Origin of the sequence: Pyxidicoccus sp. MSG2 (assembly GCF_026626705.1) — a bacterium.
Lineage (GTDB): Bacteria > Myxococcota > Myxococcia > Myxococcales > Myxococcaceae > Myxococcus.
Map to the genome: position 1 here is coordinate 1,602,391 of NZ_JAPNKC010000001.1, position 57,671 is coordinate 1,660,061.

At 69.8% G+C, this 57,671-nt stretch carries 43 protein-coding genes (1 of these 43 running past the window's edge); 24 read left to right on the plus strand and 19 right to left on the minus strand.

Annotated elements, in window-relative coordinates:
• Positions 1-236 precede the first annotated feature (236 nt).
• The 9 genes from OV427_RS06620 to OV427_RS06660 all read left to right on the plus strand — a co-directional run bounded on the left by OV427_RS06620 (position 237) and on the right by OV427_RS06660 (position 11,779).
• Positions 237-860 (plus strand): RNA-binding protein, encoded by a 624-nt coding sequence (locus OV427_RS06620; RefSeq protein ID WP_267855258.1) that lies wholly within the window; start codon positions 237-239, stop codon positions 858-860.
• A gap of 263 nt (positions 861-1,123) precedes the next feature.
• Positions 1,124-1,621 (plus strand): GbsR/MarR family transcriptional regulator, encoded by a 498-nt coding sequence (locus tag OV427_RS06625; protein ID WP_267855259.1) that lies wholly within the window; start codon positions 1,124-1,126, stop codon positions 1,619-1,621.
• Entirely contained in the window at positions 1,618-2,358 is a 741-nt protein-coding gene (locus OV427_RS06630) for an ABC transporter ATP-binding protein (protein WP_267855260.1), read from the plus strand. Before OV427_RS06625 ends, OV427_RS06630 begins: the two co-directional genes overlap by 4 nt.
• 1 nt (position 2,359) lies before the next feature.
• The gene (locus OV427_RS06635) at positions 2,360-4,471 is read left to right on the plus strand and encodes an FtsX-like permease family protein (protein WP_267855261.1); all 2,112 of its coding nucleotides are present in this window, start codon (positions 2,360-2,362) and stop codon (positions 4,469-4,471) included.
• Between the two features lie 4 nt (positions 4,472-4,475).
• The gene (locus OV427_RS06640) at positions 4,476-5,777 is read left to right on the plus strand and encodes an ABC transporter permease (protein ID WP_267855262.1); all 1,302 of its coding nucleotides are present in this window, start codon (positions 4,476-4,478) and stop codon (positions 5,775-5,777) included.
• A 7-nt stretch (positions 5,778-5,784) separates the two neighbouring features.
• Positions 5,785-6,567: an outer membrane lipoprotein-sorting protein gene (locus OV427_RS06645; RefSeq protein WP_267855263.1), complete on the plus strand. Its 783-nt coding sequence runs from the start codon at positions 5,785-5,787 to the stop codon at positions 6,565-6,567.
• Positions 6,564-8,213, plus strand: a complete 1,650-nt coding sequence (locus OV427_RS06650; protein WP_267855264.1) for a hypothetical protein — start codon at positions 6,564-6,566, stop codon at positions 8,211-8,213. Before OV427_RS06645 ends, OV427_RS06650 begins: the two co-directional genes overlap by 4 nt.
• Before the next feature lie 147 nt (positions 8,214-8,360).
• Complete coding sequence (locus OV427_RS06655) at positions 8,361-9,686, plus strand: flavin monoamine oxidase family protein (RefSeq protein WP_267855265.1); 1,326 nt, start codon at positions 8,361-8,363, stop codon at positions 9,684-9,686.
• A 233-nt stretch (positions 9,687-9,919) separates the two neighbouring features.
• The gene (locus OV427_RS06660) at positions 9,920-11,779 is read left to right on the plus strand and encodes a hypothetical protein (RefSeq protein ID WP_267855266.1); all 1,860 of its coding nucleotides are present in this window, start codon (positions 9,920-9,922) and stop codon (positions 11,777-11,779) included.
• 224 nt (positions 11,780-12,003) lie between these two features.
• Here the strand turns inward: OV427_RS06660 and OV427_RS06665 are convergent, their stop codons facing one another.
• Positions 12,004-13,449 (minus strand): LVIVD repeat-containing protein, encoded by a 1,446-nt coding sequence (locus tag OV427_RS06665; RefSeq protein WP_267855267.1) that lies wholly within the window; start codon positions 13,447-13,449, stop codon positions 12,004-12,006.
• Positions 13,450-13,644: 195 nt separating this feature from the next.
• Here OV427_RS06665 and OV427_RS06670 point away from each other — a divergent pair, with 195 nt between their 5' ends.
• Positions 13,645-17,181, plus strand: coding sequence for a tolB protein precursor protein (locus tag OV427_RS06670; RefSeq protein ID WP_420718248.1), 3,537 nt, complete (start codon positions 13,645-13,647; stop codon positions 17,179-17,181).
• A 70-nt stretch (positions 17,182-17,251) separates the two neighbouring features.
• On the opposite strand, the gene OV427_RS06675 is transcribed toward OV427_RS06670, so the two are convergent.
• Positions 17,252-17,722, minus strand: coding sequence for a hypothetical protein (locus OV427_RS06675; RefSeq protein ID WP_267855268.1), 471 nt, complete (start codon positions 17,720-17,722; stop codon positions 17,252-17,254).
• Between the two features lie 294 nt (positions 17,723-18,016).
• Here OV427_RS06675 and OV427_RS06680 point away from each other — a divergent pair, with 294 nt between their 5' ends.
• Complete coding sequence (locus tag OV427_RS06680) at positions 18,017-19,846, plus strand: CotH kinase family protein (protein ID WP_267855269.1); 1,830 nt, start codon at positions 18,017-18,019, stop codon at positions 19,844-19,846.
• A 120-nt stretch (positions 19,847-19,966) separates the two neighbouring features.
• Positions 19,967-20,380, plus strand: a complete 414-nt coding sequence (locus tag OV427_RS06685; protein ID WP_267855270.1) for a thiol-disulfide oxidoreductase DCC family protein — start codon at positions 19,967-19,969, stop codon at positions 20,378-20,380.
• Between the two features lie 2 nt (positions 20,381-20,382).
• Here OV427_RS06685 and pbpC read toward each other — a convergent pair whose 3' ends face one another.
• Positions 20,383-22,755: a penicillin-binding protein 1C gene (gene pbpC / locus OV427_RS06690; protein WP_267855271.1), complete on the minus strand. Its 2,373-nt coding sequence runs from the start codon at positions 22,753-22,755 to the stop codon at positions 20,383-20,385.
• Between the two features lie 83 nt (positions 22,756-22,838).
• Here pbpC and OV427_RS06695 point away from each other — a divergent pair, with 83 nt between their 5' ends.
• The gene (locus tag OV427_RS06695; RefSeq protein WP_267855272.1) at positions 22,839-23,522 is read left to right on the plus strand and encodes a phospholipase D-like domain-containing protein; all 684 of its coding nucleotides are present in this window, start codon (positions 22,839-22,841) and stop codon (positions 23,520-23,522) included.
• Here the strand turns inward: OV427_RS06695 and OV427_RS06700 are convergent.
• A complete protein-coding gene (locus tag OV427_RS06700) occupies positions 23,519-29,266 on the minus strand; it encodes an Ig-like domain-containing alpha-2-macroglobulin family protein (protein WP_267855273.1) in 5,748 nt (1,915 codons plus the stop codon). The two genes, OV427_RS06695 and OV427_RS06700, sit on opposite strands and share 4 nt — an antisense overlap.
• Positions 29,267-29,530: 264 nt before the next feature.
• On the opposite strand from OV427_RS06700, the gene OV427_RS06705 reads away from it, so the two are divergent.
• Entirely contained in the window at positions 29,531-30,253 is a 723-nt protein-coding gene (locus OV427_RS06705; protein ID WP_267855274.1) for an RNA methyltransferase, read from the plus strand.
• Here OV427_RS06705 and OV427_RS06710 read toward each other — a convergent pair.
• Both OV427_RS06710 and OV427_RS06715 read right to left on the minus strand, forming a co-directional pair.
• Positions 30,250-30,501: a hypothetical protein gene (locus OV427_RS06710; RefSeq protein WP_267855275.1), complete on the minus strand. Its 252-nt coding sequence runs from the start codon at positions 30,499-30,501 to the stop codon at positions 30,250-30,252. The genes OV427_RS06705 and OV427_RS06710 overlap by 4 nt on opposite strands.
• A 128-nt stretch (positions 30,502-30,629) precedes the next feature.
• Positions 30,630-31,622 (minus strand): DUF1028 domain-containing protein, encoded by a 993-nt coding sequence (locus OV427_RS06715; protein ID WP_267855276.1) that lies wholly within the window; start codon positions 31,620-31,622, stop codon positions 30,630-30,632.
• Positions 31,623-31,763: 141 nt separating this feature from the next.
• Here OV427_RS06715 and OV427_RS06720 point away from each other — a divergent pair, with 141 nt between their 5' ends.
• The 3 genes from OV427_RS06720 to sthA all read left to right on the plus strand — a co-directional run bounded on the left by OV427_RS06720 (position 31,764) and on the right by sthA (position 34,504).
• On the plus strand, positions 31,764-31,979 hold the full coding sequence (locus OV427_RS06720; RefSeq protein ID WP_267855277.1) for a hypothetical protein: 216 nt from the start codon (positions 31,764-31,766) through the stop codon (positions 31,977-31,979).
• 40 nt (positions 31,980-32,019) lie between these two features.
• Positions 32,020-32,823: a pseudouridine synthase gene (locus OV427_RS06725; RefSeq protein ID WP_267855278.1), complete on the plus strand. Its 804-nt coding sequence runs from the start codon at positions 32,020-32,022 to the stop codon at positions 32,821-32,823.
• 274 nt (positions 32,824-33,097) lie between these two features.
• Positions 33,098-34,504, plus strand: coding sequence for a Si-specific NAD(P)(+) transhydrogenase (gene sthA / locus OV427_RS06730; protein WP_267855279.1), 1,407 nt, complete (start codon positions 33,098-33,100; stop codon positions 34,502-34,504).
• 4 nt (positions 34,505-34,508) lie between these two features.
• Here sthA and OV427_RS06735 read toward each other — a convergent pair whose 3' ends face one another.
• Positions 34,509-34,850: a hypothetical protein gene (locus OV427_RS06735; RefSeq protein ID WP_267855280.1), complete on the minus strand. Its 342-nt coding sequence runs from the start codon at positions 34,848-34,850 to the stop codon at positions 34,509-34,511.
• Positions 34,851-34,908: 58 nt separating this feature from the next.
• Complete coding sequence (locus OV427_RS06740; protein WP_267855281.1) at positions 34,909-35,271, minus strand: nuclear transport factor 2 family protein; 363 nt, start codon at positions 35,269-35,271, stop codon at positions 34,909-34,911.
• A gap of 213 nt (positions 35,272-35,484) precedes the next feature.
• On the opposite strand from OV427_RS06740, the gene fusA reads away from it, so the two are divergent.
• Both fusA and OV427_RS06750 read left to right on the plus strand, forming a co-directional pair.
• Positions 35,485-37,599, plus strand: coding sequence for an elongation factor G (gene fusA / locus OV427_RS06745; protein ID WP_267855282.1), 2,115 nt, complete (start codon positions 35,485-35,487; stop codon positions 37,597-37,599).
• Between the two features lie 86 nt (positions 37,600-37,685).
• Positions 37,686-39,605 (plus strand): ABC-F family ATP-binding cassette domain-containing protein, encoded by a 1,920-nt coding sequence (locus OV427_RS06750; protein ID WP_267855283.1) that lies wholly within the window; start codon positions 37,686-37,688, stop codon positions 39,603-39,605.
• Positions 39,606-39,650: 45 nt separating this feature from the next.
• On the opposite strand, the gene OV427_RS06755 is transcribed toward OV427_RS06750, so the two are convergent.
• A complete protein-coding gene (locus OV427_RS06755) occupies positions 39,651-42,125 on the minus strand; it encodes an ABC transporter permease (RefSeq protein ID WP_267855284.1) in 2,475 nt (824 codons plus the stop codon).
• A 266-nt stretch (positions 42,126-42,391) separates the two neighbouring features.
• Between OV427_RS06755 and OV427_RS06760 the strand changes: the two genes are divergently transcribed.
• Positions 42,392-43,306, plus strand: a complete 915-nt coding sequence (locus OV427_RS06760; protein ID WP_267855285.1) for a flagellar motor protein MotB — start codon at positions 42,392-42,394, stop codon at positions 43,304-43,306.
• A gap of 31 nt (positions 43,307-43,337) precedes the next feature.
• Here OV427_RS06760 and OV427_RS06765 read toward each other — a convergent pair whose 3' ends face one another.
• The 3 genes from OV427_RS06765 to OV427_RS06775 all read right to left on the minus strand — a co-directional run bounded on the left by OV427_RS06765 (position 43,338) and on the right by OV427_RS06775 (position 47,241).
• Entirely contained in the window at positions 43,338-45,233 is a 1,896-nt protein-coding gene (locus OV427_RS06765; RefSeq protein WP_267855286.1) for an OPT family oligopeptide transporter, read from the minus strand.
• Between the two features lie 111 nt (positions 45,234-45,344).
• Positions 45,345-45,830, minus strand: a complete 486-nt coding sequence (locus OV427_RS06770) for an FKBP-type peptidyl-prolyl cis-trans isomerase (protein WP_267855287.1) — start codon at positions 45,828-45,830, stop codon at positions 45,345-45,347.
• A 70-nt stretch (positions 45,831-45,900) separates the two neighbouring features.
• The gene (locus OV427_RS06775; protein ID WP_267855288.1) at positions 45,901-47,241 is read right to left on the minus strand and encodes a dicarboxylate/amino acid:cation symporter; all 1,341 of its coding nucleotides are present in this window, start codon (positions 47,239-47,241) and stop codon (positions 45,901-45,903) included.
• 103 nt (positions 47,242-47,344) lie between these two features.
• Between OV427_RS06775 and OV427_RS06780 the strand changes: the two genes are divergently transcribed.
• Positions 47,345-47,983 carry a hypothetical protein gene (locus OV427_RS06780; protein WP_267855289.1) on the plus strand — a complete coding sequence of 213 codons (639 nt, stop codon included), beginning with the start codon at positions 47,345-47,347 and terminating at the stop codon, positions 47,981-47,983.
• Here OV427_RS06780 and OV427_RS06785 read toward each other — a convergent pair.
• Positions 47,962-48,744 (minus strand): DNA-methyltransferase, encoded by a 783-nt coding sequence (locus OV427_RS06785; protein ID WP_267855290.1) that lies wholly within the window; start codon positions 48,742-48,744, stop codon positions 47,962-47,964. The genes OV427_RS06780 and OV427_RS06785 overlap by 22 nt on opposite strands.
• Before the next feature lie 37 nt (positions 48,745-48,781).
• The gene (locus tag OV427_RS06790) at positions 48,782-49,009 is read right to left on the minus strand and encodes a hypothetical protein (RefSeq protein ID WP_267855291.1); all 228 of its coding nucleotides are present in this window, start codon (positions 49,007-49,009) and stop codon (positions 48,782-48,784) included.
• Positions 49,010-49,140: 131 nt separating this feature from the next.
• Between OV427_RS06790 and OV427_RS06795 the strand changes: the two genes are divergently transcribed.
• From OV427_RS06795 to OV427_RS06805, 3 genes are all read left to right on the plus strand, one after another.
• A complete protein-coding gene (locus tag OV427_RS06795; protein WP_267855292.1) occupies positions 49,141-50,019 on the plus strand; it encodes a type VI immunity family protein in 879 nt (292 codons plus the stop codon).
• 248 nt (positions 50,020-50,267) lie between these two features.
• Complete coding sequence (locus tag OV427_RS06800) at positions 50,268-50,960, plus strand: hypothetical protein (RefSeq protein ID WP_267855293.1); 693 nt, start codon at positions 50,268-50,270, stop codon at positions 50,958-50,960.
• Complete coding sequence (locus tag OV427_RS06805; RefSeq protein WP_267855294.1) at positions 50,957-51,868, plus strand: type VI immunity family protein; 912 nt, start codon at positions 50,957-50,959, stop codon at positions 51,866-51,868. Before OV427_RS06800 ends, OV427_RS06805 begins: the two co-directional genes overlap by 4 nt.
• A 9-nt stretch (positions 51,869-51,877) precedes the next feature.
• Here the strand turns inward: OV427_RS06805 and OV427_RS06810 are convergent, their stop codons facing one another.
• The 5 genes from OV427_RS06810 to OV427_RS06830 all read right to left on the minus strand — a co-directional run.
• A complete protein-coding gene (locus OV427_RS06810; RefSeq protein ID WP_267855295.1) occupies positions 51,878-52,792 on the minus strand; it encodes a DUF2381 family protein in 915 nt (304 codons plus the stop codon).
• 55 nt (positions 52,793-52,847) lie between these two features.
• Positions 52,848-54,863, minus strand: a complete 2,016-nt coding sequence (locus OV427_RS06815; protein WP_267855296.1) for a serine/threonine protein kinase — start codon at positions 54,861-54,863, stop codon at positions 52,848-52,850.
• Between the two features lie 243 nt (positions 54,864-55,106).
• Positions 55,107-56,288 carry a TfuA-like protein gene (locus OV427_RS06820; protein ID WP_267855297.1) on the minus strand — a complete coding sequence of 394 codons (1,182 nt, stop codon included), beginning with the start codon at positions 56,286-56,288 and terminating at the stop codon, positions 55,107-55,109.
• Complete coding sequence (locus tag OV427_RS06825) at positions 56,285-57,394, minus strand: YcaO-like family protein (protein WP_420718350.1); 1,110 nt, start codon at positions 57,392-57,394, stop codon at positions 56,285-56,287. The genes OV427_RS06820 and OV427_RS06825 overlap by 4 nt, the downstream gene beginning before the upstream one ends.
• Before the next feature lie 87 nt (positions 57,395-57,481).
• Positions 57,482-57,671: the 3' portion of an imm11 family protein gene (locus OV427_RS06830; RefSeq protein WP_324289941.1), read on the minus strand. Its footprint extends 1,064 nt past the window's final position; only the last 190 of its 1,254 coding nucleotides appear in the window; the start codon falls outside the window, past its right edge; it ends in the stop codon at positions 57,482-57,484.

Below are 57,671 nucleotides of genomic sequence, written 5' to 3' on the forward strand. Positions count from 1 at the left end.
GCGGCCGGACGGCCGATGGGCACTTGGAACGCGACGGTAGGGGAAAAGCCATGCCCCCTTCAAGCCGCCCCCCTTCTTCCAGTGGGGATGACACCCCACGTCCCACAGGCCGAGGAGGGAACGGGCACTCCAGCGGGCTGCCCCGCAAGCCCTGTCCCCTTCCACCAGCGCACCTAGGTTTTCCGCAACGGAGGGGCGCCGCAGGCCCTCCGCCGCACTCACACAGGAGAATCTCCATGAAGAAGCTGGTTGGGGTTGTTGCAACCGTCGCCCTGTTCGGCTCGGGCGCCGCCTTCGCGCAGGACACCACGAGCCCGCAGCAGGACAGCAGCATGCAGCAGGACAGCACCACGCAGAGCGACCCGGCCATCGGAGGTTCGGGCTCCACGAAGAGCGAACCGGCCATGGGTGGCGCCGGCACGGGCGGCACCATGGGCGGACAGAACGCCATGGGCCAGAAGGAGCTGACAGGCAAGGTCGTCAAGGCCGACTCGAAGACCATCTTCGTGGACCTGCACGGCGCCGTGGTGCCGCTCAAGGTGGACAAGAGCACCCAGTTCAATGACCCGAGCCTCAAGAAGGCCAAGGACCTGCAGCCGGGCCAGGAGATTCGCGCCAGCTACGAGGTGAAGGAGACGGAGAACGTCGCCAAGAGCATCTCCATGTCCGGCACCGGCGGCTCCGGGGACATGATGTCGCCCGACTCGTCCATCAACGAGGGCACCGGCGGCTCGGGGATGGAGAAGGACAAGGACGTGGACATGAACACCGGCGGCTCCGGGGTGGAGGCGACGCCCCCGAGCGAGAACCTGGACAATGACCACGGCAGCACCATGAACCCCGACACCAACCCGAAGTAGCCCCTGCCACGCACCTGCCACGGACACCTGCCCGTGACATTGCCGGCAGTGCCAACCCCCAGCAGCGGGGACTCGAAGGGCCCACGGCCAGAAAGGCCGCGGGCCCCTTCCCTTTCCCATGCAGCCGGGGTACGCCTTGGCCTGCGGGATTCAGTTCGTTCAGTCTTGACTGAATGAACTGAACGAATTACATGCCGGCGCGCCTTCCTGGGCCTGCTCGCGCGACTGGCGCGCGGCCCGGGTGGAAGGCACGGAGGCCGGGCATGACGGAGTTGGGCGCCGCGGAGCTGCGCTTCATCGAGGCGATGGCCCTGCACTTCGAGCGGCAGGGAGGCACGCGCATCGGCGGGCGCATCCACGCGCTGCTGATGCTGGCGGACGAGCCGCTGTCGCTCAAGCGCATCGCCGAGCTGCTCAAGGTGAGCGCCGCCTCCGTGTCCACCAACATCCGGGCCTGTACGGCCATGGGGCTGGTGGAGCCGGTCAGCGTGCCGGGCGACCGGCAGCACTACTACGTCATCAGTTCCGAGGGCTGGGAGAGCCGGCTGCACACCGCGGAGGAGGCGATGAAGGCCTTCGTGCGGGTGTGCAGCAGCGCCCTCGCCGCGCCGCAACTCGCCGACAAGCCGCACCTGCGCGAGGCCGCGGCATTCTGCGACTTCTACCTCACCGAGATGGCCGGCATCGCCGAGCGGTGGCGCGCGTCCCGCGCCGCCCGTCCCATCCGCGCTACCAAGGCTTCGAAAGGACGCACCGCATGAACCCCGCAGCGAAGTCCCCCATCGTCTCCATCACGAACGTGACCAAGGACTACAACCTGGGCAAGGTCGTCGTCCCGGCACTCCGGGGCGTGGACCTGCAGGTCCACCCGGGTGAGTTCATCTCCATCGCCGGGCCGTCCGGCAGCGGCAAGACGACGCTGCTCAACCTCATCGGCTGCGTGGACACCGCCACCACCGGCGTGGTCAGCGTCGCCGGGCAGGACACCAAGCAGCTCAGTGAGCGCCAGCTCACCGACCTGCGCCTGCACACCATCGGCTTCATCTTCCAGAGCTTCAACCTGGTGTCGGTGCTCACCGTCTTCCAGAACGTGGAGTTCCCCCTGCTGCTCCAGCGCAAGCTGGACAAGGCCCAGCGCCACGAGCGCGTCATGCAGCTGCTGGAGCAGGTGGGCCTGGCCAGCCACGCGAAGCACCGCCCCAACGAGCTGTCCGGCGGCCAGCGCCAGCGCGTCGCCGTGGCGCGCGCGCTCGTCACCCGGCCCCAGCTGGTGCTCGCGGACGAGCCCACCGCCAACCTGGACTCGGTGACGGGCCAGCACATCATCGACCTGATGAAGGAGCTCAACCAGAAGGAGGGCACCACCTTCATCTTCTCCACCCACGACGCCAAGGTGATGAACCACGCGAACGCCGTGTGGCGCCTGGCGGACGGGAAGATTCTGGACCGGCTCAGCGCCGCCGAGGCGCAGCGGGCCATGGCCGCGGGGAGTCACTGACATGGGAGGGTACTTCCGGCTGCTGATGCAGGTGGCGTTCCGCAACCTGTTCACCAGCATGATCAACCTGCTCATCGGCGGCATCATCTTCTTCGGCACCCTGCTCGTCGTGGTGGGCGGGGCGCTCCTGGACAGCATGGACAACGCCATGAGCCGCAGCATCGTCGGCAGCGTGGCGGGGCACATCCAGGTCTACTCGGACGAGTCCAAGGACGAGCTGGCCCTCTACGGCGGGATGAGCGGCGAGCCGGACCTGGCGGCGCTCGACGACTTCAGCCGCATCAAGCCGGTGCTGGAGAAGCACCCCAACGTGAAGACGGTGGTGCCCATGGGCACCAGCGGCGCGCTCATCACCTCCGGCAACACGGTGGACCTGACGCTCGCCCGCATGCGCGACCTCTACAAGCAGCGCGCGGAGAAGGGCGAGACGCCCGAGCTGAAGGCGAACATCGACAGCGTCAAGGCGCACGTGCGGCAGATGGTGGCGCTCATCGAGGAGCAGAACGCCAAGAGCCGGGTGATGCTGAGCGAAGCCGCGCAGGACCCGGCCGAGGTGGAAGCCCTCGCCCGCGCCCGCACGGACGCCTTCTGGGACGCCTTCGACCAGGACTCGTTCGGCTCGCTGGAGTTCCTGGAGAACCGTATCGCCCCGCAGATTCCGGATGGGGACATGCTCGACATGCGCTACGCGGGCACGGACCTGGACGCCTTCCAGAGCACCTTCGACCGCATGGAGCTGGTGGATGGGCAGATGGTGCCCCGGGGCAAGCGCGGCATGCTGCTGTCCAAGTTCTTCTACGAGAACGCCCTCAAGCTGAAGACGGCACTGCGGATGGACAACATCAAGCAGGAGCGGGACGTCAACCAGAAGCGCATCGCCACCGACCCGCAGATGCAGCGCTGGGTGAAGGAGAACCAGACGCAGACGCGCGAAATCCTCTTCCAGCTGGACCCCATCAAGACGCGCCTGGCCGTCGAGCGGCTGCAGAAGTCCCTCGGCAGCCAGGAGCCGAAGCTGGAGAAGCTGCTGGTGGACTTCTTCGCCACGGACGACGCCAACTTCGACACCCGCTACGCGCAGTTCTACTCGGACCTGGCGCCCCTGCTGGAGCTCTACCGCATCCGGATCGGGGACTACCTCACCATCAAGGCCTTCACGCGCACCGGCTACGTCCAGAGCGTCAACGTGAAGATCTGGGGCACCTACCGCTTCAAGGGCCTGGAGAAGTCCGCCATGGCCGGCGCCATCAACCTGATGGACCTGATGTCCTTCCGGGATTTGTACGGCTACCTCACCGCCGACAAGAAGGAGGAGATCGCCGAGCTGCAGAAGCTGAACGCGGTCAAGGAGGTCGCCCGGGAGAATGCCGAGGAGGCCCTCTTCGGCGAGGACAGCGGCAACACGCTGGTGGCCAATGCCACCCCGGGGCTCATCGACGAGAAGGACTCCTTCGACGGCTCGCTGGGCTCGCTTCGCCGGGACGACCTGGCGGCGCGCGTCTACTCCCAGGAGGAAATCGAGAAGGGCGTGGCGCTCAGCGCGGCGGTGATGCTGAAGGACCCGGAGAAGCTCCAGCAGACGATGGCCGAGCTGAAGCAGTCGGCCACGGACGCGGGGCTGAAGCTGCGGGTGGTGTCCTGGCAGCAGGCGGCGGGCATCATCGGCCAGTTCGTGCTGATGGCGAAGCTGGTGCTCTACTTCGTGGTCTTCATCATCTTCGTGGTGGCGCTGGTCATCATCAACAACGCGATGATGATGGCCACGCTGCAGCGGGTGCGCGAGGTGGGCACCATGCGGGCAATTGGAGCGCAGCGCTCCTTCGTGCTGGGAATGGTGCTGGTGGAGACGGTGCTCTTGGGGCTCGTCTTCGGCGCGGGCGGCGCGCTGGTGGGCAGCGGCATCATGGCCGCCCTGGGCATCGCCGGCATCCCCGCGGCCAACGAGTGGGCGTACTTCTTCTTCTCCGGCCCGCGGCTCTACCCCACGCTGAGCGTGGGCAACCTGGTGGCGGCCTTCGTCATCGTCCTCGTCGTTTCGGCCATTTCCACCCTCTATCCCGCGTTCCTCGCGACGCGGGTCTCGCCCCTCAAGGCGATGCAGACGGACGAGTAACGACATGTTCCAGCTCTTCCTCATCGCATTCCGCAACCTCGGCACCCACCGCCGCCGCACACTGCTGCTGGGCGGGGCCATCGCCGGTGTCACCGCGCTGCTCGTCATCCTGATGGGACTGTCCACCGGGATGAAGGACACGATGTTGCGCTCGGCCACCACGCTGTCCACCGGCCACGTCAACGTGGCCGGCTTCTTCAAGGTGTCCGCCGGGCAGGGCGTCCCCGTCGTGACGGGCTATCCGAAAATCCTCGAGCAGATTCGCAAGGACGTGCCGGAGGTGGACTACATCGTCCACCGCGGGCGCGGCTGGGCGAAGGTGGTGAGCGAGACCAGCTCCATGCAGCTGGGCCTGGGCGGCATCGACATCGATGCCGAGCCCGGCTTCCGCCAGGTCATCCAGGTGCGCGAGGGCTCCATGGACGGGCTGGCGAAACCCAACTCCGTGCTCATCTTCGAGAAGCAGGCGAAGCGACTGGCGGTCAAGGTCGGCGACACGTTGACCATCGCCGCGCCCACCATGCGTGGCACCAGCAACACGGTGGACGTGCAGGTGGCGGCCATCGCGGCCAACGTGGGCATGATGAGCGACTTCAACGTCTACGTGCCCTCCGGCACGCTGCGCGCGCTCTACCAGCTCCGCGACGACACCACGGGCGCCATCCAGGTGTACCTGAAGGACGTGGCGCAGGTGCCCGCGGTGCAGGCCCGACTGCGCAAGACGCTGGCCGAGGCGGGCCACGAAATCATGGACAACGACCCGCGGGCGTTCTTCTTCAAGTTCGAGGTCGTCAACCGCGAGCCGTGGACAGGCCAGAAGCTGGACATCACCAACTGGGAGGACGAGATCAACTTCATCAGCTGGACGCTCGCCGCGCTCAACTTCCTCACCGGCGCCCTCACCTTCGTCCTGCTGGTCATCATCTGCGTGGGCATCATGAACACGCTGTGGATCGCCATCCGGGAGCGCACGCGGGAGATTGGCACGCTGCGCGCCATTGGCATGCAGCGCCGGCGGGTGGTGCTGATGTTCGTCTGCGAGGCGCTGACGCTGGGCGCGCTGGGGACGCTGGCGGGCGCCGTGGTGGGGCTCGCGGTGTGCCTGGGCGTCAACGCGGCGGGCATGGCCGTCCCCGAAGTCGTTGCGATGTTCATCATGTCGGAGACGCTGAAGCTGGCGGTCAACCCCGGGGCCGTGGTGGGCGCCATGGTTTTCATCACCGTGTGCACCACGCTCATCTCCCTCATTCCTTCCTTCCTCGCCGCGCGGATGAAGCCCGTCACGGCGATGCACCACATCGGGTGAACCCTCCATGAGTCTCAAGAATCTGCTGTCCGCCGCGGTACTCACCGCGGCCCTGCTGTCCGCCCCGGCCGCGCTGGCCCTGGAGCCGGCGGAGATGGTGAAGCTCTTGGCCACCATCGACGACCGGCAGCGCAACGGCGGCGACTACAAGGCGCTCGTCTACCTGGAGCAGAAGGAGAAGGACAAGACGGACACCGTGCGCGAGGCGTTCATCTACCGGCGCGACGCGGACGACAAGCTGATGATTCTCTTCAGCCGTCCCAAGACGGAGGCCGGCAAGGGCTACCTCCGCATGGACAAGAACCTCTGGAGCTATGACCCCAACGTGGGCAAGTGGGAGCGGCGCACGGAGCGCGAGCGCATCGCCGGCACCGACAGCCGCCGCGCCGACTTCGACGAGTCCCGCCTGGCCGAGGAGTATGACCCGTCGTTCGACGGCGAGGGGAAGCTGGGCAAGTACACGGCCAACATGCTGACGCTCAAGGCGAAGCAGGGCGTGGACGTGGCCTACCCCGTCATCAAGCTGTGGGTGGACAAGGACTCGACCAACATCCTCAAGCGCGAGGAGTACGCGCTGTCCGGCCGGAAGATGCGCACCCTGCTCTACCCGCGCTGGAAGAAGCTGTTCAGCGAGTCCAAGGGCGCCGACGTCTGGATCCCCGAGGAGATTCGCATCTACGACGAGGTGGAGAAGGCCAACTCCACCGTCATCCTCATCAAGTCCACCGACCTGCGCGCGCTGGAAGCCAACCTCTTCACCAAGGCGTGGCTCGAGAGCAAGAGCCGATGAGCCCGCGTTCCCTCACCGTGGCCGCGGCACTGTCCGCGGCCCTCGCCAGCGCCCCCGTGCTCGCCCAGTCGACGGGCGCGGCGGGCTCGGAAGGCTCGGCCGACCGGCCCGACGAGAATGCCCTCTTCGGCGGCGAGTCCGAGAAGCCCGCCGAGGCCACGCCCTCCCCTTCCCAGGAGGAAGCCCCGGCGGACCGTCCCAGCGAGGACGCCGTCTTCGGCGGGGACGACAGCGCGACGGCGGACCCCACTTCGGCCGGTGAGCCGGCGGTGCGTCAGCCCTCGCTCACCGAGCCGGCTGCAGCGCCCGGTGACAGGGACTCGGACGCGCTGGATGGCCCGGCGACGCGCAGCGCCTTCGACTCCGACGAGGCGGTGGATGACCCGCTGAAGATTGGCGGCCAGTTCTACCTGCGCGCCAACGTGGCCGGAAACGAGGGCGTGTCCTTCGGCAACACCTCGTTCACCGCGCCCACGCTGGTGGATGGCTACTTCGACGCGCGTCCCACGGACCGGCTGCGCGGCTTCGTGGTGGGGCGGTTGAGCTACGACCCCACCCTCTCCACGCAGACGGCGGCGGGCGCGCCGTCCAACCCGCGCGTCCTGCTGGACCAGGCGTGGCTGCGCTTCGACCTGGCGCGCACGGTGTTCTTCACCGTGGGCAAGCAGCACGTGAAGTGGGGCACGGGGCAGATCTGGAACCCCACCGACTTCCTGTCCCCCCAGCGGAGGAACCCGCTGGCCTTCGTGGACCTGCGCACCGGCGTGTCCATGGTGAAGCTGCACGTGCCGTGGGAGGCGCGGGGCTGGAACTTCTACGGCATCGCCGTGGTGGACGACCTGGGTACCGACGCGGGCGCCGTCACCGACGCCACCGGGAGCCCCACGCGGCCCGGCGGCGAGGACCCGGTCAACCGGATCAGCCGCATCGGCGGTGCGCTCCGCGCGGAGGTGGTTTTGGGCCCCGCGGAGGTGGGCGCCAGCGCCGTGGCCCAGCGCGGCCGCAAGCCCCGCTTCGGCCTGGACCTGTCCTCGGCCCTGGGCCCCATCGACGTCTACGGCGAGCTGGCCATCAAGAAGGGCACGGACCGGCCCCTGTACCGGCTGCCCGAGGGCACCACGCTGGAGGACATCTTCCAGAATGGCATCCAGGTGGAGTCGTACGTCCCCGGGGGCCTCACGCCCCAGGTGACGGGCGGCGCCAACTACACCTTCCCCTACGGGCAGAACGACCTGGCCGTCGTGGGCGTGGAGTACTTCTACAACTCGACGGGCTACACCAGCTCGGTGGGGTACCCGTACCTCATCGCCCAGAGCGCCTTCCAGCCGCTGTACGTGGGCCGCCACTACGGCGCGGCGTACCTCTTCCTGAACCAGCCCTTCGACTGGGACCACACGGCCTTCAACTTCTTCACGCTGAGCAACCTGTCCGACCGCTCCTATACGAGCCGGCTCAACGTGACGTACCGGGCGCTCACCTACCTCACGGTGGAGGCGTTCGGCGCCGTGCACTACGGCCGAAAGGGCGGTGAGCTCCGGCTCGGCTTCACCGTGCCCGACGTCACCGTCAACGGCGAGGACATCCAGGGCTTCAGCGTGGCCGCGCCCACCTTCGAGCTGGGAGCCGGCCTGCGCATCAGCCTCTGACGCGCGGGGCGCTTCCGTGTCTCCCAGGGCCGCGCCTCCTTCGCTGGAGGCGCGGCCCTTCGCGTCTTCGGGGACGTGAGTGTCTCGCGCGTGACGGCCGGCGCGCGGGGGGCTGCTCTCGCGCTCGGGCGTGGCTAGAGGTGCGGCATGGACCTCATCTCGGATGTCGTCATCCTGGGCGCGGGCGCCTCCGGGCTCGCCGCCGCGGCCTCGCTGAGCCGGGCGGGGCTGCGCGTCACGGTGCTGGAGGCTCGCGAGCGCTGGGGCGGGCGTGTCGCCACCGTGCATGACCCCGTCACGGAGGTTCCGCTGGAACTGGGGGCGGAGTTCGTCCACGGCGAGCCGGAGTCGCTGCGGAAGCTCGCGCGGAAGGCCCGGCTGTCCATCCGGGCGTGCAATGACACACATGCGCTGTCGTGGAAGGGACGCTTCAGAGACGGCGAGGAATCCTTCCGCTTCCTGGACGCGCTCGCCTCCGCGAAGCCTCCGGACCGACCCGTGGCGGAGCTGCTACGGGAACGGGCGAAGGTCGAGCACTGGGCTCCACTCCAGGTGGCCATGGGCCGGGCCTACGTGGAGGGCTTCTACGCGGCGAACCCGGACACCGCGAGCACGTTGGCCATCGCTCGGATGGAGACGGCCGCGGAGGAACTGGGTGGCATCAGGCCGTCGCGGGTGATGCAGGGGTATGACCGGGTGCTTCGCGAGCTGGCCCGGCCGTTGATGGAGCGTCCGGGGACGGTGTTCCTGAACGCGGTGGCGGAGGAGGTCCGCTGGGCGTCCGGTGAGGTGCGGGTGCGCGTTCGCACGCGGCAGGGAGTGGCGCTCGGACAGGTGCGGGCGAAGCAGGCCGTGGTGACGCTTCCGCTGGGCGTACTGCGGGCGCGGCCTCCGGAGCCCGGCGCGGTGCGCTTCGTTCCGCGGCTGCCGGCGAAGGAGCGGGCCTGGGGCCTGCTGGAGATGGGCTCGCTGGTGAAGGTGCTGCTGCGCTTCCGCACCGCCTTCTGGAGCGAGCGCGAGGACACCCGGCGGTTCGGCTTCTTCCATGGGCCGTCACTGCCGGTGCCCACGTGGTGGACGTCGTCGCCGCGCGAGTCCCGGCACCTGGTGGGCTGGGCCGGCGGCCCGAGTGCGGAGGCGCTGTCCGGGTTGCGGGAGGAAGTGGTGCTGGCGAGCGCGGTGGAGTCGCTCGCGCGCATCTTCCGGTTGCCCCGGCAGGCACTGCATGAACTGCTCGAGGCGTGGCACGTGCAGGACTGGCAGCGCGAGCCATTCACCCGGGGCGGGTATGCCGTCATTCCGGTGGGTGCGGCGGACGCGATGCAGGAGATTGCCGCTCCCGTGGATGGCACCCTGTTCTTCGCGGGCGAGGCCACGAATACCGACGGGGAGGAAGGCACCGTGCATGGCGCCATCGCGACCGGAGAGCGCGCGGCGCGTGAGGTGCTGGCGCGGACCCGGGCGAGGAAGTGAGCGCTTGTGACGTCAACGTGGGTCCGGCGCTCGTTGGAACGCGTGCACGGCGGAGGCCGTCTGGAGGCGGTCGGAGGGCGTCCTGTTCGGAAATGTCGGGGGTTTTTGCGGCGGCGGGAAATGTCCCGACATTACCGAACAGGGAGCTCGGTGGGGCGCTGCCCGGGCGGCCTGTCGGGCGCAGCTTCGCTGGCCGGGATGAAGGGACATCCGCTGGTGGACACCTTTCAGGCATGCGCCTGTGGATTGCCCTCGCTGCTGGATTGAGCCTTGGTCAGACGCCGGAGGTGACGCCGGTGCCTCCTCCGCAAGACCCGTTGGTCGACGACCCTGCCGCGGATGCCCTGAAGGATGCCTACGAGGAAGCCGCCAGGCTGGCGGAGGGTGCTCGGCCTCCTGAAGGCTACGTGGTCCAGCAACCCTACGACGTGGACTCCGCTCCCCCACAGATTGTGCCGGTCCTTCCCAATGGCTACGGCCCCGTACAGCCGGGCCAGATGGCCAACGAGGAGGCAGCACAGGTGTATCAGCCCCTGCCCTCGCCCTGGGACACCACGGCGCAGGAAGAGTCGGGCACGGGTGGGAGTGGCGGCTCTACTTCGTCGGACACGGAGGCCGCGCCCGGGAGCACTTCCGGCGAGGGAGGCCAGACCTCCGCGGCGGGCGCGACGTCCCAGACGACGGGCACGCAGGGCGGAAGCACCACGGGTGCCGCGCCCCAGGGTGGCGCGGGCACCGCCGGAGGTTCAGCGGCAACGAGCCAGGGTGCGACCGGTGGCGCGGGCACCGCCGGAGGTTCAGCGGCAACGAGCCAGGGCGCAACCGGTGGCGCGGGCACTGCTGGAGATTCAGCGGCAACGAGCCAGGGTGCGACTGGTGGCGCGGGCAGCACCAGCAACTCGGCAGCAACGGAGCAGGGCGCGACGGGAGGCAACTTCATCGGTGGGCGCTCGGTTGTCACGGGGCGGCCTCCCGAGGTCATCGGGGGGCGTTCGGTCGTCACGGGCCAGGGGAGTTCGGGCAGCGCCGAAACCCCGGAAGTCAGAGAGCCTGAAGCGGCCGGAGGTGCGGGCACCGGCGGGAGCCTGAACACGACGAGTCAAAACGCGACCGATCTCACGGGCACTGAGGGTGGCCCGGGGGCAACGAGTCAGGACGCGACCGGAGGTGCGAGCACGGGCGGGAGCCTGGACACGACGGGCCAGGATGCGACGGGTGGCTCGGGCACCATGGATGGCTCGGGCGCACCGAGCCAGGGCGCGACGGGTGGCTCGGGCACCAGCGGCAACCTGGACACGGTGGGCCAGGGCGCGACCGGTGGTGCAGGCACCGTGGACGACTCGGCGGCGACTGGAGGCACCGGCGGCGCCGCTAGTACGGAGACAACGGGCCAGGACTCGACAGGCTCGGGAGCGGCCATTCAGGGTGGAACGGGCGGCTCTGGCGCCGCGACAGGCGTCCAGGAAGCCGCTCCGTCCGCCGGAGAGCCCGCCGTTGGCTTTGGTGGCGGTGCCGCACCCGCCGGACAGAATGCGACGGGTGGCGCGGGCGCGGCGCCGGGAACCGCGGCCAATACGCTCACCCCGCAGCAGCAGCTCCTCCAGCTCCAGGCCCGGCTCCAGCAACTCGAAGCCGAGCTGAAGACGCGCGACGAAGCGCTGGAGAAGCGCGACGACGAGCTCGCCGCGGACACCACCGTCGTGCAGGAGCACATCGACGACACCGGTGCGCGCGCCGCCGACGTCGAGGCGTCCCGCCAGCAGCGCCTGACCGACATCCAGACCGCCGGACAGTGGCTGCTCGCCGCGGACCAGGCCCTCGAGAAGGGCGAGCTGGCCGTGGACAACGCCCTGAACCTCGCGGACCGAGCGTTCGAGAACGTGCGCAACACCGCGGAATCCTCCGGCCAGGGCAACGTCGTCGTCCACGCGGAGCGGGCCCGCGCCCACATCAATCGCGCCCGGGATGCCGCCAGCAACCGCGACGTCTACGGCGCCCGCATCGCCCTCTCGGATGCCGGTCTCGAGCTGCGCATCGCCCGCGAGGCCAGCATGGAGCGCCAGTCCACCGGCAACCTCCTGCTCAGCCCGTGAAGAACGGCGTCGCCTCCACGGGCACGCCCCGCGGGCAGGAGATGAGATAGCCCTGCACCCGGCAGGAAGAGCGCGCGCGTGCCCCGCGGCTCCTCCTGCGTCAGCGCATCCACCGCGCGCACCGCCACCCGCCCGGCTCCCCGTCCGCCACCCACACCACGACGCACCGTGCCTCCTGGCACCGGCCGCACAGCCGCGTCGTGGTGTCGCTTAGGGGCCTGCCCCTACTCCGTCTCGCGGAAGATGAGCAGCCCGCGCACCGTCTCCGTCGCGTAGATGTAGCCGTCGCCCGGCACGCGCAGGGCGTTCAGCCCGTCGAAGAAGCTGACGCCGCGGCCCACGTCCGACTCGCGCCAGCTGTTGTAGTAGCCCACCTGGCGTGGCTCGCCCGGCACCGAGACGTCCAACACGCGCAGGCCGTCCTGGTAGTAGGCCACGTACAGCTTCGTGCCGGCCAGCGCCACCGAGCGGATGGACACCTCATTGCGCAGGCGGAACTCGCCCATCTGCTCCGGCGCCTGCGGCACCGTCACGTTCAGCACGCTCAGGTGCGCGCCCCAGTCCTCGCCCGCGTCGAAGGCCACCGTCCGGCTGCCCACCGTGCCCACCGCCGTGGTGCGCGAGGTGGCGCCCCCGAAGCGTCCCAGGAACTTCGGCTTCGCCGGGTTGGTGACGTCCGACACCGTCATGCCGTAGGTCCAGTGGCTCACGTACAGCCTGCCACCCAGGGCCGTCACGTCCAGCGGGAGCTCGCCCACGGTGGGCTCGGCGCCCTCGACGAAGTAGCGCGTGAGCAGCTTCGGCGCGGTGGGCGTGGTGATGTCGTAGATGAGCACCTCGGCGTTGGGAGACGGCGACGCCGCGTAGAGGGTGTTCCCGTCCACCGCCAGCGCACTCACCTCCACGGCCGTCTCCGGCACGGAGCGCACGCGGGCGGGCGCCTCGGGGTTCGTCAGGTCGAACACCGCGATGCCGCTGTTCTTGGTGGCCAGGTACAACGTCGTGCCAGTCACCAGCACGTCGTTGTAGACGTCGTCGGAGGGCTTGGACTCGGCCGCCTTGCGCGGCGCGTCGGGCTTGCTCACGTCGTAGATGAAGAGCCCCTCCCGGCCGGCGGTGACGTACGCATGGCCGTTGGCCACCGCCAGCTCCGTGCCGCTGCCGCGCGGCAGCGCGATTTCTCCGACGAGCTGCACCTTGTCCGCGTCCGCCTCGCCCGCACGGCGCGACACGCGCACCGCATCGAACGTGCCCTGCAGGTCGAGCTGACCGTTCTGGCAGCGACGGAACACACCCGCCAGCTGCCCCGGCCCCGTCGACGAACAGCCCGCGAGGGCGAAACGCAGGTTGACGTTGTCCGTGCCCACCACGTCGCTGGCCAGATAGAAGGTGTCACCGGAGACCTGCCGCTCCGTCACCGCAAACCCGAGCATCGTCGCGCCGCTGGACAGGCCCGACAGCCGCATGGCGCTGGCGGCGCCCGTGCCGTCATTCAGTTGGACGTTGAGATTCCACACGCCCTCGGGTTGGAGCGCGGCGAGGCTGGAACGCTGACATGATGACAGGTCGATGGCTTCGATCTGACACTCGGCCTTGGTATTGGACGTACCGTCCTTGCCGCAACCGAGGGCGAGGACCAGCGTGGAGGACAGTGCAATAAGGCGTCTCATGCCCCCATCCATATCATCGGGCGCCAGCACCAGACGAAGGCTCCCCGACCCACGCACGCCCGAGTGCGAGACGCTCACTGTCCGGCAAGTAAACGGAAAGAAATAATCCAGGCGCTTGTATACCCGAGCCCCTGGGAGGGAACCTCCCAGGACGCTGCCCTCTCGCCCGTTCCCCATTCGTAGAGGTGACCCCCTGTGAACCCCCGTCCCCTCGCAGCCGCCATGCTGGCACTGCTCCTCCCTGGGCTGGCACTCGCCCAGTTCTACGTCGTGCCGCGACGACCCGGGAAATCGCCGGTGAACAGCTACGAATTCGAGTGGCGGCACGTGGACATCCTCGTGGGCCCCAATGCCGGGGGCCTGGCCAAGCCCCCGGAGCGCACCGCGCACGACCAGCCCCCTGGCGCGCCGGGAGGCGCCAACCCGGACGCGCCCACCACGTCCCCCGAGACGAGCAGCCCTCGGGAGATGCCGGGCGGCCCGGCGCAGGAGACCCTCCAGCCGACCTCCGAGCCCTCCGCCAGCCCGGGCGCGCCCGTCGCGCCGCCGGTGGTGGTGGCGGAGCCTTCTGACGGGGGGGTGCCACCTCCCGCCACCGCGGGGACTCCGGGCACTTCGGATGGGGGCACCCTGGTGAGCGCCGCGGGCGCGGCGGACGGCGGCCTGGCGGACGGCGGCGGTCTGGCGTCGCTGGGGCTGGGAGGCGCCGACGGCGGCTTCAACTACACCTACGCGAAGACGCTCGGGGACAAGACGGGCGGCGTGCGCTTCTACTTCTACGAGCGCGAGCGCGCGGTGGCCGAGCGGGCCGCGCCCGTCATCGAGGACGCGTACCGCTACCTCGTGGACACGTTCCAGTACGTCCCCACGCAGACGTTCCCGTACATCCTCTACAGCAGCTACCAGGAGTTCCTGCAGACCAACCTCTTCCAGGTGTCCGAGGGCACGCTGGGCCTCACCAGCACCGGCGAGGACCTGAAGCTGACGCTGCCGTACCTCGGTGACCACCGCCTCTTCGAGGAAATCTCCACCCACGAGCTGGCGCACCAGTTCACCATCCAGAAGGTGCGCACCGTGGCCGAGCAGGCGAAGGTGTTCGGGGACCCGCTGGCGGGGATGCCGCTGTGGTTCATCGAAGGCCTCGCCGAGTTCTACGCCAAGCGCGGCATGGACCCGGAAGCGGAGATGCTGGTGCGGGACCTGCTGGTGAACCCGGACCTGTACAAGGGCTATGCGTTCCTCGACTTCTTCTCGCCCGGGCCCTACGGCTACCTGTGGATCTACAAGGTGGGCCAGGTGCGCTGCACCTTCCTCGAGGAGGAGTACGGCAAGGGCTTCATCCAGCGCGTGCTGGAGGAGTCGCCGCGGCTGGTGGGCGGCTCGCGCGACTCGCCGTCGCTCAAGTTCGAGGAGCTGCTGGAGCGGCTCACCGGGGATGACCCGAAGCGGCTGGCGGCGCGGTTCGAGAACTGGCTGAAGCGCCGGGCCTTCAAGACGTACCTGAACTCGGAGCAGGCGGCGCCGGTGATGGACATGCTGGACAAGTCGCCCGGCTACATCACCTCCATGGCCAGCTCACCGGACGGGCACGTGCTGGCGCTGCGCACGATTGTGCCGGAGACGGGCGAGAGCCGGCTGTACATGGTGGACCCGCGGGCGCCGGAGCGGACGCTGAGGGTGACCAGCGACGGCGCGCCGGGCGTGGAGTCCCTGCACCCCATCTCCGGACGCAGCTTCGCGCTGACCGAGAACAAGCTGGCCTTCATCGCGGAGACGATTGGCCGCGACGTCATCTACGTGCAGGACTACGCGCACGTGGTGGAGAAGCGCGCCAACGACGTGCTGGTGCGCCGCACGCCCATCCGCACCGGCATCGACCGGGAGGTGGGCACCACGGTGAGTCTGAGCCTGGGCGGGCGCGTGGCGTACCGCATCGACAAGCACGGCCTGCTGGCGGCGTACTCGCCGGCCTTCTCACCAGACGGGCGGTGGGTGGCCTTCATCGGCATCAACGACGGCGGCCTGCGCGACCTGTACGCCATCGACCTGCAGGCGGGCCCGGACGCGAAGCCGCTGCAGCTCACCGACGACGTGTTCTCCGAGCGGCAGGTCACGTGGGGCCCGTCCGGCATCATCTTCACGTCCGACGCCACGTCCCACCGCAAGTACAACCTCTTCCGCGTGCGGGTGGACGCGCCCCGCCAGGTGGAACGGCTCACCAGCGAGGACAGGGACCACGCGGACCCGACGGCGCTCGCGGACGGCCGGATCTTCTTCACGGCCTTCAACAACAGCAGCTCGGACCTGCACGAGCTGATGGCGGACGGCCGCCTCGTGCGGCGCACGGACCTGACGACGGGCGTGTTCGAGCCCGGCCCCGGCCCGGACGGCAGCCTGTGGATGCTGTTCCACATGTCCGGCGAGCGCCGGCCCGCGCTGCTGCGGCCGCCGCGCATGCTGGCGCTGGACGTGCCGGCCGAGCCCACGCCGGAGCCGCCCGCGCCGGTCGCGGTGCGCTCGCTGACGGACGCTCAGGCCTACCAGCCCTTCACCCGGCAGAACCTGGAGTTCGGCCCCATCTTCGGCTTCGCGGGAGCGGGCGGCGGCGGCTTCGTGGGCCAGTTGTTCGCCGCGGCCAGTGACCGCATGAGGGACCACCAGTTCCTGCTCACCCTGTCGGTGTACGGCAGCTTCGATTTGACGGACGGCTACCTGCTGTACATCAACGACGAGAGTCGCACGACGTGGGGCGGCGGCCTCTTCCAGTCCCTGCGCTTCCGCGTGGACCAGACCTTCGAGGACCTGCCCGTGTTCTTCACGTCGGGTGAGCGCTTCTTCGGCGTGCTCGGCAGCCTGCGCTACCCGCTGAGCACCTTCTTCTACCTGCAAGGTGACTTGAGCCTCGGCGGGACGAAGTACTTCCTGGACGACCCCACCGAGTTCTACCTGTTCTTCGCGGACCGCAACGAGGCGAACCAGGAGCTGCTGTCGCAGTGGAAGGCGCGCAACCAGGACATCCGCTTCCAGACGGAGGTGAGCGGGCAGATTGGCTACGACACGCTGAAGTACCACTACGCCACCGGTCCGCTGTCGGGCAGCTCCGCGCTGCTGGAGACGACGGTGGGCGTGCAGCCCTTCGACAACGAGGCGTACAGCAACATCCGCCTGGACGCGGAGCGGTACTTCCCCATCTACGGCCGCACCAACATCTTCGTGCGCGGCGGCGCGGGCACCACGCTGGGGGGCCGGTACGCCCGCTCGTACTTCCTGTCCTCCTTCGACACGCTGCGCGGCGTGAACTTCGGAGACGAGCAGTGGCTGCTGGGCCGCCACTTCTTCTACTCCACGATGGAGCTGCAGCTTCCGCTGAACGACATCCTCCGGGTGGCCTTCCTCAGTGACCTGGAGGCCATCGCGGCCATGGACTTCGGCGGCGTGGGCGAGAACTGGGAGGACTTCAGGGACCACCGCGTGCTGAACGCCGTCGTCGGCGTCAACCTGGCGCTGGGGCCCCTGCTGATGCGCCTGCACTTCGCGAGGCCGTTCGACATCGGCGCGGCGGCCGGCAAGCCGGACGCGGGCTGGGTGACGAACTTCTCGCTGGGCATCGCCGGCCTCAACGGCTTCTTCGACCAGGGCAACACCGGGGCGAAGAACAACGGCCCGCCGACGCAGATGTCCCCGGCGCTGATGCCGTCCGCGGCCGGCGGCTACACCAGCCCCAGGCACTGACGAAAGCAACGGGGGCGGGCCACCATGGCCCGCCTCCGGAAGAAGAGCGGGGATGCTCCCGCTCGCGGCCTCAGGACTGCGCGGCGACGAGGGCGGCGTTGGCCTTCGCGAGCGGCCCCCCGTCATTGGGGATGCGCTCGAAGTCGCCGCGCAGCGCCTTGATGGCGAACTTCTCCAGGTCGATTTCCCGGCGGGTGCGCACACCCATGGCGCGCAGCAGCCCGGACATGGGCCCGAAGCCGAGCAGTCCATGCTGGAGCAGCACCCCGGCGGCCACCGCGCTGAGCACGCGCCAGCGGCCGCCGTCCTTGCGGCCCAGCAGCAGGCCGAGCGCCGACGCCGCGGCGGCGCCGACGGACAGGGCCCGGCTGATGTCCCACTCGCGCTCCAGTCGCTCGAGGTAGCGGCTCATCTCCGTGCGGTCGCCCTTCTGCGCCATGTACCGCACGCAGGCTTCCACGTGCTCGTCGATGCGCCGGTTCACCACCACGGGCGTATGGGTGCGGACGGCATCGGACGAAGTCTGGTTCCAGGTCTCCATGCGGCTTGTCTCCCCTGACGCGGCGCTCCCTGCTTCCCGTGAAGCTAGGACTGGCGCCGCGAGGCGGGCACCGCACGCTAGGCAGAGCCCCACCCCGCGCCGCCCGGCCGCCTGCTCCTTCGGGGAAGAGCGGGCCCCCTCCCTTCCGGACGAGGCGAGCAGGCAACCCCAGCGTGGGTAATCCGTTTCCCACCTGTGGCACGCCCGGGTGCCTATCCCGCGTCCGCACCGTTCATTCCCGGCCAGTCGCGCCCCTTCGCACGAAGGGCATGTCCCTTGCTCACCGGGGGCAGGATGAATCGCGTACGACTGCTGATCTGCCTTCCGTTGCTGTGCCTGTGGGCCTGCGGTCCGGACACGCCGTCCGTCCAGGTACCGCCGCATCCCGTGGACGAGTCTCCGCAGACGACTCCTCCCGACGACGAGACGCCCACTCCCGACCCGCAGCCGCAGCCCGAGCCCCAGCCGGAGCCCGAGCCCCAGCCGGACCCGGAGCCACAGCCGCCCCCCGACCCGGAGCCACAGCCCGAGCCACCTCCTCCGCCGGTGCCGGAGACGCAGCTGCCGTTCAAGCTGCCGGCCCCGCAGGCCTCCGTGCAGGAGTACGAGCTCGTCATTCCTGAGGAGGCGATGGCGAAGTTCGCCGCGGACCCGTGGACGCCCGAGCAGGACGCCGTCTTCAAGGCGAACGGGACGACGTACGCGGTGCAGGTGCGCCTGCGCGGCGCCTCCGCGCGCTACTTCGAGAAGAAGAGCTGGAACGTGAGCTTCGCGGACAAGGTCAGGTTCGAGGGGCGCACCTCGCTCAACCTCGTGGCCGAGTACGCGGACGCGACGCTGCTGGCGGAGAAGCTCTCCTATGACTTGCTGGAGGCGATGCGGGTGCCCGCGTCGAAGGCGAAGTTCGTGCGGCTGAAGGTGAATGGCGCCTATGAGGGCGTGTTCCTGGACATCGAGCAGGTGAACAAGGCCTTCCTCAAGGCGCACGACTTCACCGACACCGACGGCGACATCTACCGGTGCGGCTGGAAGGACTGCGAGTTCAAGACGTGGAAGGTGCCCTACCAGGGCAAGTGGACGAAGAAGACCAACGAGTCGCAGCCGGACGACAAGCTTTGGGCGATGATGGGCGTCATCAACCACACGCCCGAGCCGCAGTGGGTGACGGCGCTGGAGAAGAACTTCCAGCTCGAGCACTACCTGCGCTCCATGGTGTTGGACGTGCTGATGTCCAACAACTACGTGGAGGACTCGGAGAGCTACTTCGTCTACGACCGGGCGACGGCGAAGTGGGCCTACGTGCCGTGGGACTTGAACAACGTGGACGCGCGCTGGTGGTACCCCATCTCCGTGGAGGACATGCGCACGAGCAGCAGCAACATGCGCCACCCGCTGTTCAACTTCACCCTCACCGACGCGTCGGTGGAGAAGATGTACCAGCAGCGCAAGCTGGAGACGCAGTCCTACCCGGGCTACCTGCCGGTGTTCTCCAACCTGGGCACGCGCGTGGTGATGAACCCCGTGCTGCGCGAGCGGCTGGAGGCGCGGCTGGACAAGGCGCTGGACGAGCTGTTCTCCGAGAAGGTGATGAACCCGTACATCGACGCGTTGCACGCGCTCATCACCCCGCACATGAAGGATGACCCGTACATGGACTACGGCCGCTTCCAGGCGGGCCGCGACTACATGAAGCGCTTCGTCAAGGAGCGCCGGGCCTTCATCCTCGCGGAGCTGACGCGGTACTCGAAGCAGAAGCCGACGCTGGTGTTCGAGGCGTTCGACCCGCGCGAGGGCTGGGTGGAGGTGGGCAACCGGACGGCGGCGACGATGTCGCTGAAGGGACTGGTGCTGACCACCAATCTGCGGGTGAGCCTGGCGCAGAGCGACCACGCACCCACGCAGGTGAGCAACCCCACGGGCGCGGTGCTGCCGGACATGACGGTGGCCCCGGGCGAGCGCGTGCGCCTGGACATCTCCGACCTGGGCATCCAGCTCCCGTCCAAGGGGGAGATTGGCCTCTTCGATGGCCGGTCCGTGGTGGGGGTGAAGGACCTGCTCTTCTACGGTGAGTTGTCCGCGGGCAAGCGCTACGAGCGCGGGACGAAGGGGTGGGAGGTGAAGTGAGCGGCCTCGGGTAGAGGGGACTTCCTCGGCGGCGGGGCGCTGGCACAACGGCTGGCGTCCGTGCTTTGACGCGCATGCGCTGGAGCCAGCGGCGCGTTATCTAGAGGGGGGAGGTCCGGCATGAGCGAGGCGAAGCAGGACGCGGCGGTGGTGCTGTTCGACGGCGTCTGCAATCTCTGCAACGGGGCGGTGAACTTCATCATCGACCGGGACCCGTCGGCACGCTTCCGCTTCGCGGCGCTCCAGTCCACCCAGGCGGCGGCGCTGCTCGGCCCCCTGGGCCGCGTGCCCGAGGCAGAGCCCCAGAGCTTCATCCTCGTGGAGAACGGGCGCGTCTACGAGCGCTCCAGCGCGGCGCTGCGCGTGGCCCGGAAGCTGCCCGGCGCGTGGAAGTTGTTCTACGCCTTCGTCGTCATTCCCACGCCCATCCGCGACGTCATCTACCGCTTCATCGCGCGCAACCGCTACCGCTGGTTCGGCAAGGCGGAAGCGTGCCGCATGCCCACGCCGGAATTGCGCACGCGGTTCCTCTAGCGTCACCGCCGCTCCCGCACCACCAGCGTCCGCTTCGCGGTGAGTCCCCGGTCATCGGTGACGAGGATTTCGTGTGCGCCCACCGAGGGCGTCCACCACACGCGCTCGTCCGCGCGCGCGGTGCCCAACAGCGCCCCGTCCACGAACCACGTCAGCGCGCGCTCGTGCGAGGCCTCCGCCTCCAGCGGCATCTCCTGCTGTTCCGCCGGCACGCCCGGAATCAGCATCGCCACCTGACCGTCCGCCGGTGAGACAATCGTCGGCGCCGCCCGCGCACCACCGGGCTCGCAGCCGGGCGCGGCCGAGGGCGGCTCCGGCAACCTGCGGTGCTGCTCCTCCAGCCAGCGGCGAATCGTCGCGGGCCACGTGAGGAATACCCGCTCCTCCGTCTTCCGCCCCGCCCTGCACGTGGGCCCCACCGCCAGCCCCGTGGCCACGTCCACCTCCACCTTCTGGTGGTACGGGCAGCGCCCCGTGGGCACCGCCGAGCGCCGCGCCAGCACCGTCTTGCGCTGCGCGCACGCATCCGTCGGCAGGTGCCCCGAGTACGCGCAGACCTCCACGCGCATCAAGTCTCCGGGCGGCTCCACTTCTTCATCCGGCACCGCCTTCCCGCGCGGCCCCACGCCCTCCAGGATGTCGAACAGCAGCGGCCCGGCCGCGTCCGCGCCCACCAGGTGCACGCTGGGCGTGTGGTCGAAGTTCCCCAGCCACACCACCGCCGTGTGCCGTGGCCCCGAGCCCGCCGCCCACGCGTCCCGGTGCCCGAAGCTCGTCCCCGTCTTCCAGTGCACCCGCGCCGGCAGGCCCGTCAGCCGCCGCCGCTCGGGAAAGTCCGGCCTGTCCCGCAGCGACAGCGCCCGCCGCGTCAGCCACGCCGCTCCCGGGGACATCACCTCCGTCGGCGTACCCGCGGGCCGCCCGTCCTCCAGCAGCCGCAGCGTCGGTGCATGCCCGTCCCCCGCCAGCGCCACGTACACGCCCGCCAACTCCAACGGCGTCAGCTCGATGCCACCCACCGCCGCCGACAGGCCGTAGTACCCCGGGTCCGTCTCCAGGCTGGTGACACCCGCCGCGCGCAGCGTACCCAGGAAGCGCTCCACGCCCACGCGCTCCAGCAGCCGCACGAAGGGCATGTTGAGTGACTGCGACAGCGCGTACTCCAGCCGCACGAGCCCCTGGAAGCGGCCGTCGAAGTTGCGCGGCGCATACCCACCGTAGGCCGTGGGCACGTCCGCCACGAGCTGCTCCGGGCCAACGAGCCCCAGGTCGATGCCCATCGCATACAGCAGCGGCTTGAGCGCCGAGCCTGGGGAGCGCGGCGTGGCGAAGCCAGCAATCTGTCCGCCGTGCTCCAGGTCGAAGAAGTCGAAGTTGCCCACCAGCGCGAGCACCTCCGCGCGCTCGCGCTCCACCACCACCGCCGTCCCGTTGTGGATGCCGCGCGATGCCAGCCCGCTCGACGCGTCCCGCATCAGCCGCTCCACCATCCGCTGCGTGCCCGCGTCCAGCGTGGTGCGCAGCCGCATCAACTCCGGGTGCTGCGTCCGCAGCCACACCGCCACGTGCGGCGCCTCGCGAGGGAAGGGCCTGAGGGCCACGGGCACCGGCGTGGCGTGCACCTCGGCCAGCACCGCCTCGGGAGGCACCGTGGCCCCCTCTGGCCCCCTGGGGAGCGCCTCTTCGTCCAGCAGCCGCTGCGCCACCCCGTTCCTCGCCGCCGTCAGTCGCGCCGCGTTCTCCGTCGAGGGGAAGCGGCGGTTGGGGTTCTGCGGCACCGCCAGCAGCGTGGAAATCTCGGCCGGACTCAGGTGCGACGCCGTGTGGCCGAAGTACGCGAGGGCCGCGGCCTCCACGCCCTCCACGTTGCGCCCGTACGGGACGAACTGGAGGTAGGCCGCGAGCACCTCCTGCTTCGTCAGCCGCATTTCCAACTGCACCGCGCGGAAGGACTCGATGAGCTTCGAGGTGAAGGTGCGAGGGCGGGGCTCCAGCACGCGCACCAACTGCATGGTGAGCGTGGACGCGCCCGACACCCGCCGCCCCCGCGTCACGTTGCGCGCGGCGGCCCGCAGCACGGCCAGCGGGTCCACACCCGGGTGGTGGAAGAAGCGCTTGTCCTCCAGCGCCACCAGCGCGCGGAGGTAGGCCGGGTCCACGCGCTCGGGGGACGTGGGGATGCGCCACCGCTCATCCGGCGCCAGGAAGACGTGGGCCGGCGTGCCGTCCCGATACTCCATCACCACCGAGGCCGGCGCGGAGAGCCGCGACGGCAGCGGCACCCACCACGCGGCCCACACGCCCGCCCCCGCGAGGACGAGCAGCCCCACGGTGACGAGGACGAGCCTTCGGACGATGCGGCGGATGCGGCTCATGGGACGTCGGCTCCCGGGGGCGCCTCACCGTGGGAGCAGGTTCCCTCTATGCTACGCGGACCCATGCCAGGAGTCGCTCCGCCATGAATCCCGTCGAGGTCGACGCCATCCTCGCCTCCATCATCGACGACCGGAGGCTGACGCCCACCGAGCGACAGGCGCTCCAGGCGGTGCTCGAGGAGCGGCGCGCAGGCGAGGCCCTGCTCGCCGTCTTCCGCACGCGGGCCTTCGCCCTGGCACGCGCCTCCGTGAAGGAGCCGCGCTCGCGCGAGGTCATCTCCTGGCTGGAGGAGATGGTGGACGCCCTGCACGCCCCCAGGAATGTGGAGTCCTCCCGCATGGAGGCCCACTTCACCCCGGGGGACGGCCCGCTCAACGCCATCGTCCAGCAGATACAGCGCGCGCGCGGTGCCATCGACGTGTGCGTCTACACCGTGACGGATGACCGCATCACCCGCGCGCTGCTGGAGGCCCATGGCCGCGGCGTGCGGGTGCGCGTCGTCGGAGACAACGACAAGGCGCTCGACGCGGGCTCCGACATGGACCGGCTGAGCGACGCCGGCGTGCCGGTGCGGTTGGACAGGACCGAGGCCCATATGCATCACAAGTTCGCGGTGTTCGACCGGCTGCGCCTGGTTACGGGGAGCTACAACTGGACGCGCTCCGCGGCGGAGCACAACCATGAGAACGTTCTCGTGTGCGACGACGCGCGGCTGGTGCAGCCCTTCAGCCGCGCGTTCGACACGCTCTGGGACACGCTGGCCTAGAGCAGGCTGTCCTTCCACGGGCCGGACACCTGCACCGTGCCGGCCGACTCACGCGCCCAGAGGCGAGGGTCATACATGGCCTCGACCTCCGCCGACGGCAGGGTGAAGGCACCCGCCGTCACCGCGCGCACCGCGTAGACCACCTTCTTCGACTCGCCCGCAGCCAGGCTGCCGAACACCTCCATGCGGTCATCGCGGATGTTCACGTAGTCCGCCGTCCACAGCGAATCGGCATCAATCCACGCCGCGCTGCCACCGCGACCCAGCCGCGCGTTCTCGATTTCCCAGCCCGCCGGCAGCCGGTCCACCAGGGCGAGGTTCTGCACGCGCTCGGCGGTGGTGTTGCGCACCGTCAGCTCCACGTAGACCAGGTCCGCCAGCGACACCGGCCCTGAGCGCAGGTCCAACTCCGTGCCGTCCAGCTTGCGCCACGTGCGGGTCAGCGTGAGCCCCTGCCCGCCCGTCTTCACCTGGCCGTCCGTGCGCACGCCCTCGCTGCTGACCACGAGGTACAGCTTCCCCTCGTCCTTGGTCTTCAGCTCCAGCTGGAGTCCCTGCCGCTCGCTGGCGCGGGCCAGGGCCCACGTGCGGTCCGACGCGCGCGCGTCCTTGTCCTGCTTCGGAGCCACCACCTTGCCGTCCGCCATCAGCACCGGCGGGGCGAACTTCGCGACCGTCCCTTGCAGCCGCTTGCCCAGGCCGGTGATGCCCCAGACCAGCTCCTGCGTCGTGTACCAGCCGCTCGGGTGCGACTGGAGCGACTCGGCCACCATCCGCGCGAGCGGCTCGCCCGCGGCGTCGTTGCCGAAGAGGTCCTGGAAGGTGCTCAGCATGAAGCCGCGACGCCGCCGGTCCGAGTAGAAGGACCAGTTGTTCTTGCGCTCCTCGGTGACGGGCGACAGGTCCGGGTCGCGCAGCTCCTTCTCGTAGCGGCGGTCCCCCGCGAGCCACAGCGCGGCCTTGAGCATGTAGTCCTCCTCGCGGTCCTCGCCCGACAGCGCGCCCCGCTTCGCGCGCTCGGCCAGCGTCTCCACCATCTTCTGCATGCGCGCCTTGCGCCCCTTGCCGCCCAGCGCCAGCACGTAGTGCATGTACGCCTCGGAGCTCTCGCTGTAGCCGCCGTGCCGGTTCGTTCCGCCCTCGTTGTTGTTCAGCGCGTTGCCCATCCACGTGAGGGCGTCATCCAGCCGGTCCTGCGGCACGGGGTACTTCAGCTTCTGCGCGTCCAGCAGCATGTGCGTGGCGTAGGCGGTGCCCCACTCCACCGGCTCCGTCTGGCCCGGCCAGTACGCGAAGCCGCCCGAAGGCGTCTGCATGGAGAGCACGCGGTTGATGCCCGCCAGCACCATGTCGCTCACGTCCCGGCCCTGCTTCAGCGTCGGGTCCACGTCGTCCAGTAGCTCCGACACGTACAGCAGCGGCCGCGTGGAGGACGTCGTCTGCTCCACGCACCCGTACGGGTAGCGCACCAGGTACGAGAGGTGCTGGAGCGACTGGGCATACGGATTCGCCGTCACCCACAGCGTGGAGCGCTCCGTGGTGGGCACCCAGCCCTGGAGGTACTTCGAGACGTCCGTCGTCCCCTGCGCCAGCTCGAATCGCTGCACGCGCCGCTCACGCGGGCCGGCGGGCGACAGCGGCACATCCAGCGACTCGCGCGAGGTGTAGCCGCCGCCCTCCACCGTCACCGTCATCCGCGCCGCGCCCACCGCCTGCACCGCCTTCGCCTGGAAGACGAAGGTGGAGGACTTGCCGTCCTCCAGACGCGCGCGCCCCTCGCTCTTGCCGAGCAGCTGGAGGGGCGAGGCCGCCGTCGTGGCAATCAGCCCCGGCACCGGCAGGGCCTCCGTGGCCAGCGTCACCTTCACGTCCTGCGCCTTGCCGGACAGGTTGGTGACGAAGACGGGCACCTGGATTTCGTCGTTCTGCGTGAGGAAGCGCGGCAGCGTGGCCTGGAGTACCAGCGGGTCTCTCACGAGCACCTGAGCGCTCGCATGGCCGATGCGCTTCGCACCCGCCGTCACCGCCATCACCCGCACCGCGCCCCGGTACTGCGGCAGCTTGAAGGGCACGCGCAGCTTGCCGTTGGCCGGCACCGCCACCACACCGCTCCACAGCGCCACCGGCTTGACGGGCTGCACGCGGCCGGAGGCATCCCCCTCGCCGTCACCACCCGTGGAGCGCGAGTTGCCCCCCGGCGGCACCAGCAGCGTCCAGCCGATGGTTTCATAGGTGTCCACGCCGAGAGCGCGCTTGGTGAAGAGCTGCTTCAGCGGGTCCGGGCTCTGGAAGCGCGTGAGGGAGAGGATGCCCTCGTCCACCACCGCCACCGTGGCGAAGGTGGGCCCTTCCACAGCGCCCAGGTCCAGGTCCACCGTCAGCGTGTCGTTGGAGCGGACCTCCGTGGGCACGTTCAGCTTCACGGCCTGGGTGTAGTCCACCGGCTCCAGCGGCACGCTGCCCACGCCGAAGGCGCGGTCCGGCATGAAGGCCTCCTTGGATTCCAGGTGCGGGTCCTTCACCAGGAAGGCGCTCACGTAGACGTTGGGCGCGAAGCCCTTCGGCGTGAAGGTCCACGTCACCTCGCCGGGCTCCACCGCCTTCCACTCGGTGGCGAGCACACGGTCCGTCTCCGCGGTGAAGAGCACGCGGCCCTTGTACGGGGCCTTCAGCTTCACGTTGATGGCCTGCCCCACGCGCGCCGTCGTCGGCAGCGCCACGTCCAGCGACGTGGGCTTGAGCGGGCGCGGCGTCTGGTCCACGCGCGAGCCCTCGCCCCACCAGTAGTAGCGGCCCTCACCCTCCAGCTCGAGGTCCGTCTGGGTGGCGCCGGAGCGCACGCGGACCAGGTAGCCGGCGGCGTCCTCGCCCGGCGTCACCTGCAGCGAGAAGCGGCCGTTCTGCACCTGCGCGGTGGTGCGGCCCTCGCGCAGCGGGCGCAGGTAGCGCTGGTAGCGCTCATAGCCCTCCGACTCGTCGTAGTGGAGGCCGTACTCCTCCTCCAGGCGCAGGTACTCCACGTCCACCGTCTTCGGCGCCTTGCCTCCCGCGGTGAGGAGCTTCCCGTCCCAGTCCACCACCACGCCATTCACGGTGAAGGGCTTGCCGGCCTTCACCTTGTGCGTCGTGGCCTGGAGGCCCACGTAGTACGCCTCCGGGTGCACCGGCGTGGACGCGTCGCCCACGCTGGAGCGGCCGCTGCCGGACTCGAAGACGCTGGCCAGCGCCGTCAGTCGCGCCGCGCCCCGCAGTCCGCCCGTGGCCGCCTGCGCCGGGCAGCGCAGCAGCGCCTGGCCCTTCGCGTCCAACTCGCCCTTCACCTGTCCCAGCGTGACGGCGCGCAGCGGGCCCCCGTCCTGACGCCACACCCCGTAGGCGTACTGCGCGTTTTCCTTCGGCTTGAACTCGGAAGGCACCAGCCGGCACGTCACCTCCACCGGGCTGCCCTCCGCCGAGCCACCGAAGAGGTACGCCGCCTCCACCGCCACCGGTATTTCCTCGCCCTGGACGTAGCCCTCCTTCTCCGTGCGCGCCGTCACCTTCATGCGCTCGGGGACGAACTCCTCCACGCTCAAGGAGTAGGTGGCCACGTCGCGGTCCGCCACCTTCAGCGTCACGCGGTAGCGGCCCGTGTCCTGGAAGGCCTCGAAGGGCACGTCCAGCGCCACCAGGCCCGCCTCGTTCGTCTTGAGCGACACCTTCTTCAGCTCGCGCTCGCGCGGGTCCACCACCACCAATTCCACGGGCATGCCCGCGGGAGGCGCCACGTCGTCCTGCCCGCGCAGCACCGCGGCCACGTGCGCCGTGTCGCCCGGGCGGTACACGCCCCGGTCCGACCAGAGCGAGCCCCGGTAGGCCTTCTCCGAGCGGTACGGCTCGCCCTGCACGTCCGAGTTGGCAATCTCCGTCTTCAGCTCGCTGTACTTCAGGTACGTCAATTCGTCGCCGTCGCGGGCGATGAGGGCGAAGGGCTCGGAGTCGTCCACGCCGGGCGCGGGCACCTTGAGCTGGCAGCCATCCGTCGCCACCGTGGTGCAGCGGGCCACCGTCTGGCCGCTCTTCTTCACCAGGGAGACTTCGACACCCGACAGCGGCTCGGTGTTCTCCATGCCGAGCGCCCACACCCAGACCTCGCCCTTGTCGGTGGAGCCGGCCGCGGGCCCGCCGCGCTTGGCTACGAGGCTCAGGTCCGTGAGGAGGATGCGGGTGGCGGCCTGCCACTCACCCTTGCGCGCGGAGACCTCCACCAGGCCCCGCGTGTTGGCGGGCACGAGGTTGGCCACGTCCACGTAGGTGGTGGTCAGCGTGTCCGGCTGCGACTTGAGGGCCAGCTTGCGCTTCGCCACCACGTTGGAGGTGCGCTCATCCACCGTCTCCGTGTTGTCGTCGCTCATCCAGAAGACGAGGTTCTCCGGCGGCACATGGCGGACGGTCAGCTCCACCTCGTCCAGGTTGAGGTGCTGCAAGGGCAGGTTGCGCCACGCGCTGCGCGGCAGGTAGCGGCCGGACGTGGCGAAGGAGACCTGCGGCTTGCGCGCGGGCACGGAGACGACATTCACGTACGGAGACAGCAGCACGCCGCCGCCCACCGAGGGCGTGCCCGCGTCGATGCGCAGCGAGTAGGGCCCGCGCTTGAAGTCACCGAAGATGCGGAAGCCGCGGCGGGACGGTGCAATCGAGAACTTCACCGCGGGCGTCAGGTGGATGGCATCCGCCGCCACGCCGTCGTCCAGCAGGCAGCCCTTGTTGCTGTCGTTCCAGTAGTACTCGTCGTACTCCTCGGACTCGCGTGGGCTGGCGGGGGCGTCGGCCTCCACGTCACGGCAGCTCACTTCCAGATAGTGGCCGGTGGAGCCCTCGCCCAGCGAGACGCGGGTGAAGTCCAGCCGCTTCCCGGCGCGCAGCTCGACGGTGCTCTGGGCGACGGGGGCGGTGGCCTTCGCGTCGCCCACGGCGGCGAGCCCGGCCTTCAGGTCGAAGCGCAGCTTCGCGGCGGGCTTGAGGCGCGGGTGCCCGAACTGCGCGCTGACGACGTTGCGCATGTTGGGGACGGTGCGCCACTTCACGTCGGAGATGGACTCGCCCTCCACCTGGAAGGCGCCCCGCGAGCGAACGGCATTGAGCTCCACCGGACCGGAGAAGACGACGTCCACCTCCACGCGGCCCTTGAGCAGATCCAACTGCCGGGGCGCGAGGCGGACGAACTGGAAGGCCGGGGTGGTGAAGCGGTGGGACCAGGCGCCCTCGGAGGGCGCCTTCACCACGCCGGTGCCCGTCTCCACGGACTCGAGGGTGACGGTGTACGTCGTGTCGAAGCGGAAGCCCTCGCCCGCCGACGGGGTGAAGGTGAGCGTGGACGGGGTGCTCCACGAGAAGCTGCCGACCACGCGGGGCACCATCGCGACGACGGTGCCCGGCTTCACGTCGCTGTCCTCGGGCGCGACGGGGCGAGGGAACTCGATGACGATGCCCCGGGGCACCGCGTCCCCGGTGGCCAGCTCGCGGATGACGGGCGTCAGGGACTCGGGGGTGGGCGGCGTGACGGCCGCGCTCGTGGCCGTGCCCGCGTCCGTGCCTGCCGCGGGGGCGGGAGTGGTCGCCGCGACGGGCGGCGAGGCGGGGGTGCCGGGCTGCTGCGGCGCCGGCTCCTGCTTGCAGCCCGCGAGCGTGGCGCCGACCAGCAGCGCGACGAGGGGCCAGCTCGTGCGAGGCGCTCTCTGCGTGACGACGGACCGCGAACCCATGGTTCCTCCGGAAGGTGCCTTCGGTACTTCATGCGGCGTGCCGGGGATGCGCGCGCCGCACGAGGGAGGACTGTGGTCGGTCGCCCGCGGCCCGTGCGCGTCCCCCATGCGTCACCGGGCCCGCAGGGTGTCCGGTGGACCACAGTGCTGCCCGTGGCCCCGGACGCCCGCGAAGACGTCGATGGCGAGAGGCTATAGGGGGCGACAGGGCTCACGGTCAACGGAAGAGGAGCCGAATCGCGAAGGCGGTAAGGTGCGCGCCCCATGGTGCTGCCCGTCCGTTTCGTCCTCATGCGCCCGCGCAACGCGGAGAACCTCGGTGCCGCCGCGCGCGCCCTGAAGAACTGCGGCCTGTCCGATTGGGTCTGGGTGACGCCGGAGGTGGAAGACCTGGGCCCCGCGCGCCGGCTCGCCGTCCATGCCGAGGACGTGCTGGATGCGGCCCGCCGCGAGGACACGCTGGAGGCCGCCGTGGCCGACTGCGTCTGGGTGGTGGGCACCAGCTCGCGAAAGGTGGAGGGAAAGCGCCGCCTCCCGCCGCGCGCCGTGGGCGAGGAGCTCGTCGCGCGCGCGCCGCAGGGGCCGGTGGCCATCGTCTTCGGAGACGAGCGCAGCGGGCTCACCAACGCGGAGGTGGAGCGCTGCCACGACCTCTCCGCCGTCCCCACCGCCCCCGAGCAGCCATCCATCAACCTGGCGCAGGCGGTGCTGCTCTACGCCTACGAGGTGCGCGTGGCGACGCTGGAGGCCAGCGCGCCGCCCCCGGGCCCGCTTCCCGCCGCGGCCACGGACGCGGAACTGGCGCAGGTGGAGTCGGCGCTCGACACGATGCTCGGCTCGGGAGGTTTTCTCGTGGACGAGCAGCCAGGGCGCACGGCGGTGAGAGACTTGTTCGCGCCGCTGCGCCGCTCACGGCTGACGCGGAAGGAGGCGCGGCTCTGGCTTGCCGCGCTCCACACCGTGCGCAAGAAGCTGACGCCGGGCTAGACGTGGCGGGGCGTGCGCGGACCGCGACCGGCGCCAGCTCCCGGCCCCGGAGGTGGCCCACGGCGCTTGCGGGAGATGCGCATCGCGCTCCACGCGAAGGCGAGTGCCGCCAACGCGAGCAGCACCACCCAGTACCAGAACGCGGGACTGCGGGAGGCCTCCCGCTCGATGGGGCCCGGCAGGGGCGCCTGGGCGAGGGCGACAACGGGGGTGAGCGACGTGAGCAATGGGGCCAGAGACGTGCGCATGGTCATCCTCTCCCGGGGAACGTCTCCATCCCGGCAGATGTCCACAAGCGCACGGTCCCGACGTCCGAGCCAGCGACGGTGGCCGGGATGAGGACCGCCCGCCCACCCGGCCGTCCTGCATCTGCGTGCTACTTCGTGGGCTTGCCGCCCGTCAGCCGGTTGAGGAGCTTCGGGTCATCCGGAAGCAGGCCTGCCTTGGGCAGCCGGAGGAGGAGCTCGCGCCAGCGCGGGTCGGCCTTGTACGTGCGCTGCAAGAGCGGCAGGGCCTCGTCCACGCGGCCCACGCCCACCAGCGAGATGGCGTGCCAGAACACCATCTCCGCGTTGTCCGGCACGAGCTTCTCCGCCGAGGCATACGCCTTCAGCGCGCCATCCGTGTCCTTGCGCTCGATGGCGAGGTCGCCCTCGTTCATGAAGTTGTAGGCGCGCTGGAGGGTGACGAGCCGGCGGAGTTCCTTGAGAGGCTCGGCGGCGTCATCCACGCGCAGGTCGAACTTGCGGTCCATCCACGGGCGGCCGGAGGGCTTCGCGGACACGACGATGAGCGCGGCGGACTGCTTGCCGCGGATGTCCCCGCCCTGCGCCTGCGCGGCCTCGAGCGCGGCCAGCATGCGCTCCGCCAGGTCGCCCTTCGACTCGCGGTAGGCCTTCGCCATGGCGGGCCACACGGTGTCCTTCTCCATCATGTTGGCCTGGACGGAGAAACCCTCGCCGACGATGTGGCCGGCGGCGGCGATGCAGCTGTCTCCGGTGTGGGCGGCGACGCGGCCCTGGGCGTCAATCATCCCTACCTGCCGCACGTTGCTGGCGCTGTCGGCGGCGAGCAGACCCTTGAGCGCATCCGGAGCAGAGCGGCCCGCGCGCATCAACTCCAGGCCCAGCTTGCCGTAGGACGGGTCCACGAAAGACTGGGTGGCGATGGCGCCCACACCGGCCTCGGCCCAGGGGACGGTGGAGCCCACGGAGAACCAGTGCGACTGCACGGCGACGCCCAGCTCTCCTGTCACCGGGTCTCTGGCGACGATGGAGTACGTGTGCACGGGACGGCGGGGAACCGCGGCCGGCTCGGCGGCCAGGGCGGGCAGCGCGAGCAGGACGAGGCAGGCGGCAAGACGCGACATGGAACCTCCGCAACGGGGGCCTGGAGGGTGAGCGAGCAGGCGTCCGTCCGCAAGGTCCAAGGCGCCACGAGCCGGAGGCGTCCCTACCTTCCCCGGGTCGCCGGGGTATGGCGACACACTCTCACGAGGGGGAGCATCCGCATGGACCACATGCCCTACGAGTCGATGGAGGTGGGTGGCGAGGAGCCCGGCCGCGGCAATCAGCGCCAGGCCCCGTCGGAGGAGGAGCCGAAGCGCACGCCGAGGACGGCGGAGGGCGGCGGCATGGACGAGGAGCGCCGGATGCCCCAGGAAGAGCCCGGGAAGACGCCTGGCTCCTCCGAGGGTGAGGACCCGGACCGGACGGCGCGCAAGTAGCGCTGTGCCACCCGGCCCGGGCAGGTACAGTGCCGCGCCCATGCCCCGCAAGCCCGACAAGCCGAAGATACCGACGCACAAGCGCTGGGAGGGCAAGGAGAAGCCGGACTGGCTGTCCCGCGCGCTCTCCCGGGCCGGCGTGTTTCCGCAGGAAGAGGCGGAGCACGCCATCGCCGCCGGCCGCGTCAGCATCAACGGCCGCGTGGCGAAGATGGCGCTCACCCCGGTGCCCCCGGGCTCCGTGGTGAAGGTGGACGGCCTGGTGGTGCAACTGGGCGCGCCGGCCACGCGCGTGCTCGCCTTCCACAAGCCCGCGGGCGTGCTGTCCTCCACCGCGCGCCAGCACCGCACCGGCACCGTGTTCGAGGTGCTGCTGCCCCAGCTCCCACCGGAGCTGGCCGGCTACACGTGGCACGCGGTGGGCCGGCTGGACGTGGAGTCCACCGGCCTGCTGCTCTTCACCAATGACGACAAGCTGGTGGCCCACGCGACGTCTCCGGATACGCGCTTGCCCAAGCGCTACGTGGCCACGGTGTTCAGCACCGCCAGCGACGAGAAGGTGGAGCCCCTGCGCAAGGGCATGACGCTCGACGACGGGCCCGCGCGTCCCGCGAAGGTGGTGGTCCGCGACGAGCACACCGTGGAAGTCACCATCACCGAGGGCCGCAACCACCAGGTGAAGCGGATGCTCGGCGCCGTGGGCCTGCCCGTGCGAGCGCTCCACCGCGAGGCCGTGGGCGACATCGTCCTGGACGACCTCCCCGAGGGCACCTTCCGCCTCCTCACCGACGAGGAGGTCCGCGAGGGGCTGAAGTACGAAGGACGCGGCGCGGCGGAGCCTTGAGCCGCACGAAGCTTGCGGAATGGCGTGATTCGCACTGACTTGAAGGCCGGGCCGCACCGGAGCTCAATGCCGCCCTGGACGCCTTCGTCCAGGACGCGAAGGGACGGGGCGCGCCCCTCACCCTGGTGGAATTGCCGGAGGCCCACCACGCCTTCGACCTGGTGGACGACGTGGAGCCCTCGCGCGAGGCCATGCGACAGACAGCGCTCTTCTTCGAGCAATACCTCATGCCGTGACTTCAAAGCCCCTCCGGGCTCGTTTAGGGTCGCCGCCCATGGCGGACTTCGACCTGGTAGTCATCGGCTCCGGCCCTGCCGGAGAGTGGGGCGCGGTGCAGGCCGCGCTGGCGGGCAAGCGCGTGGTGGTGGTGGAGCGCGAGCCCGTGCTGGGTGGCACGGCGGCCAACACCGGCACCCTCCCCTCCAAGACGCTGCGCGAGACGGCGCTCCACCTCTCCGGCCTCAAGGCCCGCGGCCTCTACAGCGTGGAGACCACGCTGCGCCACGAAGCCACCGTCTCCGACTTCCTCTACCGCGAGCGCCGCGTGAAGGGCATGGAGCGCGAGCGCATCCTCCAGAACCTTCAGCGCCACGGCGTGCAGGTGGTGCGGGGCACCGGCTCGTTCGCGGACGCGCACACCGTGGTGGTGCGGAGTCAGGATGCAGCGGAGCGCCGGCTCACCGGCGACTTCATCCTCGTGGCCACCGGCTCCTCCCCGTACCGGCCGCCGCAGTACCCCTTCGGCGACCCTCGGGTGCACGACTCGGATGAAATCCTCGACATCGGCTGGCTCCCGCGCTCGCTGGTGGTGGTGGGCGCCGGCGTCATCGGCTGCGAGTACGCGTGCATGTTCGCCGCGCTCGGCATCCCCGTGACGCTGGTGGACTTGAAGCACGAGGTGCTGCCCTTCCTCGACGACGAAATCTCCGCGCTGCTCGGCCAGCGCATGGTGGCGCTCGGCATCCGCCTGCGCTTCGGGCAGAACGTGAACACGGTGGAGGTGCCCACGAGCCAGGACGAGCCCATCCGCCTGACGCTCTCCACCGGCGAGGTGGTGGACACGGACCAGGTGCTGGTGGCTTCCGGCCGCACCGCCAACACGGCGGGCCTGGGGCTGGAGGCCCTGGGCGTGAAGCTGAGCAAGCGCGGCCAGGTGGAGGTGGGCCCGGACTTCCAGACGGCCGTCCCGCACGTCTACGCGGTGGGAGATGTCATCGGCTTCCCCGCGCTGGCCTCCACCTCCATGGACCAGGCGCGCATCGCCGTGGAGCACGCCTTCGACCTGACCAGCGCGCGCACCCTGGCACCGGTGCTGCCGTACGGCATCTACACCATCCCCGAGGTGTCCATGGCCGGGGAGACGGAGGAGTGCCTGCGCGAGAAGGGCATCCCCTACGTCGTCGGCCGCGCCGCCTTCTCCAGCAACCCGCGCGGGCAAATCATTGGAGAGATGCACGGCCTGCTGAAGCTGCTCTTCCACCGGGAGAGCCTCAAGCTGCTGGGCGTGCACGTGCTGGGCGAGCAGGCCACGGAGCTGGTGCACATTGGCCTCACGGCCCTGCTCACCGGCTCCAGCGCGCGCCTCTTCGTGGAGACGTGCTTCAACTACCCCACGCTGTCGGAGGCCTACAAGACGGCGACCTTCGACGCGCTGGACTACCTGAAGCGCGTCGGAGACTGACGCTTCAGCGCGTGCCCTTGAGGCTGCCCACCGTGAGGCCCGCGGACGTGGGCGCCACGCGGTGCACGCTGTCCGCCGAGGCGCGCGCCAGCGGCGGCGCCCCCGTGCGGCCCGACGCCGTGGTGGACGTCGGCGCCGCCGCGCGTCCCCCAGCGCCACCGAGCAGCTCCTTGATGCGCTGCCAGCGCACCTTCTCCTCCGCCATGAGGCGCGTGAGCTCCTCGCGGGCCGCGGCGTCCTGGAGCTCGGCGGCGGCGGCGGCCACCTTGTCCATGAAGGGCAACAGGTAGCCGAAGTCCCTGTCGAAGGTGCTGGTGGGGTCGCTGGAGCTGGGGTTCTTCGCCACGGCCGTCCTCCTCGTCGTCACGTCACCCTAGCCCAACCCCTCCCGCCCGTGCGGCCTCTCAGCCGTGGTAGACGCGCGAGGCGACAATCCGCCCCCCGCGCACGTCCAGGACTTCCGCCACCGGCATGGGCGGCTCCCCCGGGGCATGGCGCAGGTACTCCATGAAGACCCGGTCCTGATCCGCGGTGAGGGCCGTCTCCTCGTAGCGAAGGCCGGGCAGCCGGGCGATGGCCTCCCGCCACCACTTCGCCAGCGCCGGGCGGCCAATCAGCCGGCCTCCCGTCTCCGGGTGGAGCACCCGAATCTTCGGGGAGGTGTGGGTGCAGTCCTCGGCGTAGAGCGCCACCAGGGCGTCCACGTCGTGGGAATTGAAGGCGTGCAGCCAGGCTCTGGCGAGGGAGAAGTTTTCGGATGCGCTCATGGTTAGGAGACCTCGGAAAGCATTGCCCGGTCGATTCCAGCAGCGACCCGGGCCTCATCTATATAGAAGGTGGGATACACGCCTGGTAGGCGGAGGTGGGTGTAGGCAAGCCCACCGTCATGCGGATTTGGCTGGAAACTCAGTCCTGTGGGAAGTAAGGGCCCCGCCTGCTCTGTTCCCTCAGGCACTTTTCAAATCAAGAAGGACCGGATCGTGGCCGCCAACGTACCCATCGAGAAGATTCGCAACATCGGTATCTCCGCCCATATCGACTCGGGCAAGACGACGCTCTCCGAGCGCATCCTGTTCTATACGGGCCGGATCCATGAGATCCACGAAGTCCGCGGCAAGGACGGCGTGGGCGCGATCATGGACTCGATGGACCTGGAGCGTGAGAAGGGCATCACCATCCAGTCCGCCGCCACGTTCGCGATGTGGGGCGAGCACAACATCAACCTCATCGACACCCCGGGACACGTGGACTTCACCATCGAGGTGGAGCGCTCCCTGCGCGTCCTCGACGGCGCCATCCTCGTGCTCTGCTCGGTGTCCGGCGTGCAGTCCCAGTCCATCACCGTGGACCGGCAGATGAAGCGCTACCGCGTTCCGCGCATCGCGTTCGTCAACAAGATGGACCGCGCCGGCGCGAACTATGACCGCGTGGCCGCGCAGCTGAAGGAGAAGCTGAACCACCACCCGGTGAAGCTGCAGCTGCCCATCGGCGCCGAGGACCGCTTCAAGGGTCTCATCGACCTGGTCGCCATGAAGGCGTTCTACTTCGATGGTGAGAACGGTGAGAACGTCCGCGAGGAGGAGATTCCCGCGGAGATGCTCGAGGACGCCAAGACGCGCCGCCAGCAGATGATTGAGGGCGTGGCCGAGGTGGACGACCAGCTCGGTGAGCTGTTCCTGGCCGACTCCGCCATCACCAACGAGCAGATCTCCGCCGCCATCCGCCGGGCCACCATCGCCCTGAAGATGACGCCGGTCATGTGCGGCTCCGCCTACAAGAACAAGGGCGTGCAGCTGCTGCTCAACGCCGTGTGTGGCTACCTCCCGAACCCCAAGGAGGCGACCAACGAGGCGCTGGACCAGAAGAACAACGAGGCGAAGGTCATCCTCGAGTCGGACCCGGAGAAGCCGTTCGTGGGTCTGGCGTTCAAGCTGGAGGATGGGCGCTACGGGCAGCTGACGTACATGCGCATCTACCAGGGCCGGGTTGCGAAGGGTGACTTCATCGTCAACCAGTCCAACCAGAAGAAGGTCAAGGTGCCGCGCATCGTGCGCATGCACTCCAGCCAGATGAACGACATCAACGATGCCACCGCGGGCGACATCGTCGCGCTGTTCGGCATCGAGTGCGCCTCCGGCGACACGTTCACCGACGGCACCGTGAGCTACACGATGACGTCCATGCACGTGCCGGACGCCGTCATCTCGCTCGCCGTGGCCCCCAAGGACCGCGGGGCGCTGGCCAACTTCTCCAAGGCGCTCAACCGGTTCACGAAGGAAGACCCCACCTTCCGCGTGCACCGCGACGAGGAGTCCGGGCAGACCATCATCCGCGGCATGGGTGAGCTGCACCTGGAGATCTACATCGAGCGCATGAAGCGCGAGTACAACTGCGAGGTCCAGGCCGGTAAGCCGCAGGTGGCGTACCGTGAGACCATCAGCCAGAAGGGCGAGTTCGCCTACACGCACAAGAAGCAGACCGGCGGTTCCGGTCAGTTCGCGCGCGTGTGCGGCTACCTCGAGCCGCTGCCCGCGGACGCGGTGCAGCAGTACGAGTTCGTGGATGACATCGTCGGTGGCTCCATCCCCCGCGAGTTCATCCCGGCCTGCGACAAGGGCTTCACCGAGGCCGTGAAGAAGGGCAGCCTCATCGGCTTCCCCGTGGTGGGTGTGCGCGTGGTCATCAACGACGGCGCCTTCCACGCGGTGGACTCGTCCGAAATGGCGTTCAAGACGGCCGCCATCATGGGCTTCCGCGAGGGCTACGCCGCCGCCAAGCCCATCATCCTCGAGCCGATGATGAAGGTGGAGGTCCAGGCTCCCGAGGACTTCCAGGGCTCGGTGGTGGGGCAGCTGAACCAGCGCCGTGGCACCATCCTCAACACGGAGACCGCCGAGGGCTACGTGACGGCGGTGGCCGAGGTGCCGCTGAACACCATGTTCGGCTACTCCACGGACCTGCGCTCCGCCACCCAGGGCAAGGGCGAGTTCACGATGGAGTTCGCCCGCTACACGCCGGTGCCCCGCAACGAGTCCGAGGCCCTGATGGCCGCGTACAAGGAGAAGCAGGCCGCGGAGCAGGCGGCCCGCAAGTAGTCCACGCATCCGCCGCACTCTGGCGGTAAGGAAGGCGCTCCTCTTCAATGAGGGGCGCCTTTCGCCTTTTCGGGAGTCCACACACCGTGACGCTGCTTCGTGCCGCCAACGTCCAGCTCAGCTTCGGCAGCCGCACCGTCTTCCAGGGCCTCACCTTCACGATTGAGGAAGGCGAGCGCGTGGGCCTGGTGGGCGTCAACGGCTCCGGCAAGTCGTCGCTGATGAAGATTCTCGCCGGCGCGGCGAAGCCGGACACGGGCGAGTTGCAGCTGCGGCGCGGCGCCCGCGTCACCTACCTGCCCCAGGAGCCGGAGTTCCCCGAGGGCGCCACGGTGGCCTCGGAGCTGTCCGTGTCCGAGGCCCCGCTGAAGGAGGCCCTGGCCGCGCACGCCGAGCTGGCGAAGCGCCTGGAGGCCGCCCCCGCCGAGGAGCACGAGAAGCTGCTGGAGCAGTTCTCCGCGCTCAGCGACCGGATTGAGCAGATGGGCGGCTGGGGCACCGAGCACCACGCGAAGACGCTGCTGGACCGGCTGGGCGTGAAGGACTGGGACCGGCCGGTGGCGCAGCTGTCCGGCGGCCTGCGCAAGCGGGTGTCCATTGCCCGGGCGCTGCTGACGCGGCCCGATTTGCTGCTGCTCGACGAGCCCACCAACCACCTGGACGCGGACACGACGGACTGGCTGGAGGAGGAGCTGGACAAGCTGCCCGGCGCGCTGCTGCTCGTCACGCACGACCGCTACTTCCTCGACGGCCTGGTGGACCGCATCGTCGAAATCCAGCCCGGCGAGGGCGTGACGTCCTACCCCGGCAACTACCAGGCCTACCTGGAGCAGAAGCTGGTGGCGCAGCAGAACTCGGAGATTGCCCAGCACAAGCGCGAGCGCTGGATTGCGCAGGAAGTGGCGTGGCTGCGCCGGGGCCCGGAGGCGCGCCGCACCAAGAGCAAGGCGCGCATCGACCGGGCGCAGAAGCTGATGGCGGAGAAGGGCTTCCAGCGGCCCAAGGTGGCGGACCTGCGCGTGGCCGCGGCGCCCCGGCTGGGCCACACCGTCATCGAGGCGGAGGGGCTCCAGAAGTCCTTCGGCGACCGCAAGGTGCTGAGCAACGTGGACTTCCGGCTCCAGCGCGGCGAGCGCGTGGGCCTGGTGGGGCCCAACGGCGTGGGCAAGACGACCTTCCTGCGCGTGCTGCTCGGGGAGACGCCCCCGGATGGCGGCAAGCTCGTCATCGGGAAGAACACCAAGGTCGCGTACTACGACCAGCAGCGTGCACAGCTGGACCTGGAGTCCACGGTGTACGAGTCCGCCTCGCAGGGCGAGGACTGGGTCATCCTGGGCGACCAGAAGGTGGCGCTGCGCGACTACCTGGATGACCTGCTCTTCCCGGTGCCCATGCAGCGCATGAAGGTGAAGGCGCTGTCCGGCGGCGAGCGCAACCGGCTGCTGCTGGCGCGCCTGTTCCTGGAAGGCGCCAACGTGCTGGTGCTGGACGAGCCCACGAACGACCTGGACATCGTCACGCTCAACATCCTGGAGCGGCTGCTGCTGGACTTCGGAGGCAGCACGCTGCTCGTCACGCACGACCGGTACTTCCTGGACAAGGTGGCCACCAGCATCCTGACCTTCGAGGGCGGCGGCCGCGTCACACGGTACGAGGGCAACTACGCGATGTACCGGCGGCTGAAGGAGCAGTCGGAGGCGCAGGCCGCCACGAAGCCCGTGCTGAAAAAGGAGGAGCCGCCCCCCGCCCCCCCCGCGTCGAAGGCCGCGCGCAAGCCGGGGAAGCTCTCCTACAAGGACCAGCGGGAGCTGGACGGCATGGAGGCCGCCATCGAAGCGGCCGAGACGAAGAAGGCGGGGCTGGAGGCGCAGCTCGCCGACCCGGCCGTGTACAGCAACGGCACCAAGGTGGCCGAGGTGAACAAGGAGTTGGAAGCCACCGCCGCCGAGGTGGACCGGCTCTACGCGCGCTGGCAGGAGCTGCAGGACCTGGCCGCCGGAGCGTGACGGGACGGGGCGCCTCACACGGAAGGCGCCCGCCCTGCCCCGCCGTCAGTCGTACTTCAGGGCGATGATGGGGTCCACGCGCGAGGCGCGCAGCGCGGGCACCCACGTGGCCACCAGCCCCACGCCCAGGAGCAGCAGCGGCGCGGCGCAGAAGGCCAGCGGGTCCAGGGCGCTCACCCCGTGCACCATGCCCTCCACCACGCGCGTCAGCCCCCACGCGCCCGCGACTCCCAGCACCACGCCCAGGCCCACCGAGCCCAGGCCCTGGAAGAGCACCAGCCGCACCACCTCGCCGCGCGGTGCGCCCAGCGCCAGCCGCACGCCCATCTCCCGCGTCCGCTGGCTCACCAGGTAGGACAGCACGCCGTAGATGCCGACGGCCGCGAGCACCAGCGCGAGCGCCGCCATCAACCCCAGCAGCACCATGTTGAAGCGCTCCGAGCCCAGCGAGCGCTCCACGTGGTCCTCCAGCTTCAGCGTCTCCGTCACCGGCTGCTGCGGGTCCACCGCCCACAGCTCGCGCTGCACGGACGCCACCAGCGCCGCGTGGGAGCCCCTGGAGCGCACGAGGAGGTGCTGCGGCAGCATGCGGACCAGCATCCGGTTGAAGCCCGGCACCATCTGCCCCAGCGCGACGTACTGGACGGTGGGCACCTCCTCCGCCAGGCCGTTCTCCCGCACGTCCTTGACGATGCCCACCACCGTGCGCGGCACCTCGTCCCGGATGCTGGGCACCGTGGGAGCGAACCGCACGCGCTGGCCGATGGGGTCCTCGCCCGGCCAGTACTTGCGCGCCGTCGCCTCGTTGATGACCACCACCGGCTCCGAGCCCGCCACGTCCGTCTCCGCCAGCAGCCGGCCGCGCACGAGGCCGATGTCCAGCGCCTTGAAGTACCCCGGCGTCACCGGGCGGAACTGCCCACCGCCCAGGCCGGGCCCGTCCATGCGCCCCTCGAACTTGCCATCAATCGAGAACTGCATGCCGGGGCCCAGGCCCATGGGCAGCGCCGACGAGAAGCCCACCGCCTCCACGCCCGGCAGCGCCGACACCCGCTCCACCACCTGTTTCGAGAAGCGCTCCAGCTCGGCGGGCTCGGCGTAGCGCGCCTCCGGCAGGGACAGCTTCAGCACGTGGACGTCGTGCGCGTCGAACCCCGGGGCCGTGTGGCTCAGCGACGCGAAGCCGCGGATGAGCAGCGCCGCGCCCACCAGCAGCACCACGGCCAGCGCCACCTGCCCCACCACCAGGAGCCGCCGCGTCCGCCCGCCCCCGCGGCCCGCGGTGGCCCGCTGCGCCCCTTCGCGCAGCGCCGTCTGCAGGTCCGGACTCGACGCGTGCCACGCGGGCAGCAGGCCGAACAGCAGGCCCGTCACCACCGACGCGCCCAGCGTGAAGAGCAGCACCGCGCCGTTGACCCCCACCGCCGCGCTCCCCAGCCCGCCGCTCCCCGACACGGCCGCCGCCGCCGGAGCCAGCACCAGCAGCGCGGGCAGCGCCGCCGAGGCCAGCAACAGCCCGAGCCCTCCCCCCGCCAGCGACAGCAGCAGGCTCTCCGTGAGGAGCTGGCGCACCAGCCTTCCCGGCGCCGCGCCCAGGGCGGCACGCACCACCAGCTCCCGCTGCCGCGCCGCCGCCCGCGCGAGCTGGAGGTTGGCCAGGTTGACGCACGCGATGAGCAGCACCAGGGCCACCGCTCCCAGCAGCACCCAGAGCGCCAGCCGCAAGTCACCGGCGAGAAACGCGCGCAGGTCCTCCGCGTGGAAGAGCTCCTTCTCGTCGATGAGGAGCGGCTTCTCGGCGCGCAGCCGGCCGCTGAACGTCTTCAGGGCCGCGTCCACCGAATCGGGCGACAGGCCCGCCTTCAGCCGCGCGGTGATGAAGAGGTAGTTGGAGTCGTCCTCGTTGGTGAGGTCCAGCTGCAGCGGCGTCCACAGCTGCACGCCTTGCGGGTACTGGAAGCTCGCGGGCGCCACGCCCACCACGGTGTAGGGCTGGTCGTTCAGCGTGAGTGACTTGCCGATGACGTCCGCGGCCCCACCGAAGCGGCGCTGCCAGAACCCGTGACTGATGACCACCGCGTGGCCGCCACCCGGCACGTCCTCCTCCGGCAGGAAGCCGCGGCCCAGCGCCGGCCTCACGCCGAAGGTGTCGAAGAACGTCCCCGTCACGCGCACGCCGGACATCCGCTCCGGCATTCCGTCTCCCACCAGGTTGAAGCCGCTGGGGAGCACCTCGTAGGCGGTGACGTGCGAGAAGAGGGCGGACTCACCGGACAGCAGCGTGTAGTGCGCAACGCTCTGCGACGGGCTCTCGTCCCCCAGCTCCCGGCGGATGAGCTGCACCAGTTGCTCCGACTCTGGATACGGCAACGGGCGCAGCAGCACCCCGTGCACGACGCTGAAGATGGCGGTGTTCGCCCCGATGGCCAGGGCGAGCGTCAGCACGGAGACGAGCGTGAAGCTCCGGTTCTTGAGCAACAACCGGAGCGAGAAGCGGAGGTCATCGACCAGCACGGACACGGGCACACCCCTTGCGGTGTCTGCCGTACGGACCGCACGTGCGGCCATTGCACCCGCCGTCGCGGCGCCTCCTGGAAATGGACTTCACTGCAAGCCAGGGAGAATCGGGACGGGGCGCGCGTCAAGGAGGCTGCTGCAACTGGCAGGCAATAGTTTCCGTATAGGGGCGAAATAGCAGTGCGCTTGCACTCCAATTCCAAGCATGCGACTTCTCCAAGGTTTCGGGGCCGCTCTCTTCGCGCTGACATTCATTGTAAGGAGTCGTCGTGCCTTCCCGGCCTTCGCTCGCCCTGCTGTCCGCTGTGTCGTCCCTCGCTTTGCTCCTCGGCCCCGCCTCCGCGCAGGCACAGGACGCGCGGCTGCCCCACTTCAATCTCCAGCGGCTGGAGCTGGACCCGGCGGCGCTGGGTTCACTGATGGTGGGTACCGGTCGCACGCTCCCGCAGGGCATGCTGCGCGTGGCGGTGCAGGGCCACTACGAGAACCTGCCCTTCCACTTCCAGACGCGCTGGGAGCCGGCCGGCGGCACGGGGCTGGTGGAGAACCGCTTCACCATGGACCTGACGGCCGCCTTCGGCGTGCTGCCGTGGCTCCAGGTAGCGGCGGAGGTGCCCTACATCGTCCAGCAGGGCGGCAAGCCCCATATGGGCGTGTCGCCTCCCGCGGGCCAGGGAATGGGGACGCCCTGGGTGGGCGCGCGTGCCGCCCTGCTGCGCCAGGACTTCGGCCTCCAGGTGGCGGCGGACGTCAGCGCCGCGGTGCCGGTGGGCAGCGTGGAATTGCTGGCGCGTGATGACTACGCGGTCCACCCGAAGCTCCAGCTCGGCTTCCTGGCCGAGGGCTGGCAGGTGGGCGCCGAGGCGGGCGTGCTGCTGCGCGAGAAGCGTGACCTGGGCCCGCTGTCCGGTGAGTCGAAGGACGTCATCGGCAACGAGCTGCGGCTGGCGGGCACCGTGACGTCCCGCGCCGGCGAGTCCACGCGCGGCGAGGTGAGCGTGCTGGTGGGCGTGCCGCTGCAGGGAGGCCGCGTGGGTGCCGAGCTGCTGCTGGCCATCCGCAAGCACGCCCTGTCCTTCATGGACCTCTACGTCATGGGCGGGCCGGGCGTCGGCGCCGGCCTGGACACGCCCACCTTCCGCTTCGTCGGAGGCGTGTCCTTCGCGACGTCCAAGGTGGACTGAGGACTCAGTCCACTCGCAAGGTGGACTGAAGCTACTTCGGCATCACCCCGAAGGCCTTGGCCATCGCGAGGCCGATGCCCAACAGACTCTCTCCGGCGATGAAGCCCGAGGACACCGGCAGCACCATGTCCTCGGCCAGCTTCGGCTTCGCGCGGCGCAGGCCCTCCGCGAGGGCCGAGCCGATGAAGAAGGCGATGGAGCTGGAGCCGGGGATGACGATGGCCAGGCCGAAGCCCGCGGCGGACGGCACGTAGGCCTTCGCCTTCGCCGGGGCGAACTTCTCCAGCAGCACCAGGAGGATGCCCAGCGTCGCGCCGCACAGCGCGCCCATGCGGGCCGTCTGCGGCAGCGCGGACACGCCCGAGGCCAGCAGCTTCGACACGCCGGCCCACACCATGGACGCGGGCGCGGGGAACTCCTCCGTGCCCAGCACGTCCGCGCTGGGCACCAGGATGCGGAACACCGGCACCACCACCGCCGCGCCCGCCACCACGCCGAACAACTGCGCCACGAACTGCTGGCGCGGGTTGGCGCCCAGGAGCCACCCGGACTTCAAGTCGGTCAGCAGGTCCGCCGAGTGCAGCCCCACGCCGCCCGTGGCGTTGGCGCTCATCACGTTGGCGGGGATGTTGCCCGGCGCCAGGCCGCCGAAGATGAGCTGGGTGACGGGGCCCAGCGCCTTGGTGGGCGTGGTGTCCGTCTCGCCCGTCACGCGGCTGGCGATGACGCCCATGACCACGGCCAGCGGCATGGCCAGCACACCGGCCCACCACGGAATCTGGAAGAGGTACGCCATCAGGAAGATGGCGATGGGCCCCAGCACCGCGAAGCCCAGGGGGAACCAGGACGGCGGGCACTCGATGCCGGCCAGCGGGTCCTGCTCGTCCTGCGCGCTCTTGCCGCCGAACAGGCCGGACAGCGCCTTGAAGGAACGCGCCACGCTGCGCCACTGGAAGGCGAAGGACAGGAGGCCCGAGGACACCAGCACCGCCGAGCCCGTCCACACCATCCAGCTGTTGATGGCCTTGTACGTCACCTCGGGGATGGCGCCCTGGCTCACCATGGCCGGCGCGAGGAAGCCGTACGTGAGCACCGCGCCCAGCAGCATGGACCAGCCCGTCTTGAAGCTCACCAGCGCGCCCGCACCCACCAGCAGCAGGCTGAAGTCGAACGACAGCGACCAGGCCGAGGCCTTCTTCCCCAGCATCGTGAAGGGCAGGCTCACCTTGTCCGGGATGTTGGTCAGCCACGTGAAGCGCGCGTCCCGGATGAAGACGAGCGCCGCGCCCACCAGCCCCGACAGGCCCAGCAGCCGCGACTTGCGGCGGGCCACCTCGCCATGGCCGTGCAGCGCGCGGATGGTCTCCGCGGTGGCCGTGCCGGTGGGGAACGGCAGCGCCTCGATGTTGATGAGCTGGCGCTTGATGGGGATGGCCGCGAAGACGCCCAGCGCGGAGATGACGGCGAACCACACCATCAGCCAGCCCGGCGACGGCAGCGTGCCGGTGAGCATCAGCAGCGCGGGCACCGCCGCCATGTTGCCGCCGCCCGTCATGTAGCCGGCGGCCGAGGCCACCGAGCCCATGGCGTTGTTCTCCAGGTCGGTGAACTCCTTCCTCAAGAGCCGCAGGGAGCGCAGCGTGCCGAACACCGCGAAGGCCAGGATGCAGGCCGTAATCGTGACGCCCAGGCTCCAGCCCGTCTTGAGGATGACGTACAGGTTGGACAGGCACATCACCGCGCCGATGAGCATGCCCGCGATGACGGCGCGCACGGTGAGCTGGCGGCTGCCGCCCTGGTAGACGTGCTCGAGCCAGTAGCGCTCCGGGTCCTTCTCCGCGGACGCCCCCGGGTCGCCGTGCGGCGGCGTGTCGGACGGGTGGATGCGCAGCTCGCTCGGGGACGGAGACGGTGAGGAGGGACTCATTGGGGCCGCGACGATAGTGCACCGCCCCCGGCCCCGCGAAATGCTTGTTCCACTCGAAGGGTGGGGCCGGACGCCCCCACCCCGCGAGTGGCCGCGATGCGTCAGCGCGTCTCAGCCGTGGTCATGGCCCCCCGCGCCATGGACGTGGCCGTGGGTGAGCTCTTCCTGCGTGGCCGTGCGCACCTCGCGCACGGTGACGTCGAAGTGGAGCGTCTTGCCGGCCAGCGGGTGGTTGAGGTCCACGACGACGGCGTCCTGGCGCACCTCCTGGATGCGCAGGGGGATGTCGCCCTGGTCCGTCTGCGCCATCAGCGTCTGCCCGGGCTGCGGGTTGAAGCCGGGAGGCAGCATGTTGCGCGGGACGGTGCGCACGCCTTCCGGGTCGTGCTCGCCGTAGCCCTGGCCGGGGGACACCACCACCTGCTTGCTCTCGCCAGCGGACATGCCTTCGATGGCGCCCTCCAGGCCCGGGACAATCTGCTTGTGGCCGTGCAGGTAGGCGAGCGGCTGTCCGGGCGCGCTCTGGTCGATGACCTGCTCATCTCCCAGGTGCAGCCGGTACTCCAGCGAGACGACGGAATCCTTGGCGACCCTCATGCGGGCTCCTTGGCGGTTGCTGCGGGGTAACTGCTCTCGTGGTGAAGGATGGGCTGCGAAATGCCGGGTGTCAGGACGCGGAAGGGTCTGCCGCCCCCTCTCCGGCCGGGCGGTCGAGCGGCTCCCCCCGCGCGACGTACACCGCGGCCGCGAGGTCCCCGGTGACGTTGAGGGTGGTGCGGCACATGTCCAGGAAGCGGTCCACGCCGAGGATGAGGCCCAGCCCCTCCACCGGAATCTTGAACATGCCCAGAATCATCGCGATGACGGGGATGGAGCCCGCGGGCACGCCCGCGGTGCCGATGCCCGCCAGGATGCAGATGAACATGATGAGCCCCTGGTCCGGCAGGCTGAGCGGCACGCCGTAGACCTGGGCGAGGAAGAGCACGGTGACGCCCTCGAAGAGCGCCGTGCCGTTCTGGTTCATGGCCGAGCCCGCGGTGAGCACGAAGCGGGACACGTTGCGCGGCAGCTTGAGGTTCTCCTCGGCCACCTTGAGCGCGGTGGGCAGCGTGGCGCTGGAGGACGCCGTGGAGAAGGCGGTCGCCATCACCAGCCGGATGTCGCGGAAGAACTGGAGCGGGTTGCGCCCGCCCAGGAAGCGCACCGACAGCGAGTAGACGACGAACATGTGGATGCCCAGCGCCAGCAGCACCGTGGCCACGTACGCGGCGAGCTGCGCCAGGATGCCCAGCCCCAGCCGGGCCGTCATCGCGTACAGCAGCGCGGCCACGCCGAAGGGCGCCAGCCGCAGCACGCCGTCGATGAGCTTCATCATCACGTCGTAGAGGCCCTGGATGATTTCCTTCAGCCGCAGGGCGGGCTCGCCCTGGGTGAGCGCCAGGCCCATGCCGAAGATGAGCGAGAAGACGATGAGGCCGATGAAGTCCCCCTCGGCGGCGGCCTTGAGGGGGTTGGTGGGCACCATGGAGACGAGCACCGCGCCGAACGACGTGGCCTCCGGCGGCGGGGCCGCCTTCACCGTGGCGGCCCCCCGGGCCAGGGCGCGCGCCTCGTCACTGAGGCCGGCGCCCGGCTGGACCGCGTTGACGAGCAGCAGGCCGATGAGGACGGAGATGGCGGAGAAGACGATGGTGTAGCCCAGCGTGCGCGCGCCCAGCCGGCCCACCTGCTTCAAGTCGAGCTCCGCCACGCCCACGACGAGCGCGGAGAAGAGCATGGGCACCACGAGCATGAGGAGCAGGCGGATGAATATCTGCCCCAGGGGCGAGGCCACGTTGTCCACGGTCCACGGCAGCCACGGCGCGTGCTGGGCGATGACGTCGGCGGGGACCGGCCCCTCGGCGATGCCGGCCGCCTTCCGGGCGATGGCGGTGGCGACGGCGTTGACGGTGAGGCCCGTCACCGCGCCAGCGACAATGCCGATGAGCATCTTCTGGTGCGCCTTCATCCGGTGTCTCCGCGCCCTCCGTCCGGAGGGGAATGGGCCGCGCAGCCTAGCGGCAAAGGAAGGTGGCGCCCACCCTGGCGGTGGGACAATGCTCGGTGGACCCGTGGAAACCCTCGTCCAGCTCACCGAAGGCGCCGTGCCCGCTCCCCTCTTCCGCCGCCTGCTGCGGTGCGTGGGAGCCCTGGGCACCGAGCGCCTGCGTCAGACGTACCAGACCACCTTCTGGTACGACTTCGGCCCCCCCGCCAACGTGGTGGAGGAGGTCATCCTCTCGCTGCACCCGAAGGTGACGGGCCGACGGCGCATCGCCGGCGTGGAGTGGTGGCTGTCGCGCATGTACCCCACCGACGTGCGCGTGGACTTCCACCAGGACCGGGACGAGAAGCTGGCGCTGCGCACGGGGGAATTGGTGCACCCGCGCATCTCCTCGGTGCTGTTCCTCAACCGCGTGCGCGGGGGCGCGCTGGTGGTGACGCGTGAGAAGCCCGAGGCGGACAACCCCTCGCTGGCCCCGGCGCGGCTGGACACCGCGGACCTGGTGGCGCCGCGTCCCAACCGGCTGGTGCGCTTCGACGGGACGCTGACGCACGGCGTGCTGGACGCGGAGAACCGCATCCCGGACGGGAAGCTGCCGGGGCGCTCACGGCAGCGGCGCACGCTGGTGATGAACTGGTGGGGGCACAGGCCCACGGACATTCCCGCGTGGGCCCAGACGCGGCTCTATCGGGCGCTGGCGCGCTGAGCCTCTTCCGCGGCGGTCTCACGGAGGCGGCGGGTGACCCGCTCGGCCCACTCGGGCTCGACTTCGAGGCACGCGGGACGGCGGCCGAGCCGCAGCGCCGCGGCGGGCATGGAGCCACTGCCGGCGAACGGGTCCAGCACCGTGTCACCGGGCCGGCTGTACGTGCGGACCAGGGGCTCGAGGACGGAGAAGGGCTTGTGGTGCGGGTGGCCGCCCCAGCGCGCGGCCTCGGCTTCGTCGTCGTAGCCGCCGACGACGGCCCAGACGGTGGGCAGGTCTCCGGGCGCGAGCGGCGGCGCGGGCGTGCGGGCGATGACGAGGGCGACCTCGTAGACGCGCAGGGTCTGCTCATTGGCGTTCTTGTCGGTGGTGCGCTTGCCCCAGACGTACTCGCCGCGCAGGTGCGGGTAGCCCAGGCCGCGGGCGGTGGTGAGGATGGGCTCCTTGCCGAGCAGGTTGGTCCAGATGACGAGCGGCGCGTCCGGGGTGAGGTGCGCGACGGCGCGGGACAGCCAGGCCTCGGAGAAGGCGCGGTAGTCGCGCACCGTCTCGAAGCGGACGATGGGGTTCTGGTCGATCTTCTTGTGGGCCCGCGTGTCGCGCAGGTCCCCGCCCTTCCGGCGCCGGGTGAGGAGGCAGTAGGGCGGGTCCGTGTGGAGCAGGGCCGCGCGGGTGTCCCCGAGGGCGGTGCGGTAGCCCTGCGGCTCGCGCGAGTCGGCGTTGATGCAGCGGAGGGAGTCTGCCGGAGGAAGGGAGGTCATCGTCCTGGGCGGCACCCTACACGGCGGCGCGCGGGGCTCAAGAGGGCTCGCGGGTGACGGAGAGGATGTCCCCGACGGGCACCCGGGCATGCGAGCGGAAGACGGCGAAGTCGTCCCCCTGCTCGGTGACGACGTCGGTGACCTGGTCGGTGAAGGCCTCTCCGGCACGGAGCTCCACGGCCACGGGGTGGCGCCGGAGGACGGCCTCTTCGAGCACGTCGATGAAGTCACAGCGGCCTACGTCGTCCTGGCACATCCGGGCCATGGCTTGCCTGCCTCCTCGCGCCCGTGCTGGGTGCGTGCCAGGGGAGTGTAATAGTGGGAAGGTGCGGCGGCTGTGCTTCCAGGAGACGTCTTCAAATGACCGAACGGTTTCCTGGAGTCCGAATCTCCACCGTGGACGGCGCCATGTTCAGTGGGATTGGGCTCATCATTCGATTCTTCATGCACCGCTCCCACGCAGACCTTGCCACCAGCGTGATGCGCGCACTGGACACGTACAGACACGCAGTGGGACCAGACACCCTTGTCTGGTATCCGGATGCAGAGGGTGATTGGCGGCGTCTGGACAACTCGGCCTGGGAGCGGACACGGCAGACACTGCTCGACACCAGCACGCACACCTTCGCAACCCTGGTGGACCAACCTACGCGCATCGTTGGTTTTCGATTCGAGTACGAGGGAATATCACTCGAAGAACCGGGCTCGTTCGACGACCCGAGACGTGCCTGTGTGGCGAGCTTCTGGCTGCCCTCGACGTTCCTGGAGAAGTGGGGGCCCGGGCACGCGCGCGGGCTGGCGTTGGAACTGGCAGCCCACCTGCCCTTCAACTCCGGCTACGCCAGCCTCGTCTTCAGCAGGTCTGAGCAACCTGTGGGCGTCGTTCGTCAGCTCAACACGTTGTGCTTCCGCCACCCGGGTGTGGACATGTTCGAGCACCCGGTCTCCTGGGACATCGGCACGCGAATCCCTGGCGCCTACTGGCTGACGTTCCTCGGGCAGCCTGTGTTGGGCGAATTGGGAGGCACGGAAGGGCTGAGTGCGCGTCTGACGGCTCCCGACACCACCGTGCAGCAACTTCCGGAAGACCGTGCCATCGTCACACTCGGGCTGTGGCCCGAGGCGGGTGACGTGGACGCAGGAGAGAACCTGCCCGCATACCGGGAACTCGCGCGCGTGCTGGAGCCGTGGCTCTACCACGACTCAGGAACCCGCTTCGATCCGGACTTCCCACCGGGGGACAAGCGCCGCTGGGAGCGCCGCTTCCTGGATTGAGCACCCACGCTCAGCGGACTTGGAGTCCCTTGAGCGGCACGAACAGTCCGCCGCCCTCGTCCCACACTTGAGGGTGTCGCAACTTTCTGGAACCGCTGCCGAGCTAGTGTTGGGGCATGAGCATTCGAAGAAGGACCCGATGCAGCGGCCGTCTGACGGGGGTCGCTGCCGTGGGAGTGCTGCTGTTCCTCGTGGGGTGTAGCGCGGGGAGCCCTTCCCGGCGAGGGACGGGGAGCTATGCGCAGGCGATGGACTCGGCGACTGCAGCGTGTCAGCGCAACCCGGCCTATTGCGCCGCGCTGGCCGGGAAGGAGCCCGGCGTTTCGCTGGCGGTTCGGGCCGCCCAGGTGGCCGCGGCGGGCAAGGCGTGGGAGGTACTCGACGAGTTGGTCCGGAAAAGCATCGAGGACATCTTGTTCGAGTGCGCGAAGTGGGCGGATGCAGAGGTGAACCGGAAGGAGTTCGGAGGGCGGGCCCCGAACGCGACGGAGTGCGACCAACAGGTGGGCGGCACACGAGAGAATCCGGTGACCCGTGGCATGAGGCTGGGAGGTGCGAAACACGAACTCGCCAGCCAGTGTACGGAGGAGAAGCTGAGCCGCGCACAGCCCGGACGCTTCACCCTGGAGCAGCGCTACCGCATCCACCCCGAGACGCGACAACTGGAACTGATCAGCCTCGAAACAGAGTTGGCAATGCTGCGCAGGGGAGGCAAGGAACTGGTGGGCTCGGTGGTGCCAGATGTCGTCATCCACACGGGCAACCCACTTCAGGTTCAGGCCGTCTTTGACTTCAAGTTCCCTTGTCCCGAAGGCAATCGCTCCGCATGGAGGAACCAACCTTCCGGAAACGCCAGTGGAGTCTCGAATCAGGGGAAAGCATATGAGCGCACCTTCGGAGTGCAGCCGACCCGTGTGCGTCCCAGAAAGGAATTCGAGTGAACGAGCGATATCCACGAGTCCGGGTCCAGACTGAAGACGGCTACGTCGTGATTCGCGACGGTCTCACCTTCAGATTCTTCATGCACCGTTCCCACAAGGGACTCGGTCCGGCAGTGCTCCGGGCCCTGAAGGTGTTCATGGAGGCACTGGGACCTGAGGCGCTGACGCAGTACCCCGACATGGAGGGGTACTGGCATCGGCTCGACGACTTCACCTGGGAGCGCATCCAGAAGGAGTTGCTCGAAACCGCTCATCCCTTCGTCACGCTCGCAAGTGACTCCAACGGCATGTCCGAATTCTATTTCGAATACAAAGGCATCTCGCACGAAGAACTGGGCCCCTTCGACGAGCCGGGACGCGCGTGTATTGCGACCTTCATGTTGACCACGGAATACCTGGAGCAACACGGTCCCGGACGCGTGCGTGAACTGGCGCTCGAACTGGCTTCTCACCTGCCCCTCAACTCCGGGTACGCCAGTCTCTCCTTCAACGCCATCATGGACGAATTGGGTGTCCGACGGAGGGTGCGAAGCATGTGCTTCCGCTACCCGGGCATGGACGTACTCGAGGATCTTGTCGCATGGGACATCGGCACACGGATCCCTGGCGCGTACTGGTTGACGTTCCTCGGGCAGTCCGTGCTGGGAGAACTGGGCGGCACGGAGATACTGCGTGCGCGCCTGTCGTCACCGGGGACCACCGTGCAGCAACTTCCGGGAGACCGCGCCGTCGTCACACTCGGGCAGTGGCCCGAGGCCGGTGACCTGGAAGCAGGAAAGGATCTGCCCGCCTACCGGGAACTGGCTCGTGTGCTGGAGCCGTGGCTCTACCACGACCCAGGCACCGTGTTCGTTCACGACTTCATCCCGGAAGACAAGCGCCGCTGGGAGCGCCGCTTCCTGGACTGAGCCCCATGCTCAGTGAACTTCGAGCCCTTCGAGCGTCACATGCTGTCCGCGGCCTTCGTCCCACAGCTCGAGGGTGTAGCGGCCCGAGGGGAGTGCGGCCTCGTCCTCCATCATGATGACGACTTGCGGAGACGTCCCGGGGCGCACGGGGCCCTGCTGCCACGGCGGTAGCGCCTTCACTGCCTGCCCACGGGCATCTCGGAGCACAACCTCCACTGCCGTCCAGGCTCCACTGCCCCGCTCCCCCTTCAGAATCATGCTCAGGGCAAGCCAGCGCCCTGATAGCCGAACGACATTCACCTCACTGACGGAAGCCGGTACAGAGCTGTCCTGCCGTCCAAAAGTCAGCGGCGTTGCCTCGACCTCCAGTACCCTCGCAATCGTCGCGGGCAGGGAATCGCTACCGCCAGTCGGGGCATTCGTTTGATGCAGCCTCCCGACCTCTTGACGAAGCCTCGCTATTCCCTTCTTCAGCTCCTCGACTTCCACACGGTAGGACTCCGCAGTGCGGGGCTGCCGGTAGATCTCGACCTGGCGCTCGACCCGGGCGGCATCGACCACCAGCATGAACGCAGCCCGCTCCGGAGCCGCATCGTCGCGGAATCGGACCTCCAGGCGCAGCTGCTCACCGTGGACGAAGGTGCTTGAGGGAACGAGCACCAGGTGGTCCTCCGACATGCCCAGTCGCTGGAAGCGTTCGCGTCCTTCGAGCACCACTTCATCGAGCCGGATCGGTGAATCGAAGAGCACCGTGGTGGTGAGCCCTGGGCCGATATGGACTTCAGGAAGCGGCGCGCGCGTTTCCTTGAGGTCGATGCGGCGCACACCCGCCAACGGCCCTAGAGCACCAAGTTCGGCGGCATCCGCGACTGGTGCCAGCAACAGCCCCCACGCGAGCACGATGAAGGAGTACGAAGCGAACAAGTCCGAAAGACCTCCTGGAGAGGAGCATCCATACCTCATCAGGCTCGCGGCGCCCCTACTTGAGCCTTCCGAGGTTCTTCGTCGACGCCAAACGCACTCTCGACCTCACCATCGGCCTGTCGGGCGTGCTGGAAGCTTCGTAAGGCTGTCCCAGGTCGTATCGGAGTTCGTTTGTTACGACATTGACGCAGAGAGGGTAGCGCTTGCCATCAGGCGTCACGGCCTCCGTTATCCAGCCGTAGAGGCTGTCCTTCCCGCGAAAAGCCTGTCCACGGAGGCGGCTCCCCGCTGGGATGACGAACCTCTGCCCCCAGGACGCCTGGATGTCATTGAACACGTAGAGGGTCAGGGGGCCATCTGGCGGCGCTGGAACATTCTCGTCGAGGGCATCCGGATCAAACGCAACCTTCTCGGGGTTGGCGAATGGGTTGGGCGGAATGAAACCCAGCTTCATCATCGACTCGACTACCTCCGGCGCGCACGGTTTCTCCGGAGAGTGAATCCGCACCTCGGGTGCACTTGCGCAGGCTGCACCGAGACCGACGCACGCCGCTGCCGCTGCCGCCTTCGCGGCGCGACTCGAGCCCGGTCGCCTGGGCGGAGGTGGGGTGACGGCGTCACCCTCAGCAGGGTTCGTCACCCGCGCGGAGGCCAGCAGGCCCGCGTCCGGGCCCCCCCCCGCGTCAGTTGCGGGTGGCACTGTCGCCACAGGGTTTGTATCGGGAAGACTCGGAGGACGGCTCGTCACAGCGGGGTTTCCTTTCTCGGTAGAGGGCGGAGGAACAGGCGCCTCCGCGCCTCCAGGGGATTGCGAGAGGCGTGGCAGCGCGAAGGCCACGAAGCCAAGGACGAGGAGCACGCCCAACCCGAACCCCACCACTGCCCGGTGCCTCCCTCGGGGCGAGGACGATGGCGTCACCTCCTCGCCCTTCATGGTTTGAGGCGGAAGCTCGGGTCCGCTCACGAACGCCGCCGCTTGCGGCTCCAGCGTGGCAGGCACGGGAGCCGGCTCGGGCTCCGTGGTCTCGGAGGACTCCGGCGGCTTCAACGCTTCCAGCGGCGCCCGCCCCAATTCCGGCATCATCCGCACGCGCGGCGTCTCCGAGCCCGCGCTCTGCGAATCCATCTCCGGAGGCCGGTCCAGCGACACCCGCCACGCGGGCTGCCGCTTCTCCTTGGCCACATCCCAGAGCGCCTGCAGCAGCGCCTCCGTGCCCGGATAGCGGTCCTCGGGACGCTTCTCCAGCAGGCGCATGGCCACGTCGCTCAGGGTGCGCGGCACCTTCGGATTCACGACATGCGGCGCGCGCGGCATCACCGTTTCAATGGCCGGCAGCAGCCGGTCATAGGGCAGCTTCGGGTCGAACGCGTAGCCATCCGTGAGCGCCTCGTACAGCAGCGCGCCCAGCGCGTAGAGGTCACCCGGCACGCCCGCGTCGAAGTGCGCGCCCTGCTGCCACGAGCCCTCGCGCAGGAAGGCCACGCACTCGGGCGGCAGCAGGTGCGGCGAGGCCGGTGCCACCCCCACCGTCAGCGTCGTCGCGCCCGGCATCCTCACGGTGCCCAGGTCGATGAGGAAGGGGCGCTCGTCCTCGCGGCGGATGAGCAGGTTGTCGCCCTTCAAGTCCCGGTGGTGCATGCCGCGCCGGTGCAGGTCCGCCACCACGCGCACCACCTCCGTGAACACGGAGAGCAGGTGAGCCGCCGTGGGCTTCACCCGCCAGCGCCACTCGTGGAACGTCTCTCCGTCCACGTAGTCGGTGACGAAGTACAGGTAGCCGTCGGGCGGCTCCGGCCAGCGGTCCACCGCGTGGAGCCGCGGAAGGTTCGGGTGCGGCGCGCAGGCCAGCAGCGATGCCACCTCGTGCGCCAGCCGCCCGTTGACGTCCTCCTCCTCGGCGGCGTGCGGCCCCGCCGGACGGAGCGCCATCTTCAGCGAGTAGAACCGTCCGCCCCGCTCCACCTTGAAGACCCGCCCGAAGCCTCCGGCCCCCAGCGACGCCACCACGCGCCACGGGCCGACCTCGCTGTCGGGAACCAGTTGGTCCGGGTGGAACGGCGGCGACCTCATCGACGGGCCTCCACCGCCCACCCCACCCGCCAGGTTGTCCCCGGCCCCACTGCGCCACCCGCCCCCGAACCACCCACGCGCACGGCACCACGTGACGGCGAGGCCGTCATGGTCGCGTGCAGCACGAGAGGAGCGAGAACCACCCAGGGAGCGGGGCTGAACAAGGGCAACCTCCAGGGTTGACCTTACCCTCTCCCGCAGGTCTGTCACAGAATTTCCCACCCGCGAGGTGGGTGCCCCGCTTCACTCCGACCCGACGTCCCCCGTCGGTTCCCCGGAGTCCTCGCGCGCCACCTCCCGGGCCGTCCGGGCCCAGCGCCCGCGCAGTCGGGACTCGGAGGCCAGGGCTTCGTCCCAGGACGGCCCGTCGGGCAGCAGGCGCGGTGCGTGCTCCAGGACAAGCCGCTCCAGTGCCAGCTCCTCGCACAGCCTTCGCAGCCCCACCGTGTCCAGCCCGCACGCGGTGAGGTACGCCTCACGCCGGCCAGGCGCGACGCCCCGTGCGTCCCACCACGCGGCCTCCTCCGCGTCCACCTCGTCGGAGGTCGCCGTCAGCCCCAGTGTCCGCGCCTGCCCCGCGAGCAGCGCCCGGCGCAGACCCGCCTCGGCCATCTCCACCGCATCAGGGGCTTCGCGCAGCGCCTCCAGCACGCGCCCCGAGGGCACCGCGCCGCCGCGAACCTGCGTCACGTCATCCATCAACCGGCGACGACGCACGAGCGACGAGGGCGACTGTCGCGCTCCCATCGAAGCCGGCGTCCCCGAAGCCGCCCACTCCGCCGCGGCCTGGACGCAGGCGATGGCGTCCAGCCGCTTCAGGTCCTCGGCACCCGCCGGGAACCACGCCTCCCAGGCTGCTCGCGTGGACTCCGTCCATCCTGGACGCACGCGCTCCAGTACGCGGGGCCAGGTGCGCTCCTGGTAGAAGAGGTCGTCCGCCGCCTGCACCAGCGCACTCGCCGCGTCGCGCCCGAGCACCCGCGCCGCCCTCGCGCGCTCCGCCACGTGCCGCACGTTGACGAGCGGCACGGTGAGCGGCCGCCAGCCGTGCTCCGCGTCCGCGTGCAGCAGGGCGACCTCGGAGTCGTCCACCACCACTCCATCCCGGTACCACGCGAAGATGCGCCCCACGCCCACCATGCCGTGCGGTGCCAGCTCGGCGGCGCGCAGCGCTCCCATGCTCGCGCCGCCGAAGACGGCGACGCCCGCCTCCAGCGCCGCCAGGATTTCGTGGTGCCACACCGAAGGCTGCGCCTCGAAGACGCCGTCCACCAGGGCGATGGCCCGGGGCCGAAGGCTCAGCGCGCGCCACACGTCCCCCTGCCGCGCCGGAGGCAACACCGTGCACGGAGCCAGCCGCCGCGCCTCGTCCGCCGGCAACGAGGGCCCCAGGAAGACCACCAGCGCGTCCGTTCGCCGCGTCATAGAAGCTCCGAGATGCGCATGCCCGGCACCACCACCCGCCGCACGTGCAGTCCGGTGACGGGCGAGTCCAGCTCCACCGCGGCCACTCGCGCGAAGCCGGCGCGCTTCAGCAGCTCCAGCACGCGCCGCACCCTTCGCGCAGCCGGCGCCTTCGCGTGAGCACCGAGGTCCGGCATGTCCTCGGCCCGCCTTCTCGGGCGCACCTGCGCGCAGGCGTCCGCGAAGCCGCGCGCGGCCTCACGGTCCGTCGAGTCCACGTCCTCGCGCGCGCCGTGGATGTCCGTCAGTCGCGACTGGGCCGCCTCCAGCAGGGCCTTCAGGAGCGCCTCGTCCCGGCCCAGGGCACACGCATAACCCGCGGTGAGTGGAACGGGCCCTTCCTCCAAATCCACCAGCACCGCCGCGCCCACCGGCAGCCCCACCGCGCCGGGCGTGCGCTTGGAAGGTGTGACGTCGAAGAGGTACACGCCGAAGCCCCGCTCCCGCAGCGTCTCCGCCAGCTTCGACGTGCGAGGCGCCGCCTCCAACAGCTCCGAGGGCCGCAGCAGGCGTTGCCGCACGCCTTCCTCCGTCCACCCCTCGGGCAGCGTCCGGGAGAGCTGGTCTCGCTCCGTCGCCTCCAGCAGCGCGTGCAGCAGGGCCTGTCCCGCGTCCAGATGTGCCCCGGAGCCGTTGCTCGTCCACGCCGCCGCCACCGGCCCCAACGCGGGCCCTTCCGGAGGAGGCACGTGGATGCCCTGCGCGGGCACCCACACCGAGCGCCCCGAGTTCAGCTCGGTGGCTTCACGCCAGGCGCAGCGCACTCCTTCTCCCCACAGACGTGGGGCCACGAGCGCGCCCGCGGAACCGAGCGACTCCGCGCCCCACAGGGAGCCCAGCCGGCCGTCCAGCTCCGACCGTGAGCCCCACATGAGCCGGCCCGGCATCACCGTCTCCGCCGCCCACAGCTCCGCTGTCTCCAGCAGCGCGCCCCACGAGGCGTCGGAGTACGTGAGGCCCTTGCCGTTGCACACCTGGAGCACGTGGCCTCCGGGCCGCACGGCGCACGCCACTTCGACTCCGGTCCGGTCCAGTCCGGTGACACGCGCCACTCGCGTCACGCCCATGGCCCGGGCCAGCCGTCGGGGAAACTCCTGCGAGGAAAAGACGTCCTGGGTCGGCCGCACGGGCGCGGACCTTACCTTGAAACGCGCTCACACCACGGGCTTGCGCCACGAGCGGGACAGATGGGGTGCGTCGCTCTCCTGGGCGAAACGGCGTGCCAGCTCCGCCGTCCCGCCGCGTCCCTGCGCGAGCATGAATGCGAGCTCCGACGGCAGGAGGGCCTTGATGGTGACGAGCAGCACCTCGCCCGCGGGCGTGGGGAACCGCCGGGGGAGTGTG

Bases quoted from the DNA above. Each gene is read 5' to 3' on its own strand.
- OV427_RS06620 (WP_267855258.1), top strand. From the start codon at position 237: ATGAAGAAGCTGGTTGGGGTTGTTGCAACCGTCGCCCTGTTCGGCTCG.
- OV427_RS06625 (WP_267855259.1), top strand. From the start codon at position 1,124: ATGACGGAGTTGGGCGCCGCGGAGCTGCGCTTCATCGAGGCGATGGCC.
- OV427_RS06630 (WP_267855260.1), top strand. From the start codon at position 1,618: ATGAACCCCGCAGCGAAGTCCCCCATCGTCTCCATCACGAACGTGACC.
- OV427_RS06635 (WP_267855261.1), top strand. From the start codon at position 2,360: ATGGGAGGGTACTTCCGGCTGCTGATGCAGGTGGCGTTCCGCAACCTG.
- OV427_RS06640 (WP_267855262.1), top strand. From the start codon at position 4,476: ATGTTCCAGCTCTTCCTCATCGCATTCCGCAACCTCGGCACCCACCGC.
- OV427_RS06645 (WP_267855263.1), top strand. From the start codon at position 5,785: ATGAGTCTCAAGAATCTGCTGTCCGCCGCGGTACTCACCGCGGCCCTG.
- OV427_RS06650 (WP_267855264.1), top strand. From the start codon at position 6,564: ATGAGCCCGCGTTCCCTCACCGTGGCCGCGGCACTGTCCGCGGCCCTC.
- OV427_RS06655 (WP_267855265.1), top strand. From the start codon at position 8,361: ATGGACCTCATCTCGGATGTCGTCATCCTGGGCGCGGGCGCCTCCGGG.
- OV427_RS06660 (WP_267855266.1), top strand. From the start codon at position 9,920: ATGCGCCTGTGGATTGCCCTCGCTGCTGGATTGAGCCTTGGTCAGACG.
- OV427_RS06665 (WP_267855267.1), bottom strand. From the start codon at position 13,449: ATGAGACGCCTTATTGCACTGTCCTCCACGCTGGTCCTCGCCCTCGGT.
- OV427_RS06675 (WP_267855268.1), bottom strand. From the start codon at position 17,722: ATGGAGACCTGGAACCAGACTTCGTCCGATGCCGTCCGCACCCATACG.
- OV427_RS06680 (WP_267855269.1), top strand. From the start codon at position 18,017: ATGAATCGCGTACGACTGCTGATCTGCCTTCCGTTGCTGTGCCTGTGG.
- OV427_RS06685 (WP_267855270.1), top strand. From the start codon at position 19,967: ATGAGCGAGGCGAAGCAGGACGCGGCGGTGGTGCTGTTCGACGGCGTC.
- pbpC (WP_267855271.1), bottom strand. From the start codon at position 22,755: ATGAGCCGCATCCGCCGCATCGTCCGAAGGCTCGTCCTCGTCACCGTG.
- OV427_RS06695 (WP_267855272.1), top strand. From the start codon at position 22,839: ATGAATCCCGTCGAGGTCGACGCCATCCTCGCCTCCATCATCGACGAC.
- OV427_RS06700 (WP_267855273.1), bottom strand. From the start codon at position 29,266: ATGGGTTCGCGGTCCGTCGTCACGCAGAGAGCGCCTCGCACGAGCTGG.
- OV427_RS06705 (WP_267855274.1), top strand. From the start codon at position 29,531: ATGGTGCTGCCCGTCCGTTTCGTCCTCATGCGCCCGCGCAACGCGGAG.
- OV427_RS06710 (WP_267855275.1), bottom strand. From the start codon at position 30,501: ATGCGCACGTCTCTGGCCCCATTGCTCACGTCGCTCACCCCCGTTGTC.
- OV427_RS06715 (WP_267855276.1), bottom strand. From the start codon at position 31,622: ATGTCGCGTCTTGCCGCCTGCCTCGTCCTGCTCGCGCTGCCCGCCCTG.
- OV427_RS06720 (WP_267855277.1), top strand. From the start codon at position 31,764: ATGGACCACATGCCCTACGAGTCGATGGAGGTGGGTGGCGAGGAGCCC.
- OV427_RS06725 (WP_267855278.1), top strand. From the start codon at position 32,020: ATGCCCCGCAAGCCCGACAAGCCGAAGATACCGACGCACAAGCGCTGG.
- sthA (WP_267855279.1), top strand. From the start codon at position 33,098: ATGGCGGACTTCGACCTGGTAGTCATCGGCTCCGGCCCTGCCGGAGAG.
- OV427_RS06740 (WP_267855281.1), bottom strand. From the start codon at position 35,271: ATGAGCGCATCCGAAAACTTCTCCCTCGCCAGAGCCTGGCTGCACGCC.
- OV427_RS06765 (WP_267855286.1), bottom strand. From the start codon at position 45,233: ATGAGTCCCTCCTCACCGTCTCCGTCCCCGAGCGAGCTGCGCATCCAC.
- OV427_RS06770 (WP_267855287.1), bottom strand. From the start codon at position 45,830: ATGAGGGTCGCCAAGGATTCCGTCGTCTCGCTGGAGTACCGGCTGCAC.
- OV427_RS06775 (WP_267855288.1), bottom strand. From the start codon at position 47,241: ATGAAGGCGCACCAGAAGATGCTCATCGGCATTGTCGCTGGCGCGGTG.
- OV427_RS06785 (WP_267855290.1), bottom strand. From the start codon at position 48,744: ATGACCTCCCTTCCTCCGGCAGACTCCCTCCGCTGCATCAACGCCGAC.
- OV427_RS06790 (WP_267855291.1), bottom strand. From the start codon at position 49,009: ATGGCCCGGATGTGCCAGGACGACGTAGGCCGCTGTGACTTCATCGAC.
- OV427_RS06800 (WP_267855293.1), top strand. From the start codon at position 50,268: ATGGACTCGGCGACTGCAGCGTGTCAGCGCAACCCGGCCTATTGCGCC.
- OV427_RS06815 (WP_267855296.1), bottom strand. From the start codon at position 54,863: ATGAGGTCGCCGCCGTTCCACCCGGACCAACTGGTTCCCGACAGCGAG.
- OV427_RS06820 (WP_267855297.1), bottom strand. From the start codon at position 56,288: ATGACGCGGCGAACGGACGCGCTGGTGGTCTTCCTGGGGCCCTCGTTG.
- OV427_RS06825 (WP_420718350.1), bottom strand. From the start codon at position 57,394: ATGGGCGTGACGCGAGTGGCGCGTGTCACCGGACTGGACCGGACCGGA.